The sequence below is a fragment of the Ramlibacter sp. MAHUQ-53 genome, assembly GCF_052600055.1.
Genome location: NZ_JBQWTS010000003.1, coordinates 1 through 56628, shown reverse-complemented (window position 1 = coordinate 56628; position 56628 = coordinate 1). Strand labels below are relative to the sequence as shown.

Annotated in this window: 48 protein-coding genes (1 of these 48 only partly in view); 12 read left to right on the top strand and 36 right to left on the bottom strand. The window is 70.3% G+C overall.

Annotated elements, in window-relative coordinates:
• The 8 genes from ispG to ACT80S_RS06220 all read right to left on the bottom strand — a co-directional run.
• Positions 1–683, bottom strand: the 5' portion of a protein-coding gene (gene ispG, locus ACT80S_RS06255; RefSeq protein ID WP_377414021.1) for a flavodoxin-dependent (E)-4-hydroxy-3-methylbut-2-enyl-diphosphate synthase. It extends 586 nt beyond the left edge of the window; 683 of the gene's 1269 nt are visible here — the first part of the coding sequence; it begins with the start codon at positions 681–683; the stop codon falls past the left edge of the window.
• Positions 684–685: 2 nt separating this feature from the next.
• A complete protein-coding gene (locus ACT80S_RS06250) occupies positions 686–1306 on the bottom strand; it encodes a helix-turn-helix domain-containing protein (RefSeq protein WP_377414019.1) in 621 nt (206 codons plus the stop codon).
• Positions 1299–2105 carry a type IV pilus biogenesis/stability protein PilW gene (gene pilW / locus ACT80S_RS06245; protein WP_377414016.1) on the bottom strand — a complete coding sequence of 269 codons (807 nt, stop codon included), beginning with the start codon at positions 2103–2105 and terminating at the stop codon, positions 1299–1301. Before pilW ends, ACT80S_RS06250 begins: the two co-directional genes overlap by 8 nt.
• Entirely contained in the window at positions 2102–3238 is a 1137-nt protein-coding gene (gene rlmN, locus ACT80S_RS06240; RefSeq protein WP_377414014.1) for a 23S rRNA (adenine(2503)-C(2))-methyltransferase RlmN, read from the bottom strand. The genes pilW and rlmN overlap by 4 nt, the downstream gene beginning before the upstream one ends.
• Positions 3239–3259: 21 nt before the next feature.
• Positions 3260–3685, bottom strand: coding sequence for a nucleoside-diphosphate kinase (gene ndk / locus ACT80S_RS06235; RefSeq protein ID WP_377414012.1), 426 nt, complete (start codon positions 3683–3685; stop codon positions 3260–3262).
• An 88-nt stretch (positions 3686–3773) separates the two neighbouring features.
• On the bottom strand, positions 3774–5057 hold the full coding sequence (gene rluB / locus ACT80S_RS06230; protein ID WP_377414010.1) for a 23S rRNA pseudouridine(2605) synthase RluB: 1284 nt from the start codon (positions 5055–5057) through the stop codon (positions 3774–3776).
• The gene (gene scpB, locus ACT80S_RS06225; RefSeq protein ID WP_377414008.1) at positions 5054–5878 is read right to left on the bottom strand and encodes an SMC-Scp complex subunit ScpB; all 825 of its coding nucleotides are present in this window, start codon (positions 5876–5878) and stop codon (positions 5054–5056) included. The genes rluB and scpB overlap by 4 nt, the downstream gene beginning before the upstream one ends.
• 133 nt (positions 5879–6011) lie before the next feature.
• Positions 6012–7031, bottom strand: coding sequence for an RluA family pseudouridine synthase (locus ACT80S_RS06220; RefSeq protein WP_377414006.1), 1020 nt, complete (start codon positions 7029–7031; stop codon positions 6012–6014).
• 28 nt (positions 7032–7059) lie between these two features.
• On the opposite strand from ACT80S_RS06220, the gene ACT80S_RS06215 reads away from it, so the two are divergent.
• Entirely contained in the window at positions 7060–7872 is an 813-nt protein-coding gene (locus ACT80S_RS06215; RefSeq protein WP_377414004.1) for an outer membrane protein assembly factor BamD, read from the top strand.
• Here ACT80S_RS06215 and ACT80S_RS06210 read toward each other — a convergent pair.
• Together ACT80S_RS06210 and ACT80S_RS06205 are read right to left on the bottom strand one after the other, a co-directional pair.
• On the bottom strand, positions 7835–9856 hold the full coding sequence (locus ACT80S_RS06210) for an ATP-dependent DNA helicase (protein WP_377414002.1): 2022 nt from the start codon (positions 9854–9856) through the stop codon (positions 7835–7837). The two genes, ACT80S_RS06215 and ACT80S_RS06210, sit on opposite strands and share 38 nt — an antisense overlap.
• Positions 9857–9881: 25 nt before the next feature.
• Positions 9882–10085 (bottom strand): YdcH family protein, encoded by a 204-nt coding sequence (locus ACT80S_RS06205; RefSeq protein WP_377414000.1) that lies wholly within the window; start codon positions 10083–10085, stop codon positions 9882–9884.
• Between the two features lie 45 nt (positions 10086–10130).
• Here ACT80S_RS06205 and ACT80S_RS06200 point away from each other — a divergent pair, with 45 nt between their 5' ends.
• Complete coding sequence (locus tag ACT80S_RS06200; RefSeq protein ID WP_377413997.1) at positions 10131–10892, top strand: PP2C family protein-serine/threonine phosphatase; 762 nt, start codon at positions 10131–10133, stop codon at positions 10890–10892.
• A gap of 18 nt (positions 10893–10910) precedes the next feature.
• Here ACT80S_RS06200 and ACT80S_RS06195 read toward each other — a convergent pair whose 3' ends face one another.
• From ACT80S_RS06195 to ACT80S_RS06165, 7 genes are all read right to left on the bottom strand, one after another.
• Positions 10911–11489, bottom strand: coding sequence for a hypothetical protein (locus ACT80S_RS06195; protein ID WP_377413994.1), 579 nt, complete (start codon positions 11487–11489; stop codon positions 10911–10913).
• Positions 11486–12604: a cell division protein ZapE gene (zapE, locus tag ACT80S_RS06190; RefSeq protein ID WP_377413991.1), complete on the bottom strand. Its 1119-nt coding sequence runs from the start codon at positions 12602–12604 to the stop codon at positions 11486–11488. Before zapE ends, ACT80S_RS06195 begins: the two co-directional genes overlap by 4 nt.
• A 7-nt stretch (positions 12605–12611) precedes the next feature.
• Positions 12612–14039, bottom strand: coding sequence for a dihydrolipoyl dehydrogenase (gene lpdA / locus ACT80S_RS06185; protein WP_377413988.1), 1428 nt, complete (start codon positions 14037–14039; stop codon positions 12612–12614).
• A 65-nt stretch (positions 14040–14104) separates the two neighbouring features.
• The gene (gene odhB, locus ACT80S_RS06180; protein WP_377413985.1) at positions 14105–15364 is read right to left on the bottom strand and encodes a 2-oxoglutarate dehydrogenase complex dihydrolipoyllysine-residue succinyltransferase; all 1260 of its coding nucleotides are present in this window, start codon (positions 15362–15364) and stop codon (positions 14105–14107) included.
• Positions 15365–15401: 37 nt separating this feature from the next.
• Entirely contained in the window at positions 15402–18272 is a 2871-nt protein-coding gene (locus ACT80S_RS06175; RefSeq protein WP_377413982.1) for a 2-oxoglutarate dehydrogenase E1 component, read from the bottom strand.
• Positions 18273–18489: 217 nt separating this feature from the next.
• Positions 18490–20523 (bottom strand): propionate--CoA ligase, encoded by a 2034-nt coding sequence (locus ACT80S_RS06170; protein ID WP_377414543.1) that lies wholly within the window; start codon positions 20521–20523, stop codon positions 18490–18492.
• A complete protein-coding gene (locus tag ACT80S_RS06165; RefSeq protein WP_377413979.1) occupies positions 20423–21025 on the bottom strand; it encodes an isochorismatase family protein in 603 nt (200 codons plus the stop codon). Before ACT80S_RS06165 ends, ACT80S_RS06170 begins: the two co-directional genes overlap by 101 nt.
• Before the next feature lie 152 nt (positions 21026–21177).
• On the opposite strand from ACT80S_RS06165, the gene ACT80S_RS06160 reads away from it, so the two are divergent.
• On the top strand, positions 21178–22236 hold the full coding sequence (locus ACT80S_RS06160) for a hybrid sensor histidine kinase/response regulator (protein WP_377413976.1): 1059 nt from the start codon (positions 21178–21180) through the stop codon (positions 22234–22236).
• A 31-nt stretch (positions 22237–22267) separates the two neighbouring features.
• On the top strand, positions 22268–22915 hold the full coding sequence (locus ACT80S_RS06155; protein ID WP_377413973.1) for a response regulator: 648 nt from the start codon (positions 22268–22270) through the stop codon (positions 22913–22915).
• 12 nt (positions 22916–22927) lie between these two features.
• Here the strand turns inward: ACT80S_RS06155 and ACT80S_RS06150 are convergent, their stop codons facing one another.
• Positions 22928–24073, bottom strand: coding sequence for a PQQ-dependent sugar dehydrogenase (locus tag ACT80S_RS06150; RefSeq protein WP_377413971.1), 1146 nt, complete (start codon positions 24071–24073; stop codon positions 22928–22930).
• A gap of 142 nt (positions 24074–24215) precedes the next feature.
• Between ACT80S_RS06150 and ACT80S_RS06145 the strand changes: the two genes are divergently transcribed.
• Positions 24216–24791 (top strand): C40 family peptidase, encoded by a 576-nt coding sequence (locus tag ACT80S_RS06145; RefSeq protein ID WP_377413968.1) that lies wholly within the window; start codon positions 24216–24218, stop codon positions 24789–24791.
• An 84-nt stretch (positions 24792–24875) separates the two neighbouring features.
• Here ACT80S_RS06145 and lpdA (ACT80S_RS06140) read toward each other — a convergent pair whose 3' ends face one another.
• Genes lpdA (ACT80S_RS06140) through aceE form a run of 4 tightly spaced genes read right to left on the bottom strand, consistent with a single transcriptional unit; the run spans position 24876 to position 31677 of the window.
• Positions 24876–26666 carry a dihydrolipoyl dehydrogenase gene (lpdA, locus tag ACT80S_RS06140; protein ID WP_377413966.1) on the bottom strand — a complete coding sequence of 597 codons (1791 nt, stop codon included), beginning with the start codon at positions 26664–26666 and terminating at the stop codon, positions 24876–24878.
• Positions 26663–27256, bottom strand: coding sequence for an MFS transporter (locus ACT80S_RS06135; RefSeq protein ID WP_377413964.1), 594 nt, complete (start codon positions 27254–27256; stop codon positions 26663–26665). The genes lpdA (ACT80S_RS06140) and ACT80S_RS06135 overlap by 4 nt, the downstream gene beginning before the upstream one ends.
• 23 nt (positions 27257–27279) lie before the next feature.
• Positions 27280–28929, bottom strand: coding sequence for a dihydrolipoyllysine-residue acetyltransferase (aceF, locus tag ACT80S_RS06130; RefSeq protein WP_377413961.1), 1650 nt, complete (start codon positions 28927–28929; stop codon positions 27280–27282).
• A 36-nt stretch (positions 28930–28965) separates the two neighbouring features.
• Positions 28966–31677, bottom strand: coding sequence for a pyruvate dehydrogenase (acetyl-transferring), homodimeric type (gene aceE / locus ACT80S_RS06125; RefSeq protein WP_377413959.1), 2712 nt, complete (start codon positions 31675–31677; stop codon positions 28966–28968).
• A gap of 183 nt (positions 31678–31860) precedes the next feature.
• Between aceE and ACT80S_RS06120 the strand changes: the two genes are divergently transcribed.
• From ACT80S_RS06120 to ACT80S_RS06095, 6 genes are all read left to right on the top strand, one after another.
• Positions 31861–34395, top strand: a complete 2535-nt coding sequence (locus tag ACT80S_RS06120) for a PAS domain S-box protein (protein WP_377413957.1) — start codon at positions 31861–31863, stop codon at positions 34393–34395.
• Complete coding sequence (locus ACT80S_RS06115) at positions 34392–35018, top strand: response regulator transcription factor (RefSeq protein WP_377413954.1); 627 nt, start codon at positions 34392–34394, stop codon at positions 35016–35018. The genes ACT80S_RS06120 and ACT80S_RS06115 overlap by 4 nt, the downstream gene beginning before the upstream one ends.
• Positions 35019–35082: 64 nt before the next feature.
• The gene (gene folD, locus ACT80S_RS06110) at positions 35083–35934 is read left to right on the top strand and encodes a bifunctional methylenetetrahydrofolate dehydrogenase/methenyltetrahydrofolate cyclohydrolase FolD (protein ID WP_377413951.1); all 852 of its coding nucleotides are present in this window, start codon (positions 35083–35085) and stop codon (positions 35932–35934) included.
• An 89-nt stretch (positions 35935–36023) separates the two neighbouring features.
• Positions 36024–38054, top strand: coding sequence for a M3 family metallopeptidase (locus ACT80S_RS06105; RefSeq protein ID WP_377413948.1), 2031 nt, complete (start codon positions 36024–36026; stop codon positions 38052–38054).
• Positions 38055–38114: 60 nt separating this feature from the next.
• Positions 38115–39407 carry a hypothetical protein gene (locus ACT80S_RS06100; RefSeq protein ID WP_377413946.1) on the top strand — a complete coding sequence of 431 codons (1293 nt, stop codon included), beginning with the start codon at positions 38115–38117 and terminating at the stop codon, positions 39405–39407.
• Between the two features lie 318 nt (positions 39408–39725).
• Positions 39726–40220 carry a type III secretion system chaperone gene (locus ACT80S_RS06095; protein ID WP_377413944.1) on the top strand — a complete coding sequence of 165 codons (495 nt, stop codon included), beginning with the start codon at positions 39726–39728 and terminating at the stop codon, positions 40218–40220.
• Positions 40221–40275: 55 nt separating this feature from the next.
• Here ACT80S_RS06095 and rpiA read toward each other — a convergent pair whose 3' ends face one another.
• Positions 40276–40947 carry a ribose-5-phosphate isomerase RpiA gene (rpiA, locus tag ACT80S_RS06090; protein ID WP_377413942.1) on the bottom strand — a complete coding sequence of 224 codons (672 nt, stop codon included), beginning with the start codon at positions 40945–40947 and terminating at the stop codon, positions 40276–40278.
• 42 nt (positions 40948–40989) lie between these two features.
• Between rpiA and ACT80S_RS06085 the strand changes: the two genes are divergently transcribed.
• A complete protein-coding gene (locus ACT80S_RS06085) occupies positions 40990–42045 on the top strand; it encodes a quinone-dependent dihydroorotate dehydrogenase (RefSeq protein WP_377413939.1) in 1056 nt (351 codons plus the stop codon).
• A gap of 58 nt (positions 42046–42103) precedes the next feature.
• Here ACT80S_RS06085 and ACT80S_RS06080 read toward each other — a convergent pair whose 3' ends face one another.
• The 13 genes from ACT80S_RS06080 to ACT80S_RS06020 all read right to left on the bottom strand — a co-directional run.
• On the bottom strand, positions 42104–43219 hold the full coding sequence (locus tag ACT80S_RS06080; RefSeq protein WP_377413936.1) for an NAD(P)/FAD-dependent oxidoreductase: 1116 nt from the start codon (positions 43217–43219) through the stop codon (positions 42104–42106).
• Between the two features lies 1 nt (position 43220).
• Positions 43221–43769 (bottom strand): dTDP-4-dehydrorhamnose 3,5-epimerase, encoded by a 549-nt coding sequence (gene rfbC, locus ACT80S_RS06075; RefSeq protein ID WP_377414541.1) that lies wholly within the window; start codon positions 43767–43769, stop codon positions 43221–43223.
• Positions 43766–44665: a glucose-1-phosphate thymidylyltransferase RfbA gene (gene rfbA, locus ACT80S_RS06070; protein ID WP_377413933.1), complete on the bottom strand. Its 900-nt coding sequence runs from the start codon at positions 44663–44665 to the stop codon at positions 43766–43768. The genes rfbC and rfbA overlap by 4 nt, the downstream gene beginning before the upstream one ends.
• Before the next feature lie 39 nt (positions 44666–44704).
• Complete coding sequence (locus ACT80S_RS06065; RefSeq protein ID WP_377413930.1) at positions 44705–45361, bottom strand: polar amino acid ABC transporter permease; 657 nt, start codon at positions 45359–45361, stop codon at positions 44705–44707.
• Complete coding sequence (locus ACT80S_RS06060) at positions 45358–46938, bottom strand: transporter substrate-binding domain-containing protein (RefSeq protein WP_377413927.1); 1581 nt, start codon at positions 46936–46938, stop codon at positions 45358–45360. The genes ACT80S_RS06065 and ACT80S_RS06060 overlap by 4 nt, the downstream gene beginning before the upstream one ends.
• A gap of 27 nt (positions 46939–46965) precedes the next feature.
• A complete protein-coding gene (locus ACT80S_RS06055; protein ID WP_377413925.1) occupies positions 46966–47778 on the bottom strand; it encodes a class I SAM-dependent methyltransferase in 813 nt (270 codons plus the stop codon).
• Positions 47775–48665 carry a transporter substrate-binding domain-containing protein gene (locus tag ACT80S_RS06050; protein ID WP_377413923.1) on the bottom strand — a complete coding sequence of 297 codons (891 nt, stop codon included), beginning with the start codon at positions 48663–48665 and terminating at the stop codon, positions 47775–47777. The genes ACT80S_RS06055 and ACT80S_RS06050 overlap by 4 nt, the downstream gene beginning before the upstream one ends.
• Entirely contained in the window at positions 48662–50707 is a 2046-nt protein-coding gene (locus ACT80S_RS06045) for a SpoIIE family protein phosphatase (RefSeq protein ID WP_377413921.1), read from the bottom strand. Before ACT80S_RS06045 ends, ACT80S_RS06050 begins: the two co-directional genes overlap by 4 nt.
• Before the next feature lie 74 nt (positions 50708–50781).
• Positions 50782–51762: a Bug family tripartite tricarboxylate transporter substrate binding protein gene (locus ACT80S_RS06040; RefSeq protein ID WP_377413919.1), complete on the bottom strand. Its 981-nt coding sequence runs from the start codon at positions 51760–51762 to the stop codon at positions 50782–50784.
• A gap of 69 nt (positions 51763–51831) precedes the next feature.
• Positions 51832–52284, bottom strand: a complete 453-nt coding sequence (locus tag ACT80S_RS06035) for a hypothetical protein (RefSeq protein WP_377413916.1) — start codon at positions 52282–52284, stop codon at positions 51832–51834.
• Positions 52281–54209, bottom strand: coding sequence for a caspase family protein (locus ACT80S_RS06030; RefSeq protein WP_377413914.1), 1929 nt, complete (start codon positions 54207–54209; stop codon positions 52281–52283). The genes ACT80S_RS06035 and ACT80S_RS06030 overlap by 4 nt, the downstream gene beginning before the upstream one ends.
• Entirely contained in the window at positions 54206–55834 is a 1629-nt protein-coding gene (locus ACT80S_RS06025; RefSeq protein WP_377413912.1) for a CHASE2 domain-containing protein, read from the bottom strand. Before ACT80S_RS06025 ends, ACT80S_RS06030 begins: the two co-directional genes overlap by 4 nt.
• A 3-nt stretch (positions 55835–55837) precedes the next feature.
• The coding region (locus tag ACT80S_RS06020; RefSeq protein ID WP_377413910.1) for a hypothetical protein at positions 55838–56628 on the bottom strand (791 nt) is incomplete at its 5' end.

Genomic DNA, 56628 nt, shown 5'->3' with positions numbered 1-56628 from the left:
ACGGAGATCAGGTCCTGCACGCCGCTGACCTTGCAGGACAGCAGGATCTGGTTCGGGTCCATGCCCAGGGACTCGGCCAGCTTGGCCGAGTCGATGGCGGAAGTGACCAGCGCCTCGTACATCACGGCCTTGGCATCCCAGGGCTGCGCGCGGCGGCTGTTGTCGTCCATCATCTGCGCGAGCAGGTCGGGGTCCAGGCTGCCCCAGTTCACGCCGATGCGCACCGGCTTGTCCCAGCGCATGGCGGCCTCGACCATCTGCGCGAACTGCTTGTCCTTCTTGTCGCCGCGGCCCACGTTGCCGGGGTTGATGCGGTACTTGGACAGCGTCTCGGCGCAGGCCGGGAACTCGGTGAGCAGGCGATGGCCGTTGTAATGGAAGTCGCCCACCAGCGGCACGTCGATGCCCATGCGATCGAGCTGCTCGCGGATGTAGGGCACCTGCTGGGCGGCTTCGGGCGTGTTGACCGTGATGCGCACGACCTCGGAGCCGGCCTGGGCCAGCTCCTTGACCTGGATCGCGGTGGCGATGGCGTCCTGCGTGTCGGTGTTGGTCATCGACTGCACGCGCACCGGCGCATCGCCGCCCACCGTGACCACGCGGGAGCCCCAGGCGATGCGCGCCTGGCGCGAGCGGCGCGGCGCGGGCGCGGCGGCGGTGATGGGCAGGCAGGGCTGGTCCATGCTCACCTCGAGGCGGCGGGCAGCGCCGGCGTGACGGTCTCGACCGCGAGGCCGGGCGTGCTGGCGGCCGGCAGGGCCGGCGTGACGGATTCGGAGACCTGGCCCGCCGTGGCGGCCGGCTCGGAGGCGGCGGGCTGCGGCGCGGAGGCGGCCGGGGACGTCACCGGCGCCTCGCGGCGCAGCGGCACCGCCAGCAGCACCACCGCGGCCACGAGCAGGGCCAGCGCCACCAGCACCGGCGGGCGGCCCAGCCACTCGCGCCAGCCGCCGGAGGCGACCTCGCCCGGTTCCTCGAAGCGCTCGTTGAGCGAGTCGCGGTCGGTGCGCAGGTGCGGCGCGCCCTGCGGCAGGGCCGCGAGCAGCGGCGCCGGGTCGACCTTGAGCTGGCGGCAGATGCTGGCCGTCAGCGCGCGGGCGAAGGTCAGGTCGGGCAGCTGGTCGAGCCGGTCGGACTCGAGGGCCTCGAGCTGGCGGCTGGGGACCTTGAGGGCCGCGGCCAGCGCCGTCACGTGCACGCCCTGGGCCTCGCGGGCCGCGCGCAGCATGGCGCCTGCGCCGCCCGCACCGAAGGTGCTGCTGGCGGCGGAGGGGGTCAGGTTGTCGGCCTGGGCCGAATCATTCATCAAAGGCTCCACGGTCGTACGCCACCAGTTCTCGGGACTGGGGGTAGCGTTTTCTGAGTTGGTCGCCGAGCTGCTGCATGGCGACGCGGTCGCCGATGCGCTGCTCGACCCGGATGCCGAGCCACAGCGATTCAGCATTCGCGAATTCGCTGTTGTTCAGGCGCCGGATGTAGAACTGGGCCCGCTCGAGCTCGCCGCGCAGGAGCAGCAGGCGCGAGAGGTTGTAGCCGGTCACCGGGTTGGCCGCGTCCAGCTCGTAGGAGCGGGCGAGGCTGCGCTCGGCGTCGCCATTGCGCCCGGCGCGGGCCAGGCACAGGCCCTGGGCCATGAAGGTCTTGGCGCGGCCGGTGTAGGTGGGGTTGGCCAGCGCCTGCTCGAACGCCTGCAGGGCCTCGGCATGGCGCGCCTGCTGGCACATGAGCCAGCCGTAGTTGTGCAGGGTGTCGCCGTCGCGCGAGTCCAGGGCCAGGGCGCGGCGGAAGCTGTCCTCGGCCTGGCGCAGGTCGGCCAGGCGCATGTAGATCAGGCCGCGCAGGTTGTAGGCCGGGGCGAAGCTCGGGTCGCTGGCCAGCACCTGCTTGATCTCGTCGAGCGCGATCGGCGTGCGGCCCTCCTCGAAGTAGCCGACGGCCAGCTCCAGGCGGATGCGGGCGCGGCGGCGCTCGGGAGATTCGTCGGACTCGGTGACCGGGTCGTTGCGGGCGCCCGCGCCCTGGGGGACGTTGCCGCAGCCGGTCAGGCTGCCCAGGATCGCGGCCAGGCCCAGGACCAGGGCCACGGTACGCGTGCGACGGATCATGCAGAACCCTCCTTCACCGGCTTGAGCATCACGGTGCGCTGCTGCGCGATGCGCTCGCCCACGCGGGTGCGGTCCTTGACGTCGCCGGCCAGCTGGCCACAGGCGGCGTCGATGTCGTCCCCTCGTGTCTTGCGCACGGTGGTGACGATACCAGCATCGCTGAGCATCTTGGCGAAGGCGAGCACCTGTTTCTGCGGCGAGCGCGACAGGCCGGAAGCCGGGAAGGGATTGAACGGGATCAGGTTCAGCTTGCACGACACGCCGCGGCCGCCGTGGTGGCGCACCAGGTCGATCAGGGCGCGGGCGTGCTCGGGCTGGTCGTTGACGCCCTCGAGCATGCAGTACTCGAAGGTGATGAAGTCGCGCGGGGCGTGCTCGAGGTAGCGGTTGCAGGCGTCGAGCAGTTCGGCCAGCGGGTACTTGCGATTGAGCGGCACCAGGTTGTCGCGCAGCGGGTCGGTGGGCGCGTGCAGGGAGACCGCCAGGGCGACCGGGCAGTCCTGCGCCAGCCGGTCCATCATCGGCACGACGCCCGAGGTGGAGACGGTGACGCGCCGGCGCGACAGGCCGTAGCCGTGGTCGTCCAGCATGGTGCGCAGCGCGGGCACCAGGGCGGCGTAGTTCTGCAGCGGCTCGCCCATGCCCATCATCACGACGTTGGAGATGACGCGCTCGCTCGTGCCCAGGTGCTTGCGCAGGAAGTGCTCGGCGAACCAGAGCTGGGCAATGATCTCGCCGGTGCTCAGGTTGCGGGCAAAGCCCTGGTGGCCGGTGGAGCAGAAACGGCAGCCCACGGCGCAGCCGGCCTGGGAGGAGATGCACAGCGTGCCGCGGTCGTCCTCGGGGATGAACACGGACTCGACGGCATTGCCACCGCCGACGTCGAACAGCCACTTGATGGTGCCGTCCGAAGACTCTTGTTGGGTGATGACCGGCAGGCCCTCGATGCGGGCGGCGGTCTGGAGCTTGCCCCGCAGGGACTTCGCCAGATCGGTCATCTGGTCGAAGCTGGAGGCGCCCCGCTGGTGGATCCAGCGATACAGCTGGGTGGCGCGGAAGCGCTTCTCACCCAGCGTTTCGCAAAACGCGGCCAAGCCCTCCAGGTCGAAGTCGAGAAGGTTGGCCGTCGTCATTGCATTGCGGTCGCCCGCGGATTAACGCGAGTAGACGTTCATGCCGGGGAAGAAGAAGGCAACTTCCACAGCGGCGGTTTCGGGGGCGTCGGAGCCGTGCACGGCGTTGGCGTCGATGCTGTCGGCGAAGTCGGCGCGGATGGTGCCCTTCTCGGCCTTCTTCGGGTCGGTCGCGCCCATCAGGTCACGGTTCTTGGCGATGGCGTTCTCGCCTTCCAGGGCCTGGATCATGACGGGGCCGGAGACCATGAAGTCCACCAGGTCCTTGAAGAACGGGCGGGCCTTGTGCACGGCGTAGAACTGCTCGGCTTCGCCGCGCGACAGGTGCACCATCTTGGCGGCGATGATCTTCAGGCCGGCGCCTTCGAAGCGGGAGTAGATCTGGCCGATGACGTTCTTGGCGACGGCGTCGGGCTTGATGATGGACAGGGTGCGTTCGATAGCCATTGGATTTCTTTCCTGAGCGTGGATGAATGGAATTGCCGCGGACCCGAAAGTTCGGCAAAGCCCGCAATTTTAACCTTGGGGAAAAACCTTAGCGGCCGCGGCCGCGACGATTGCCGCCACCACCGCCCTGGCCGCCGCCGCGCGGGCCGCCGGGGCCCTGCTGGCGCTGGCGGGTGAAGCTGTCGGCGCCGATGTAGCCGAAGGAGGTCTTCATCGGGTCGGGCTGGCCGCCGCCGGACTTGCCGCCACCGGCGCCGGCACCGCCGCCCCCCGCCTTGCCGCGGCGCTGCTGCCCGCCGCCGTCGCGCGGCATGCCGCCGGGCTGGCCGCCCCGGTTGCGGCCCTGGGGACCGCCGCGGCGGTCCGGCGGCGGGCGCTTGCCGCGGCGCGCGGCGTCGCCGCCCTCGCCCCGGGCCGGCGCCTCGGCGCCCGCGGCCTTCATCAGCTCGCGGATGTCACGCTCGTCCAGCTCCATCCAGGCGCCGCGCTTGAGGCCGCGCGGCAGCACCATGGCGCCGTAGCGGATGCGGATCAGGCGGCTGACCGCATGGCCCACGGTCTCGAACAGGCGGCGCACCTCGCGGTTGCGGCCCTCGGAGATGGTGACGCGGTACCAGGCGTTGGCGCCCTCCCCGCCCCCGTCCTCGATGGAGCCGAAGGCGGCCGGGCCGTCGTCCAGCTGGACGCCGTCGAGCAGCTTCTGCTTCTCCTCGTTGCTCAGGGCGCCCAGCACGCGCACGGCGTACTCGCGCTCGAGGCCGAAGCGCGGGTGCATCAGCTTGTTGGCCAGCTCGCCCGAGCTGGTGAACAGCAGCAGGCCCTCGGTGTTCAGGTCGAGGCGGCCGACCGACTGCCACTTGCCCTGCTGCAGACGCGGCAGCTTGCGGAACACGGTCGGGCGATTCTGCGGGTCGTCATGGGTGACGACCTCGCCCACCGGCTTGTGGTAGGCGATCACTCGGGCCGGCGGCGGCGCGATGCGCACGCGGATCGGCTTGCCGTTGACCTTGATCTGGTCGCCCCACTGGATGCGCTGGCCGATGTGGGCGGGCTCGTTGTTCACCGAGATCCGGCCCTCCATGATCAGCTGCTCCATCTCCAGGCGCGAGCCCAGGCCGGCCTGGGCCAGCACCTTGTGCAGCTTGGGGGAGTCGGCCTGGGGGGCGAGCACGCGCTTGGCGGGGCCGGCGTCGTCGGCCGCCGCGTCCTGGGCGTCGAACTCACCGGACACCACGTCCTCGAAACGCACGGCCTCGGCCGGCTGGCCGGGCGCGGCGCCCGCAGGCTGGGCCGGCGCGGCTTCGGCGGCGGGCGTGGAGTCGGCCTCGGGCAGGTCGGGCGTGGAGCCCTCGTCGGGCAGGGTATCGGTCATGGTGTTCCAGGTTCGGTCGCGGGCGCGGAAGGCTCCGCGTCGGGCACGGGCCCGGCGGCCCGCGCAGTCTCAGGGTTATCGGGGGTGTCGGGCGCGGCCTCGTCGCCGTCGGCATCGACCAGCGCGAGCTGCGCGCCGGCCTGCGCCGGGTCGGCACCGGAGCCGGCGGCCTGGGGCTCGGGCGCCTGGGCGGCTTCGACGGTCCCGGCGGGCGCGACGGCCTCGGGCCCGCCCTCCGCGGACAGCCCCAGGTCGCCCTGCGCGGGCGGCTCGTCGCCGGCCAGCTGCGCCATCAGCTGGGCCTGGTGGGAGGGGCTCTCCAGCTCGGGCAGCTGGTCCAGCGAGGACAGGCCCAAATCGTCCAGGAACTGGCGGGTGGTGGCATACAGCGAGGGGCGGCCCGGGGCCTCCCGGTGGCCGATGACCTCCACCCAGCCGCGGTCCTCCAGCTGCTTGAGGATCAGGGAGTTGATGGTCACGCCCCGGATGTCCTCCATGTCCCCGCGCGTCACCGGCTGGCGGTAGGCGATGATGGCCAGCGTCTCCAGCGCGGCGCGGGTGTACTTGGGCGGCTTCTCGGGGTGCAGGCGGTCGAGGTACTCGCGCATCTCGGGACGGCTCTGGAAGCGCCAGCCGCTGGCCACGCTGACCAGCTCCACGCCGCGCGGCGTCCATTCGTCCTGCAGGTCCTGCAACAGGGCCTTGACCGTGTCGGCGCCGAGCTCGTCGTCGAACAGGGTACGCATCTCGCGCAGCGTCAGCGGCTGGTGCGAGCAGATCAGGGCCGTTTCCAGGACGCGCTTGGCATCCGAGGTGTTCATGTTCGCGTCACGAAGGAAGGTGCCGCGGGGCGCGGCGGGCCGAGGAGCGAGGGCCTCGGGCATCCGGGTGGCGGGAGGGCTGCCCGCGGGGCGTCGGCCGCCTGGGATCGGGGCCGCTCAGGCGCCTTGCGGGTCAGGGCGAAAGCGCCGGGGCATTGTAACGCAGCCCCCAGGCGGCGAGGCCCGCCGCGAGGTCCGCCGGCAACGGGGCGTGGAAGGCCAGCGGCTGGCCCGTCGCCGGGTGGGTGAAGGCCAGCCGGAAGGCGTGGAGAGCCTGCCGCGCCAGGCCCGCGGCGGGCGCACCGCCGTACAGCGTGTCGGCCACCAGCGGGTGCCCGATGTGGGCCATGTGGACGCGGATCTGGTGGGTGCGGCCGGTGCGCAGGCTGGCACGCACCAGGCAGCCCGTATCCGCATTGCCCAGGAGCTCGAACAGGGTCTGGGCCGGCTTGCCGGCGTCGCGCGCCAGGTCGACCACCGCCATGCGCAGCCGGTTGGCCGGGTCGCGGCCGATCGGCGCGTCGACCTCGCGCGCCTGCGGCCCCGACCAGGGCCGGTGGGCCAGCGCCAGGTACTGGCGCGACACCTCGCGCGCGGCGATCAGCCGCACCAGCGCCTCCATCGTCGCCCGGTCGCGGGCCACCACCATCAGGCCGCTGGTGTCCTTGTCGAGCCGGTGCACGATGCCGGCGCGCGGCAGCTGCGCGGCGCGCGGGTCGCGCGCCAGCAGGCCGTTGAGGAGGGTGCCGCGCCAGTTGCCGGGCGCAGGGTGCACCACCAGGCCGGCGGGCTTGTTCACCACGAGCAGGTGGGCGTCCTCGTGCACCACGTCCAGGTCCATGGCCTCGGGCACGAAGGCCTGGCTTTGCGGCGTGGGGCGCAGTTCCACCTCGCCCAGGTCGCCGGCCCGCACCTTCTGCGCGCTGCGTGTGACCGGCCGGCCGGCGATGCGCACCGCGCCGTCCTCCACGAGCTGCTGCAGGTAGCTGCGCGAGAACTCCGGCACCAGCGCGGCGAGCGCGCGGTCCAGGCGCTGGCCGTGCCATTCGGGGGCGATGCGAAAGGGCCGGATCTCGCTGTCCGCGCCCGCGTCCGGGGCCTCGCCGGAGGCCGTTTCCTCCCCGGTGTCGAGGGGGTCGGTCGATATAATCAAAGTGCCCTTTTTCTTGAAAGCCTGCGCGATGCTGCGTGCGAAATTATCGGCGGTCCCCGCCCTGTTGCTGGCCGCCGGCCTCACGTTGCTGGCCGGGTGCGCGTCCACCTCGGACGACAAGACCGCCAACTGGAGCCCGAACCGCATCTACGCCGAGGCCAAGGACGAGATGGCGGCCAACGCCTACGAGAAGGCGATCCAGCTGTACGAAAAGCTCGAGGGCCGCGCCGCCGGCACGCCGCTGGCGCAGCAGGCCCAGGTGGAAAAGGCCTACGCGCAGTGGCGCGCCGGCGACGCGGCCGAGGCCATCGCCACGCTGGACCGGTTCATGCGCCTGCACCCCGCCAGCCCCGGCGTGGATTACGCGCTGTACCTCAAGGGCCTGGTGAACTTCAACGACAACCTCGGCCTGTTCTCCTGGATCGCGCGCCAGGACCTGTCCGAGCGTGACCAGAAGGCCGCCAAGGAATCCTTCGAGGCCTTCAAGGACCTGGTGACGCGCTTTCCCCAGTCCAAGTACGCACCCGACGCCCAGGCCCGCCTCGTCTACATCGTGAACTCGCTGGCGCAGTACGAGGTGCATGTCGCCCGCTACTACTACAGCCGCGGCGCCTACGTGGCCGCCATCAGCCGGGCCCAGGCCGCCGTCTCCGAGTACCAGAACGTGCCCGCCGTCGAGGAGGCCCTGGCCCTGCTGGTCAAGTCCTACGAGGCCCTGAAGCTGACCCAGCTGGCCGACGACACCCGCCGCGTGCTCGCCGCCAGCTTCCCGGCCAGCGTCCACCTCGGCGGCCCGGGCGCCGTCACGGCGCCCAAGGATCCGTGGTGGAAGCTCTGGTGAGCGCCAGCGCGTCGAGCGCCGCCGCGTAATCCTCCGGCGTCGACAGGCGCCGCATCGGCGGCAGCGCCGCCAGCAGCCGCCGGCCATACCCCATCGAGACCAGGCGGCTGTCGCACAGCACCAGCAGGCCGCGGTCGGACTCGCGGCGGATCAGCCGCCCCGCCCCCTGCTTGAGCGCCACCGCCGCCTCGGGCACGTAGTAGGCGTTGAAGGCGTTGCGGCCTGTGGCCTCGAGCCGCTGGGAGCGCGCCTCCACCAGCGGGTCGCCGGGCGGCGGGAACGGCAGCTTGTCGATCAGCACCAGCTCCAGCGCGTCACCGGGGATGTCCACCCCCTCCCAGAACGAGGCCGACGCCACCAGCACGCACCCGGGACGGCCCTGCGTCGCCCCCTCGCGGAACCGCTCGATCAGCCGCCGCTTGGGCCACTGGCCCTGCACCAGCACCTCCAGCTCGCCATCCAGCCGCACCTGCAGCGCGTCGCCGATGGCGCGCAGCGCCCGCAGCGTGGTGGTGAGGACCATGGTGCGCCCGCCCAGGCGGCGTGCGCCCTCCATCGCCAGCGCCGCCACCCGCCCCGGGTGCGCCGGGTCGGCGGGCTTGGGAAAGGGCGAGGGCACGTACAGCGCGGCCTGCCGGGCGTAGTCGAACGGGCTGTCCACCCGCAGCACCTGGGCGTCATGCAGGCCGCAGGGTTCGGTGAACCAGGACAGGCGCGCGTCGTCGCCCAGCGTGGCGGAGGTGAAGACCCAGGCGCGGGAAGTCGCCATCGCACCGCCCTCCTCGTCCACCTTCAGCAGGCGGGTGCGCACCGCCTGCGCGATGTCGAGCGGCGACTCCACCAGCCGCAGCTGCAGGCCGGCGTCGGCCCAGCGCACGGCCTCGTGCGCACAGGGCGCGGCGAAGCGCTCGGCGCGCTGCGCCAGCGAGGCCGAGCGCTCGTGCAGCCGGACGAAGTCGGGGGCGAGCTCGGTGACGGTGTCGAGGGCATCCATGGCCTGGTGGCAGGCCTCGGCCAGGGTCTCGAGGGCCCGCGGCCAGGCGAGCGGGTCGGCGGTGTCGGGGTGCTCGCCGTTCCATGCCAGGCGCAGGGCCGGCCCCGAGGGGGCCACCGCCTGGCGCAGGTCGCGCGCGGCGCGGTCCAGGCGGGCCGCCACCTGCTGCCAGTCGACCAGGCCGCGCGCGAGCTGCAGGCCGGTGGCCAGGAGGTCGCGGCACAGGTCCAGCACCTGCCCGGTCGACAGCTGCGTGCCGAGGAACTGGACGCCAGTCTCATTGAGCTGGTGCGCCTCGTCGAACACCGCCACCCGCACCGTGGGCAGGAGTTCGGCCATGCCCGACTCGCGCACCGACAGGTCGGCGAAGAACAGGTGGTGGTTGATCACGACCACGTCCGCGGCCAGGGCCTCGCGCCGCGCGGCGTTGACGTGGCAGGCGTTGAACTTCGGGCACTGCGCGCCCAGGCAGTTCTCGCGGGTGGAGGTGACCAGGGGAATGACCGCGGAGCGTTCGTCCAGCCCGGGCAGCTCGGCGAGGTCGCCGGTGCGGGTGACCTGCGACCACTCCTCGATCTTGGCCAGGGTCCGCACCGCGGTGCGGTCGGGGAGCATGGCGTCCTCGCGCGCAGCCTGCATGCGGTGCAGGCACAGGTAGCTGGCCCGCCCCTTGAGAAGCGCGGTGCGCACCGGCAGGCCCAGCGCCTCGACCAGGCGCGGCAGGTCGCGCCCATACAGCTGGTCCTGCAGGGTCTTGGTGGCGGTGGACAGCAGCACCCGCTCGCCCGAGAGCAGCGCGGGCACGAGGTAGGAGAAGGTCTTGCCGACGCCGGTGCCGGCCTCGACCACCAGCACCCCGCCGTGCTCGATGGTGCGGGCGACGGCCAGGGCCATCTCGGTCTGGCCCGGCCGGGGCAGGAAATGGTCCGCCGCGCGCGAGAGCGCGCCGCCGGCGGTGAAGGCCTCCAGGACGGCCTGCTCGAGACTCATCGGGGTGCGGCGCCCCTGCGGGCGGTCATGCCGGCTCTTTGGGATCGAGCTGGAGTTCGAGGACCGCGATCTGGTCCCGCAGGGCCAGCCGGCGCTTCTTCAGGCGCCGGAGCATCAGTTCGTCGGTCGGGACCTGCAGGCAGGCGCGGTCGATCAGGGCATCCAGGTCGGCGTGCTCCATCCGCAGCTCGATCAGGTGTCGCTCAGGGGAATGCAGGTTGGTATCCAAGGCGCTTGATAATACCGTGAGGGCAGGAATAATCCCTGCCATTCCATGCCCCAAGGACTCAGACTCACCGCGGCCACCGGCCTGCACAAGGGCGACCGGGACTACCAGCAGGACCAGCTCGCCCTCCTGACCCACCCGCGCACGCCGGGATGCCTGCTGGCGGTCGTGGCCGACGGCATGGGCGGCCGCAGCGGCGGGCGCAAGGCTTCCGACCAGGTCATGCTCACGGCGCGGCAGCTGTTCGAGCGCTTCACCCCCACGCACGACGAGCCGGCCGACCTGATGCGCCAGCTGGTGCGCGAATCGCACATGGTGATCCGGCTGACCGCGATCTCCGCCGAGCAGGAGCCGCACAGCACCATCGCCGCCTTCCTGGTCATGCCGGATCGCAGCTGCCACTGGGTCCACGCCGGCGACTCGCGCGTCTACCACTTCCGCGGCCGCAGCCTCCAGGCGCGCACGCGGGACCACTCCTGGGTGCAGGCGCTGGTGGACCGCGGCGAGCTCTCCGAGGAGGAGGCGCTGAACCATCCGCAGTCGAACATCCTGGTGAGCTGCCTCGGCTCGCCGGAGGACCCGCCGGCCGACCTGCACCGCATCGAGGAGCTCGTTCCCGGCGACACGCTGCTGGCCTGCAGCGACGGCCTGTGGCACTACTTCAGCACCCAGGAGCTGGCCGCGGCACTGGACTCCCTGCCGCCGCGCGAGGCGGCGCATTTCCTGGTGGACAAGGCCCGCGCCCGGGCGGGCGGCACCGGCGACAACCTGTCGCTGGTGATCGTGAAGGTCGGGCGGATCGAGGACTGAGCCGCCCGCGGCACCGCCTCAGGGCGGCACGGGCAGCGGCCGCGCCGCCTCCCGCTTGCGCTCGGCCTGCCGCCGCTGCACCGCCTCCTTGTGCTCGCGGGCGCTGTCCACGCGGGCCGCCCGGGCACGGGCGTTTTCCGCCTCCTGCTGCGGGGTGAAGCGGGGACCGGAGGCCGGCGCGGCGGGCGGCCGCGGCGCGCCGCCCGGGGTGGGGCCTGCCGCCTTGGCCGCGGCGCGCTCCTCGCGCTCGCGCTGCTCGGAGGCGACGCGCGCGCGGCGCTGCGCCTGCTCCTGCTGCGCCTCGGCCTGGCGCTGCTCGACGTCAGCGCGCTGCTGCGCGCCGCGCCGCTGGCGCTCGGCGTCGTCGAGGGCAACTTCCTGGCGGCGCAGGTCGGCCAGCGGGCCGCGCCAGCGCCGGCGGACGTCCTCGAGGCAGTCGGTGACGGCGAAGCGCGTGCGGCAGGCGGCCTCCTCCGAGGCCCGCTGGGCCTCGATGCGCCGGCGCTCGGCCTGGATGCGGGACTTCTCCGAAGCGGGGTCCTGCGCGAGCGCGCCGGCACCCAGCGCCAGCAGCACGATCGCGAGGACGGACTTCATGTGAGCCGCGTGTCGACCACCCGGCGCTCCTCCGCGAGGAACTCGGCGGACTGCATCTCGTTGAGGCGCGAGACCGTGCGCGGGAATTCATGCGACAGGGGCCCTTCGGTGTACAGCTGCTCGGGCGGCACGGCGGCCGACATCACCAGCTTGACCCGGCGGTCGTACAGCACGTCCACCAGCCAGGTGAAGCGGCGGGCCTCGGAGGCCATGTTCACCGGCATGTGCGGCACGTCCGACAGCATCACGGTGTGGAACTGGCTGGCGATCTCCAGGTAGTCGTTCATGGACCGCGGTCCGCCGCACAGCGCCCTGAAGTTGAACCACACCACCCCGCCGGCCTTGCGGCGGGCCTGGATCTCGCGCTTCTCGATGTGCAGCACCGGGTCCTCGTCGTGGCTCTCGGCCAGCTCGGTGAACGCGGCATCCATCTCGGCGTCGGCCTGCGGGCCCAGCGGCGTGTGGTACAGCTTCACATGCTCGAGGGTGCGGCGGCGGTAGTCCGTGCCGTTGTCGACGTTGATGACCTCCAGCTTTTCGTTCAGGAGCTTGATGGCCGGCAGGATGCGGTCACGGTGCAGCCCGTTCGGGTACAGCTCGTCGGGCTTGAAGTTGGAGGTGGTGACCAGGCCCACGCCGTTGTCGAACAGCGAGTCCAGCAGCCGGTGCAGGATCATCGCGTCGGTGATGTCGGCGACGTGGAACTCGTCGAAGCAGATCAGGCGGTAGCGCTTCGAAATGCGCTCACCCAGCACCTGCAGCGGGTTGACGGTCCCCTGCATGTCGGCGAGCTCGCGATGGACCTCGCGCATGAACTCGTGGAAATGCAGGCGCGTCTTGCGGCGCAGCGGCACGGCATTGAAGAAGCAGTCCATCAGGAAGCTCTTGCCGCGGCCGACGCCGCCGTACATGTAGACGCCCCGCGGGATGGCGGGGCGGTTGATCAGCTTCTTCAGCGCGTTGGAGCGCTTCTCCTTGAAATGCGCCCATTCCAGGGCGCACCGCTCCAGGGCGTCCACCGCCCTCAGCTGCGCGGGGTCAGCGGTGTAACCCCGCGCCGCGAGTTCGGCCTCGTAGGCCGCGCGGACGCCGGACGCCTTGGGGACTGCGGACACCGGCTTCTTAGAAGTTCAGCGTGCGCTTGTCGACGGCCAAGGCGGCTTCCTTGGTCGCCTCGGACAGCGAGGGGTGCGCGTGGCAGATGCGGGCGATGTCCTCGCTGGAGGCGCGGAACTCCATCGCCACCACGGCCTCGGAGATCAGCTCGCTGGCCATGGGGCCGACGATGTGCACGCCCAGGATTTCATCGGTGGCGGCGTCGGCCAGGAACTTGACCATGCCGGTGGTGTCGCCCAGGGCGCGCGCACGGCCGTTCGCCAGGAACGGGAAGGTGCCGGCCTTGTACTTCACGCCATCGGCCTTGAGCTGCTGCTCGGTGCGGCCCACCCACGCGATCTCGGGGCTGGTGTAGATCACCCAGGGGATGGTGTTGAAGTTCACGTGGCCATGCTGGCCGGCGATGCGCTCGGCCACCGCCACGCCCTCTTCCTCCGCCTTGTGCGCCAGCATCGGGCCGCGCACCACGTCGCCCACCGCCCACACGCCGGGCAGGTTGGTCTTGCAGTCGGCATCGACCACGACGGCGCCGCGCTCGTCCAGCTGCAGGCCCACGCCCTCGGCGTTCAGGCCGATGGTGTTGGGCACGCGGCCGATGGAGACGATCAGCTTGTCGGCGTCGATCTTCTGGGCTTCGCCCTTGGCGTTGGTGTAGGCCACGGACACGCCCTTGGCGCCGTTCTTGATCTCGCCGACCTTCACGCCCAGCTCGATCTTCAGGCCCTGCTTGTCGAAGGCCTTCTTGGCTTCCTTGGCGATCTGCTCGTCGACCGCGCCCAGGAACGTGGGCAGGCCTTCCAGGATGGTGACGTCCGCACCCAGGCGGCGCCACACCGAGCCCATCTCCAGGCCGATCACGCCAGAGCCGATCAGGACCAGCTTCTTGGGCACGGCGCCCACGCGCAGCGCGCCGTCGTTGGACAGCACGTTCTTCTCGTCGAAGGGCACGCCGGGCAGCGCACGGGCGTTGGAGCCGGTGGCGATGATGACGTGCTTGGCGACCAGGGTCTCCTCGGTGGCGCCGGTGACCTTGATCTCGTTGGCGCCTTCGGCGGCTTTCACGAAGGAGCCGCGGCCGTGGAAGAAGGTGACCTTGTTCTTCTTGAACAGGTACAGGATGCCGTCGTTGTTCTGCTTCACGACCGCGTCCTTGCGGGCGATCATCTTCGCGACGTCCATCTTCACGTCCTTGACGGAGATGCCGTGGTCGGCGAAGTGCAGGTTGGCGTGCTCGAAGTGCTCGGACGATTGCAGCAGGGCCTTGGAGGGGATGCAGCCGACGTTGGTGCAGGTGCCGCCGGGGGCCGGGCCGCCCTTGTCGTTCTTCCACTCGTCGATACAGGCGACGTTGAAACCGAGTTGCGCGGCGCGGATCGCCGCGATGTAGCCGCCGGGGCCGCCGCCGATGACGACGACGTCGAATTGTTTGCTCATGGTGATTCTTCCTGGATGCCTCAAAAGGGACGCGGCCCTGAAGGCCGCGTCCACTGGCGTATGCCTTAGATGTCGAACAGGAGGCGGGCCGGGTCTTCCAGCGCCTCCTTCATGGCCACCAGGCCCAGCACGGCTTCGCGGCCGTCGATGATGCGGTGGTCATAGGACATGGCGAAGTAGTTCATCGGGCGAACCACGACCTGGCCGTTCTCGACCACGGCGCGGTCCTTGGTGGCGTGCACGCCCAGGATGGCCGACTGGGGCGGGTTGATGATGGGGGTGGACATCATCGAGCCGAAGGTGCCGCCGTTGGAAATGGAGAACGTGCCCCCGGTCATCTCCTCGATGCCCAGCTTGCCGTCCTTGGCCTTCTGGCCGAACTCGGCGATCTTCTTCTCGATGTCGGCGAAGGACATCTGGTCGGCGTTGCGCAGGATCGGCACCACCAGGCCGCGGGGCGAACCCACGGCGATGCCGATGTCGAAGTAGCCGTGGTAGACGATGTCGTTGCCGTCGACCGAGGCGTTCAGCACCGGGAACTTCTTCAGCGCGTGGACGGCGGCCTTCACGAAGAAGGACATGAAGCCCAGCTTGACGCCGTGTTCCTTCTCGAAACGCTCCTGCATGCGCTTGCGCATCTCCATGACCGGGGCCATGTTGATTTCGTTGAAGGTGGTCAGGATGGCGTTGGTGGCCTGGGACTGCAGCAGGCGCTCGGCGACGCGGGCGCGCAGGCGGGTCATGGGCACGCGCTGCTCGGGGCGGTTGCCCAGGTCCAGGACGGCCGGGGCAGCCACTTGGGGCAGCGAGGCCTTGGGAGCCACGGAGACCGGCACCGAGGCGGCGACCTTGGCGCCACCGGCCACGGCGGCCAGCACGTCGCCCTTGGTGACACGGCCGTCCTTGCCGGAACCTGCCACGGAGCCGGCGGCGAGGTTGTTGTCGGCCATCAGCTTGGCGGCGGCGGGCATGGCCACGCCGGCCATGGCGCCACCGGTCGCGGCAGGGGCCGCAGCGACAGGTGCGGCAGCGGCCGCGGCGGGGGCCGGGGCAGCGGCGGCGGGCGCAGCGGCGCCGGCCTTGCCTTCGGTGTCGATCTTGGCGATCAGCTGATCGGAGACCACGGTGCCGCCATCGGCGACGACGATCTCGCCGAGCACGCCGGCGGCGGGCGCCGGCACCTCGAGCACGACCTTGTCGGTCTCGATTTCGATCAGGATCTCGTCCTGGGCGACGGCCTCACCGGCCTTCTTCTTCCACTGCAGCAGGGTGGCTTCCGCGACCGATTCGGACAGTTGCGGGACTTTGACTTCAACGATAGCCATTTGAGTTCTATTCCTTGGATGTTCGTTCGGAGGCGGGTTACTTGGTCAGCACGAAGCCCTTGAGCTTGGCGAAGGCGGCGTCGACCAGCGCCTTCTGCTGCTCCTGGTGCAGGTGCGAGTAACCCACGGCGGGCGACGCGGAGGCGGCGCGGCCGGCATACCCCAGCTTCTGGCCGTCCAGCATGTTCTCGTGGATGTTGTGCTGGATGAAGAACCAGGCGCCCTGGTTCTGCGGCTCGTCCTGGCACCACACGATGTCGGTGGCGTTCGGGTACTTCTTCAGCTCCGCGGCGAAGGCCTTGTGCGGGAACGGATAGAGCTGCTCGATGCGGATGATGGCGACGTCGTCGGCGCCCTTCTCCTCACGCTTCTTGACCAGGTCGTAGTAGACCTTGCCCGAGCAGGCGATGACGCGCTTGACCTTGTCGGCCTTGAGCTCCTTGTTCTCGGGGATGACGGTCTGGAACGAGCCCTTGGTGAACTCGGACAGCGGCGAGGTCGCGTCCTTGTTACGCAGCAGGGACTTGGGCGTCATGATGATCAGCGGCTTGCGCAGGTCACGCAGCATCTGGCGACGCAGGACGTGGAAGATCTGGCTGGCCGTGGTCGGCTGGACGATGCCCATGTTGGTGTCGGCGGCCAGCTGCATGAAGCGCTCCAGGCGGGCCGAGCTGTGCTCGGGGCCCTGGCCTTCGTAGCCGTGCGGCAGCATCAGGGTCAGACCGTTGACGCGGCCCCACTTCACTTCGCCGGAGGCGATGAACTGGTCGATCACCACCTGGGCGCCGTTGGCGAAGTCGCCGAACTGGGCTTCCCAGATCACCAGGGTGTTGGGGTCGTTGGAGGCGTAGCCGTACTCGAAGCCCAGCACCGCCTCTTCGGACAGGATGGAGTCGATGACCACGAACGGGGCCTGGTTCTCGGCCACGTTCTCCAGCGCCACGTAGGTGCCCACGTCCCACTTCTCGCGGTTCTGGTCGTGGATCACGGCATGGCGGTGCGTGAAGGTGCCGCGGCCGCAGTCCTCGCCGGACAGGCGCACGCCGTAGCCGGAGGCGACCAGCGAAGCGAAGGCCATGTGCTCGCCCATGCCCCAGTCCACGTTGACCTCGCCGCGGCCCATGGCGGCGCGGTCGTCATAGACCTTCTTCACCAGGGTGTGCGGGGTGACGGTGGACGGGATGGTCGTGATCTTCTCGGCCAGGCGCTTCCACTCGGTCAGCGGGATCGAGGTGTCGCAGGCGTCGGTCCACTTCTTGTTCAGGTACGGCGACCAGTCGACGGCGTACTTGCTCTTGAAGTTGGTCAGCACCGGGTCGACCGTGTGCTTGCCGGCGTCCATGGCGGCGCGGTAGGTCTTGACCATGGCGTCCGGGCCGTCGGCGGGCAGCACGCCCTGGGTGACCAGGCGGTCGCCGTACAGCTTGCGGGTGCCGGGGTGGGCCGAGATCTTCTTGTACATCAGCGGCTGGGTCAGGCTCGGGGTGTCCTGCTCGTTGTGGCCCAGCTTGCGGAAGCAGATGATGTCGACCACCACGTCCTTGGCGAACTCCATGCGGTACTCGAGGGCCAGCTGGGTGGCCAGCACCACGGCTTCGGGATCGTCGCCGTTGACGTGCAGCACCGGGGACTCGACGCCCTTGACGATGTCGGTGCAGTACAGGGTGGAGCGCAGGTCGCGCGGATCGGAGGTGGTGAAGCCGATCTGGTTGTTGATGATGATGTGGACCGTGCCGCCGGTGGTGTAGCCGCGGGTCTGGGCCAGCGCCAGGGTTTCCTGGTTCACGCCCTGGCCGGCGAAGGCCGCGTCACCGTGCACCAGCACAGGCAGCACCTGCTTGCCCTGGGCATCGCCGCGGCGGTCCATGCGGGCGCGCACGCTGCCCTCGACCACCGGGTTCACGATCTCCAGGTGCGAGGGGTTGAAGGCCAGGCTCAGGTGGACCGGGCCGCCACGGGTGGAGACGTCGGAGCTGAAGCCCTGGTGGTACTTCACGTCACCGGCGGGCAGGTCCTCGGGGGCGGTGTGGTCGAACTCGGCGAACAGGTCGCCGGGCATCTTGCCCAGGGTGTTCACCAGCACGTTCAGGCGGCCGCGGTGGGCCATGCCGATGACGATTTCCTGCACGCCCTTCTCGCCGGCGGACTGGATCAGTTCGTCCATCGCGGCGATGAAGCTCTCGCCGCCCTCGAGCGAGAAGCGCTTCTGGCCGACGTACTTGGTGTGGAGGTAGCGCTCCAGGCCCTCGGCGGCCGTCAGGCGCTCCAGGATGGCCTTCTTGCGCTCGGCGCTGAAGGACGGCTTGCTGCGGATCGCCTCCAGCTTCTGCTGCCACCAGCGCTTCTGCGTCTGGTCGGTGATGAACATGTACTCGGCGCCGACGGTTCCGCAGTAGGTCTCGCGCAGCGCGTTCAGCAGCTCGCGCAGGGACATCTTGTCCTTGCCGAAGAAGGTGTTGCTGGTGTCGAACACCACTTCCTGGTCGGCATCCTTGAGGCCGTAGAACGACGGCTCGAGCTCGGGAATGGCGGGGCGCTCGGTGCGCTTGAGGGGGTCCAGGTCGGCCCAGCGCTGGCCCACGTTGCGGTAGGCGGCGATCAGCTGCTGCACCGCGGTGCGCTTGCGGCCCATCTCGGCGTCTTCGCTGGCCATCACCGTCTTGGTGCCACCGGCCTTGGCGCGCTCGGCGAAGGCGTTGATCACCGGCAGGTGGGGGACGTCCTTGGCATCGGAGCCGTCGACCGCGGGCACGTTCTGCAGCGCGTCGAAGTACTCGCGCCAGGTGTCGGGCACGCTGCCGGGATTGGCCAGGTAGTTTTCATACATCTCTTCGACATAGGGCGCGTTGCCCCCGAAGAGATAGGAGTTGCCGTTGTACGCGGCGTAGACGTTGTTCGTCTCACTCATGGTGCGCTACTTTCCGCTCCCCTTCAGGGAGCATTGAGCTGGTTAAGAAAACCTTCCGCGACACGGCTGAACCGGTTGGCGGATGCGACTGTGGCTGGAAGGAACCGAAGTTGCCGCGCGATTGTGCCATCGAACGCGGCCTTTGCGCGCAACTTCGGTTTGCCTTCGTGCGACACCAGTGCGGCATCCACCGCACGCGATTAGCACGAATGGCGTATCAGCCTGCCTGGACGAGGTCCTTGATCTGCTGCAGGGTGGACGGGTCCTCGATGGTGGTGAGGTCGCCCGGGTCGCGCCCCTCGCACACGGCCTGGATGGCGCGGCGCAGGAGCTTGCCGCTGCGGGTCTTGGGCAGCAGCGTCACGAAACGCACCCGCGCGGGGCGGGCCACCGCGCCGAGCTGGCCGTCGACGACCTTCATGATGTCGCCTTCCAGCTTCAGCTTCGCCGCGTCGTCCGGGAAGGCCGCGGGGTCACGCAGCACGGCGAAGGCCATGGCCACCTGGCCCTTGACCTGGTCGGCCACGCCCACCACCGCCACCTCGGCGACGGCCGAGTGGCTGGAGATGCTCTCCTCGATCTCGCGGGTGCCCAGGCGGTGTCCGGCGACGTTGATCACGTCGTCGGTGCGGCCCAGGATGAAGAAGTAGCCGTCCTCGTCGCGGATGCCCCAGTCGAAGGTGCTGTAAAGCATCTTGCCGGGGATGGATTCCCAGTAGGTCTTGACGAAGCGGGCGTCATCGCGCCAGATCGTCTGCATGAAGCCCGGGGGCGTGGGGGACTCGATCACCACCACACCCTTCTGGTTCGGCGCCTTCAGCTCCTCGCCGGTGGACTCGTCGACCACCTTGGCGCGCCAGCCGAACATGGGCACGCCGGGACTGCCGAACTTGGAGCGCTTCTTCTCCACGCCGTTGGCGATGGTGAGGATCGGCCAGCCGGTCTCGGTCTGCCAGTAGTTGTCGATGATGGGCACGCCCAGCGCGTCGTTGATCCAGCGGGCGGTGGGCTCGTCCAGCGGCTCGCCGGCAAGGAACAGCGCCTTGAGGCTGGACAGGTCGTATTTCTTCATGAAGCTCAGGTCGTGCTTCTTCAGCACCCGCACCGCGGTGGGCGCGCTGAACATCACGCTGACCTTGTACTTCTCGACCAGGCTCCACCAGATGCCGGCATCCGGGCGGATCGGCAGGCCCTCGTATAGGATGGTGGCCATGCCCGCGATCAGCGGGCCGTACACGATGTAGCTGTGGCCCACCACCCAGCCGATGTCGCTGGTGCAGAAGTAGGTGCCGCCGGCCTCGCCCATCATGATGTGCTTCATGCTGGAGGCCAGGGCCACGGCGTAGCCGCCGACGTCACGCTGCACGCCCTTGGGCTTGCCGGTCGTGCCGCTGGTGTACATGGTGTAGCTGATCTCGGTGGCATCGACCCAGGCGCAGGGCACAGCGGTACCGGCGCACTCGGCGGACAGCGCGGCCCAGGCCACGTCGCGGCCGGTGGTGGATTCGAACGGCGACAGGCCGCGGTCGACCATCAGCACCGACTCGGGCTTGTGGCTGGACAGGCGGATCGCCTCGTCGAGCAGCGGCTTGTAAGGCACGACCTTGCCGCCGCGCGAGCCGGCGTCGGCGCTGACGATGACCTTGGGCGAGGCGTCCTCGATGCGGGTGGCCAGCGAGACCGAGGCGAAGCCGCCGAACACCACCGAGTGGATGGCGCCGATGCGCGCGCACGCCAGCATGGCGAACACGGCCTCGGGGATCATGGGCATGTAGATCAGGACGCGGTCGCCCTGCCCCACCCCGAGCTTCTTCAGCATGGCCGCGGCCAGCTGCACCTTCTCGTGCAGCTGCGCGAAGCTGTAGGTTTCCTCGATGCCGGTCTCGGTGGAGACGTGGATCAGCGCGGGCTGGTCCGCGCGATCCGGGAGGTGACGGTCGACGGCGTTGTGGCACAGGTTGGTCTTGCCCCCCACGAACCAGCGCGTGAACGGCGCCTTGTCGTTGTCCAGGATCCGCTGCGGCGGGGTCTGCCAGTCGATCAGCTTGGCCTGCTCGGCCCAGAAGGCCTCAGGCTGCTCGACCGACTGCCGGTAGAACTCCTCGTACGTCATCTTCTCCGTCTCCTCACTCTGGAAGTTGAAATTCAGGTCATTTGATCCACCCGAGCACCTCCTTGAACAGCGGATGCTCGGCGGACCGCAGCCACTCGAAGGCCACCATCTCGGTGGTGACCAGCTCCGCGCCGGCACCAGCCAGGCGGTCGAAGGCGGCATCGCGATTGCGCTCGGTGCGCGAGGTGCAGGCGTCGGTGACGACCCAGACCTCGAGTTCTTCCTCGATCAGCTCGAGGGCCGTCTGCAGCAGGCAGACATGGGCCTCGCAGCCGGCCAGCACGATGGCCTCGCGCGTGGCGGCCGGCTCGGCCGGCTTGCGCAGGTGCTTGGGCAGGCTGCGCACGTTGCCGCCCTGCTGCGGCCGGGCCGGCGGGCGAAGGCGCGGCAGCGCGACGCCGGCGGCGCTGAAATCCATCTTGGTCAGGACCTGGCCGGCCAGCGGCCGCAGCTCGGGCACGGTGGGCCCCAGGCCCTGCGGGTTGTGTTCGGTGGCGAAGCACGGCACTTCGAGCGCCTGGGCGATCAGGGCGAGCCGGCGCGCATTGGCCAGCGCGCCCGCGGCGTCGTGCATCGCGGGCATGAGCTTCTGCTGGTAGTCGACCAGCAGCAATTGGGAGTCGTCGGGGTCTAGCAACATGCGGGCGATTATTTCAGCCGCCGCCGCTTTCCTCGAACTGACACGCTCGCGGCCCAGTGCGGCCGGGTTAAGGAAATTCCTTAAATTGACTCGGAAATATCCGGCTACGTTCGGGGCGTGCTCAGTGGTTCATCGCCCCAACAATAATCACAATGACCTACGCAAGCGCAAGGACGACCCGCCTGCTCTGTGTCGACGACAACGCCGACGACATCGAACTGCTCCAGCTCGCGCTGGAGCGGGCCGCGCCCGCGCGGGCCTGGCTGGTCCAGCGTGTCGAGGAAGCCGAGGCGTTCGCGGCCGCCCTCGAGCAGCCGGTCGACTTGGTCCTGTGCGACTACCACCTGCCCCGCTTTTCGCCGGTGGCCGCACTGAAGATGCTGCAGGCGCGCGACGATCCGCCCCCCCTGGTCGTGGTGACGCGGGCCATCGGCGAGCAGGCCGCCGTCGACCTGCTGCGCCAGGGCGCCCAGGACTACGTCACCAAGGACCGGCTGGCCACCCTGCCCCAGGTCATCGACCGGGTGCTGGAGGCCCGCGCCCGCGCCCGCGAGCAGGCCCGCCTCGCCGCCGAGCTCGCCACCGCCCATGCGCGCCTGCGCGAGATGTCGGCGCGCCTGGTGGCCGCCCAGGAGGACGAACGCGCCCGGCTGGCCCGCGAACTCCACGACAGCCTGGGCCAGGCCATGGCCGGGATGATGCTCCACCTGCACGCCGCGCGGCAGCTCAAGGATGCAGACAAGGCCAACGCCCACACCGACATCGCCCTCTCGATGGCCCAGGGCGTGGTCGACCAGCTCAAGACCCTGTCCTTCGCCCTGCGGCCGGCCCAGCTCAACCTGCTGGGCCTGGCCACCACCGTCGAGACGGCGGTGCAGGAACTGGCCGGACCGGCCGGCATCCCCTGGTCGGTCAGCACCCGGGGCGCGCAGGACGGCGACCTGGGCGACCGGGCCCCGCTGGCAGTACGCGTGGTGCGCGAGGCGGTGCGCCAGGCCGTGAGCGGGTCCGGCGCCCGCCAGCTGCGCGTGCGCCTGCGCTTCCTGCCGGGCCACCGGCTGGCGGTCGCCGTCAGCACCTGTGGCGGCCACGCGCCCGCCGCGGCGAGCGGAGAGCTACAGGCCCTGCAAGAGCGCTGCGAACTGGCGGGCGGCTCGCTGAGGATGCGCGGTTGCGACGGCAACGGTGCCACGGTGCGTGCAATGCTGTAGGCTAGAGCACCGGCACCGCTAAACCTTTTGCATGAAACACAAGGACCCACCTTCCACGATCCGGGTCGTGCTCGCTGACGACCACGACCTCGTGCGTTCGGGCATCAAGGCCCTGCTGGCCCTGATCGACGGCGTTGAAGTGATCGCCGAGGCCCATGACGGCCGCGAACTCGTCACCCTGGTCGAGGACCTCAAGCCCGACGTCGTCATGACGGACATTTCCATGCCCGGCATGGACGGCATCGCCGCCATCTCCGAGATCCACGGCAAGCACCCCGAGGTGCGCCTGCTGGTGCTGTCGATGTACGACACCGTCGACTTCGTCAAGCGCGCCGTCGCCAACGGCGCCTGCGGCTACCTCATGAAGGACGCGCCGCCCTTCGAGCTGGAACAGGCCCTGCGCAGCGTGATGGCCACCGGCAGCTACTTCAGCCCGGTCATCGCGCAGCGCCTGCTGCAGCCGTCCGAGCCCACGGTGGACGACGAACTCACCCACCGCCAGGTGGAGATCCTGCGCATGATCGCGCAGGGCAAGGCCTCCAAGGAGATCGCCTACGACCTGGGCCTGTCGCCCAAGACGGTCGATGTGCACCGCGCCCGCATCATGGAGCGGCTGCAGATCAACGACATCGCCAGCCTCACCCTCTACGCCGTGCGCAAGGGGCTGATCAAGCCCTGATCGCCGGCGCCCTCATCGCCCCGGAGCCACCCGCAGCAGGCGGCCCTGCGGGCTGTCCGTCAGCAGGTAGAGGAGGCCGTCCGGCCCCTGGCGCACGTCCCGGATGCGGTCGCCCGCGTCCATCCGCTCCTCCCGCAGCACCCGCGGCGGCTCGCCCGGGCCCGACACCTCCAGCCGCACCAGCAGCCGCGCCCTCAGGGCGCCGACGAACAGGCTGCCGCGCCAGGCCGGCCCGTAGCGGTCACTCGTGAGGAAGGCCATGCCGGACGGCGCCACCGACGGCGTCCAGTGGTGCAGGGGCGGCTCCATGCCCGGGGCCTGCGTCAGGCCGGCGCCGATCCTGCCGCCACCGTACTGCTCCCCGAAGGTGGCCACCGGCCAGCCGTAATTGCGCCCGGGCTGCGGCAGGTTGACCTCGTCGCCCCCCTGCGGGCCGTGCTCGTGGAGCCACAGCGCGCCGTCGGGCGCCAGCGTGGCGCCCTGCGGGTTGCGGTGTCCCAGGCTCCAGATTTCCGGCAGCGCCCCGGGCCGCTGCGCGAAGGGGTTGCCCGGCGCCGCGGCGCCATCGCGGGTGAGGCGCAGCACCTTGCCGAGGTGGTTGTCCAGGCGCTGGGCGTCCTGCATGCGGTGGAAACGCTCGCCCAGGGCGAGGAACAGGGTGCCGTCGCGGGCCGGCACGATGCGGCAGCCGAAATGCAGCTGGCTGGACACCTGCGGCTGCTGCCGGAAGATGACGCGGACCTCCTCGAGGCGCGTCAGGTCGGCCGCCAGCCGCGCCCGCGCCAGGGCCGTGGCGTTGCCACCGGCGCCGCCTTCCGCGAAGCAGAAGAACAGCTGGCGGGATCGGGCGAAGTCCGGGTCCAGGGCCAGGTCGAGCAACCCGCCCTGGCCGCGCGCGTCCACGGCCGGCACCCCGGCCAGGGGCGGGCCGAGGCGCCCGTCGGCCTCGATGACCCGAAGCCGCCCCGGCCGCTCGGTGACGAGGAACTGCCCGCCGGGCAGGAAGGCCACCGCCCAGGGGTGCTCCAGGCCCCGGGCCACGGTTTCCAGGGTCAGGGCGTGGACGGCGAGCGGCAGCCCCGACAGGCAGGCCAGCAGGCCGGCCACGAGCCGCGGCAGCAGGCGGCCGCGCGCATGCGGAATCAGGGAATGGGTCATGGGTGCATTGTGGCGACGGCACGGGCCGCACCGCCGGATCTCTGCGGGATTCCCCGTACGCTGTCAAAGATTGAATTGAATCAACAGGTTACGTGCGCTTTTTCCGGTTGACGCGGCGTGCCAGCCTGTTAAGCTCGACCGGATGTCCCGATGGCTCCCCACCCTCCTCCTGGCGATCAGCCTGCCCGCCTTTGCGGCGCCGGGTCCCGGTGAGGACGACATGGGCCGGCTGCTGTCCGAACGCGGCCTGCTGGGGCGCATCGAGCAGGTCGGCGTCAACGTCAAGGACCGCGCCTCCGACCTGGTGGTCAACGCCATGGGCTTCCTGGGCGTGCCCTACCGCCGCGGCGGCGTCTCCGAGGACACCGGCTTCGACTGCAGCGGCTTCGTCCGCGCCCTCTACGAGCAGACCATGGGCATGGTGCTGCCCCGCCGCGCCAACGAGCAGGCCGCCGCGACCGAGGTCATCGACAAGAAGGAGCTCAAGCCCGGCGACCTGGTCTTCTTCAACACCATGCGCCGCGCCTTCAGCCACGTCGGCATCTACGTGGGCAACGGCAAGTTCATCCATGCGCCCAAGCCCGGCGCCGAGGTCCGTGTCGAGGACATGTCCGGCAGCTACTGGGTGCGCCGCTTCGACGGCGCCCGCCGTGTCCTCACCGGCGGCTCCGCCGAGGCCCCGCCGGCCAAGCCCGCCAAGCCCCTGGCGTCGCCCTGAGACCCGGCTTCGGTAGCGGCCGCCCTCGGCGGCCATGAAAAAAGGCGGCCTGCGGGCCGCCTTTTTCGTTGCGGCCTCGCCGCCTTACTTGCGCGCCGGGGGCACGTCCGTGCAGGTGCCGTGCGCCACCTCCGCCGCCATGCCGATGCTCTCACCCAGCGTGGGGTGCGGGTGGATGGTCTTGCCGATGTCCACCTCGTCGGCGCCCATCTCGATGGCCAGGGCCACCTCGCCGATCATGTCGCCGGCGTGCGTACCCACGATGCCGCCGCCCAGGATGCGGCCGGACTCCTTGTCGAACAGCAGCTTGGTGAAGCCCTCGTCGCGGCCGTTGGCGATGGCGCGGCCGGAGGCCGCCCAGGGGAACAGGCCCTTCTTGACCGCGATGCCCTGCGCCTTGGCCTGGTCCTCGGTGAGGCCCACCCAGGCCACCTCGGGGTCCGTGTAGGCCACGGAGGGAATCACGCGGGCGTCGAAGAAAGCCTTCTCGCCGGCCGCCACTTCCGCCGCCACGTGCGCCTCATGCACCGCCTTGTGCGCCAGCATCGGCTGACCCACGATGTCGCCGATGGCGAAGATGTGCGGCACGTTGGTGCGCATCTGCACGTCCACGGGAATGAAGCCGCGCTCGTTCACCGCGATGCCCGCCTTCTCGGCGCCGATCTTGCGGCCGTTGGGCGTGCGGCCCACGGCCTGCAGCACCAGGTCGTACAGTTGCGGCTCCTTGGGCGCGTTCTCGCCCTCGAAGCGCACCAGGATGCCGTCCTGCGTCGCTTCCGCGCCGACGGTCTTGGTCTTGAGCATGACGTTGTCGAAGCGCGGCGCGTTCATCTTCTGCCACACCTTGACCAGGTCGCGATCCGCGCCCTGCATCAGGCCGTCCATCATCTCCACCACGTCCAGGCGCGTGCCCAGCGTCGAGGAGTACACCGTGCCCATCTCCAGGCCGATGATGCCGCCGCCCAGCACCAGCATGCGCTTGGGCGAGGAGGCCAGCGCCAGTGCGCCGGTGGAGTCCACCACGCGCGGGTCGTCCGGCATGAAGGGCAGGCGCACGGCCTGCGAGCCGGCGGCGATGATGGCCTGCTTGAACTTGATGGTCTGGGTCTTGCCCGTCTTCTCCTGGCCGTCACCGGTGGTCTCCTCGACCTGCAGGTGGAACGGATCGATGAACGAGCCGTAGCCGCGCACCACGGTGACCTTGCGCATCTTGGCCATCGCGGCCAGGCCGCCGGTCAGCTTGGAGACCACCTTGCCCTTGTGCGCGCGCAGCTTGTCGATGTCCACCGTCGGCTTGCCGAAGCTCACGCCCAGCGACTCGAAATGCGAGACCTCGTCCATCACCGCGGCCACGTGCAGCAGCGCCTTGGAGGGAATGCAGCCCACGTTCAGGCACACGCCGCCCAGGGTGGCGTAGCGCTCGACGAGGACCACCTTCATGCCCAGATCGGCAGCACGGAAGGCGGCGGAATAACCGCCGGGGCCGCCGCCGAGGACCAGCATCTCGCACTCGAGGTCGGCGCCACCGGCGTAGCTGGCAGCGGGGGCGGCAGCCACGGCGGGAACCGGCGCGGCCGCAGCGGGAGCAGCCGCAGGCGCTGCCGGCGCGGCCGCAGGCGCGGAAGCTCCGGCGCCCTCCTCGGCCTCCACCACCAGCACCACCGAGCCCTCGGCCACCTTGTCGCCGAGCTTGACCTTCAGCTCCTTCACCACGCCCGCATGGCTGGACGGGATCTCCATCGAGGCCTTGTCGCTCTCCACGGTGATGAGGGACTGCTCCTTCTTGATCACGTCGCCGGGCTGGACCAGCAACTCGATGACCGCGACTTCGGAGAAATCGCCGATGTCCGGCACCTTGACTTCAACCCGACTCATTTATTGGTTTCCTTGGTTTTCACGGTGAATACGTCCCACGGGCCGGCCGAATTGCGGTCGAACTCGCAGCCGGCGGCGATGCCGGCCTCGGCCACTTCCTTGGCCGACCTGGCTTTGCCGTAGATGGCATGCATGGCGCCCAGCGCGAAGCTGCGGCCGGAGCCGATGCCCCAGAACTCCTTGAACTCGAAGACCTCGCGATAGCTGTAGAGCCCGTAGATGCCCGAGGCGTTGGCGATGACCACGCTGAACTGGCTGGACTCGTAGGGATCGCTGTCTTCCTCCTTGGTCTGGAGGAAGAAGTTGTCCTTGAGGTAGGGGTGCAGCTTGGTGAAGGTGTCGAAGACCTCGTCCTTGCTGCTCAGTTGCAGGATCTCCCGCGGCATGCCGGCCAGTGCCTTGCGCAGCACCGGGAAGTGGGCCACCGTGCCGGCCATGCCGATGTAGCTCGGCCCGGCCTCGGTGTCGACGCGGAAGATCTTGGTGTTCTCCTCGTACCGGTGGGCCAGCCGCGTGTCGCCGAAGGTCACCAGCGTGTCCGCCGCAATGGCGACCTGGCCGGCTTTCCTGGCGACGACGACGGTGGTCATGGCACGAGGTCAGGGGCGGCGCGTCAGAGCAGCACGCGGCGGAAGTCCGCCAGGATCTGCCCCAGGTAGGCGTTGAAGCGGGCCGCGGCCGCGCCGTCGATGACGCGGTGGTCCCACGACAGCGACAGCGGCAGCATGAGGCGCGGCTGGAACGCCTTGCCGTCCCACACCGGTTCCATCTGGCTTTTGCACACACCGAGGATAGCGACTTCGGGCGCGTTGATGATCGGCGTGAAGTAACGGCCGCCGATGCCGCCGAGCGACGAAATCGTGAAGCTCGCGCCCTGCATGTCGGCCGGGGCGATCTTGCCCTCGCGCGCCTTCTTGGCGAGCTCGCCCATCTCCTGGCTGATCTGCAGCACGCCCTTCTTGTCGGCGTCCTTGATGACGGGCACCACCAGGCCGTTGGGCGTGTCGGCGGCGAAGCCGATGTGGTAGTACTGCTTGTAGACGAGGCTGTCGCCGTCCAGCGAGCTGTTGAACTCGGGGAACTTCTTCAGCGCGGCGACGCAGGCCTTGATCAGGAAGGCCAGCATGGTCACCTTGACGCCGCTCTTCTCGTTCTCCTTGTTGGTGGAGACGCGGAAGGCCTCGAGCTCGGTGATGTCGGCATCGTCGTGGTTGGTGACGTGCGGGATCATCACCCAGTTGCGGTGCAGGTTGGCGCCCGAGATCTTCTTGATCCGGCCCATTTCCTTGCGCTCCACCGGGCCGAACTTGGTGAAGTCGACCTTCGGCCAGGGCAGCAGGCCCAGGGCCTCGCCGCTGCCGCCGCCGGCGGGGGCCTTGGCGGCCGCGGCCTTGGTGAAGGTCTCGCCCTTCATGACGGACTTGGTGAAGGACTGGACGTCCTCCTGGGTGATGCGGCCCTTCTGGCCGGTGCCCTTGACCTCTTCCAGCGGCACGCCCAGCTCGCGGGCGAACTTGCGCACGGAGGGCGAGGCGTGGGGCAGCGCGCCGGTGGGCGTGCCCGGCTGGTGCGGGGGCAGCGAGGCGGTGGGCGCGACACGCTCGGCGGGCGCGGAGGCCACGGCCGCGGCGGGCGCAACCGCGGCGGCCGCCGGTGCGGGCGCGGCAGGCGCCGGGGCGGCGCCTGCGCCACCGGACACGCCCTCCAGCACGGCGATCAGGTCACCGATGTTGATCTTGTCGCCCAGCTTGACCTTGAGCTCCTCGAGGGTGCCGGCGGCCGGCGACGGGATCTCCATCGAGGCCTTGTCGGACTCGACGGTGATGAGGGACTGCTCCTTCTTCACCGCCTCGCCCGGCTGGACCAGCAGCTCGATCACGGCCACGTCCTTGAAGTCGCCGATGTCGGGCACGCGCACGTCCACCGGGCCGGCGGCGGCCGGGGCCGCGGCGGGCGCAGGCGCAGGCTCGGGAGCGGCGGGCGCGGGGGCCGGGGCCGCCGCAGCGGGTGCCGGCGCGGCAGCGGCGCCGCTTTCCAGCACCAGCACCACCGAACCCTGCTTGACCTTGTCGCCGAGCTTGACCTTCAGCTCCCGGACCACGCCACCGGCGGACGAGGGGATCTCCATCGAGGCCTTGTCGGACTCGACGGTGATGAGGGACTGCTCGGGCTTGACGGTGTCACCCGGCTTCACCAGAAGCTCGATGACAGCGACTTCGTCGAAGTCCCCGATGTCGGGGACCTGCACTTCGATCAACGCCATGTGTCGTTCTCCGTTTTCTTCTTTCTGCGTGGGCGATCAGGCGTAGAGCGGATTCACGCGATCGGTCTTGATGCCGTACTTGGCGATGGCCTCGGCCACCTTCGCGACGGGCACGGCGCCCTCCTCGCTCAGTGCCTTCAGGGCGGCCACGACGATGTAATGGCGGTTCACCTCGAAGTGCTCGCGCAGCTTGCTGCGGAAGTCGCTGCGGCCGTAGCCGTCGGTGCCCAGCACCTTGTAGTTGCGGCCCTTGGGCATGAACGGGCGGATCTGGTCGGTGTAGGCCTTGATGTAGTCGGTCGAGGCGATCACCGGGCCGGCATGCTTCTCGAGCTGCTGCGCCACATAGGGCACCCGCGGCGTCTCGGTGGGATGCAGCAGGTTCCAGCGGTCGCAGTCCTGGCCGTCACGGGCCAGTTCGTTGAAGCTGGGGCAGCTCCAGACGCTGGCGGACACGCCCCACTCCTTCTCGAGCAGATCCTGGGCGGCCAGGGACTCACGCAGGATGGTGCCGGAACCGAGCAGCTGCACCGTCGGGGCCTTGGCCAGGGCCGCACCCGGCTTGAACAGGTACATGCCCTTGATGATCCCTTCCTCGGTGCCGGGCTGCAGGCCGGGCATGGGGTAGTTCTCGTTCAGCAGGGTGATGTAGTAGTAGACGTTCTCCTGCTTCTCCACCATGCGCTTGAGGCCGTGCTGCATGATCACCGCCACTTCGTGGGCGAAGGTCGGGTCGTAGGAGACGCAGTTGGGGATGGTGCCGGCCAGGATGTGGCTGTGGCCGTCCTCGTGCTGCAGGCCCTCGCCGTTCAGCGTGGTCCGGCCGGAGGTGCCGCCCAGCAGGAAGCCGCGCGCCTGCATGTCGCCAGCCGCCCAGCACAGGTCGCCCACGCGCTGCAGGCCGAACATCGAGTAGTAGATGTAGAACGGCACCATGATGCGGTTGTTCGTCGAGTACGACGTCGCAGCCGCGATCCAGCTGGCCATGCCGCCGGCTTCGTTGATGCCTTCCTGCAGGATCTGGCCGGACTGGTCTTCCTTGTAGTAGGAAACCTGGTCGCGGTCCTGCGGGGTGTACTGCTGGCCGGCAGGGTTGTAGATGCCGATCTGGCGGAACAGGCCTTCCATGCCGAAGGTGCGGGCCTCGTCGACCAGGATGGGCACGGCGCGGGGGCCGAGCTCCTTGTCACGCAGCAGCGCGTTCAGGAAGCGCACGTAGGCCTGGGTCGTGGAAATCTCGCGGCCCTCGGGCGTGGGCTCGAGCACGGCCTTGAAGGCTTCCAGCGGGGGCACGTTGAGCTGTTCGTCGGCCTTGGCGCGGCGCGCGGGCAGGTAGCCGCCGAGGGCCTTGCGGCGCTCGTGCAGGTACTGCATCTCCGGGGTGTTCTCTTCCGGCTTGTAGAACGGGATCTCGGCCAGCTTGTCGTCCGGGATCGGGATGTTGAAGCGGTCGCGGAAGGCCTTGATGTCCTCGTCGGACAGCTTCTTGGCCTGGTGGGCGATGTTGCGCGCCTCGCCGGCCTTGCCCATGCCGAAGCCCTTGACGGTCTTGATCAGCAGGACGGTGGGCTGGCCCTGGTGGTTCACGGCCTTGTCGTAGGCGGCGTACACCTTCTGCGGGTCATGGCCGCCGCGGTTGAGGCGCCAGATGTCCTCGTCGGACATGTGGGAGACCATCTCCAGCAGCTTGGGATGCTTGCCGAAGAAGTTCTTGCGAACGAACGCGCCGTCGTTGGCCTTCATGGCCTGGTAGTCGCCGTCCAGCGTGTCCATCATGACCTTGCGCAGGATGCCGTCCTTGTCGCGGGCCAGCAGCGGGTCCCAGTAGGAGCCCCAGATCAGCTTGATCACGTTCCAGCCGGCACCGCGGAACTCGCCTTCGAGTTCCTGGATGATCTTGCCGTTGCCGCGCACCGGACCGTCAAGGCGCTGCAGGTTGCAGTTCACGACGAAGATCAGGTTGTCCAGCTTCTCGCGGGCGGCCACGCCGATGGCGCCCAGGCTTTCCACCTCGTCCATCTCGCCGTCACCCAGGAAGGCCCAGACCTTGCGGCCGGAGGTGTCGGCGATGCCGCGGGCGTGCAGGTACTTCAGGAAGCGCGCCTGGTAGATCGCCATCAGCGGGCCCAGGCCCATGGACACCGTGGGGAACTGCCAGAACTCCGGCATCAGCTTGGGGTGCGGGTAGGAGGACAGGCCCTTGCCGTCCACTTCCTGGCGGAAGTTGAGCAGCTGCTCCTCGGAGATGCGGCCTTCCAGGAAGGCGCGGGCATACACGCCGGGGGCGCTGTGGCCCTGGATGTACAGGCAGTCGCCGCCCTTGTCGCCCTGCTCGGCTTTCCAGAAATGGTTGAAGCCGGCGCCGAACATGGTGGCCAGCGAGGCGAAGGAGCTGATGTGGCCGCCCAGGTCGCCGCCGTCCTCGGGGTTCAGGCGGTTGGCCTTGACCACCATGGCCATGGCGTTCCAGCGCATGTAGGCGCGCAGGCGCTCCTCGATCTCGAGGTTGCCGGGGCAGCGGGCCTCGTCCTGCGGCTCGATGGTGTTGACATAGGCGGTGGTCGCGGAGAACGGCATGTCGATGCCGGACTGGCGGGCCTGTTCGAGCAGCTGCTCGAGGAGGAAGTGGCCGCGCTCACGGCCTTCGGTCGCGATGACGGCCTGCAGCGCGTCAATCCATTCGCGGGTTTCCTGAGAGTCCGCGTCGTTCGCGGCCGATCCGAACAGATTGTCGGGCTGTGCAGACATGAGAGCTGTCTCCTCGAAGGGAAGTGAATTTAGTACGGTGGGCTTGTGGCCGGACGCGAGTGTGTCACATTTTGCGCGCATTTCAAAATACGGCGACCCATTTCATATTGCAATATTTCTGTTGCGCCGCATCAATTCATGAGGCTGCCAGTCCCCACCCCTGCGCCGCCTACACTCCAAGCCATGCAGGACTCGGTGCTCCCTTCGGAATCGCAGGATACGGTGCCGCCCGCGCCTTGGATGCGGCGCTGGTGGCGGCGCCAGTCCGCCAGTCGCCAGGACCGCCTGGCCATGCTCGCCCCGCTGATCGCGGTGGTGCTGTTCCTCGCGGCCATCGCCGCCTCCTTCAGCTACCTGCGGATGGAGGAGGAGGAACGCGAACTGGAGGCCGTCAAGCGCGACGTGGAGTACGCGCAGCAGCGCGTGCGCCTGCGCCTGCTCGAGCGACAGGAACAGCTGATGCGCATCGCCCGCGACATCGGCAACCGCGAGGTCGACGCCGAGGAGTTCGTCGGCCGCGCCGAGTCGCTGGTGGTGCAGTACCCGGAACTGCAGTCCCTGACCTGGATCGACGAGCGCCGGCGCATCCGAGCGGCCTACATCGGCCCCACGGTCAGCAGCCAGCAGATGCGGGTCGCCGGCGACTACCTGCGCTCCGGCGAAACCGAGTCCAACTTCAGCCTGGCGCGCGACCTCAAGCAGCCGGTGTACTCCCAGCCCGTGGCCGGTGGAGACGGCAGCGCCCTGCTCCAGCTGCACGTGCCGCTGGCGGACCAGGGCCGCTTCGCCGGCGTGATCCTGGGCGAGTACTCGATCGACAGCCTCCTGCGCTACGCCGTCCCCACCGAAGTCTCGGCCCGCTACGCGGTGGCCCTCCTGGATGGCAACGACCAGGTGCTGGCCGGCACCTCGGTGCCGCGCCGCAACCGGGCCACGCAGCTGCTGCCCTGGAACCGCCCGACCAACGAGTACGAGGTGCCCGTCTCGCCCGTGGGCAACGGCCTCATGATCCGCGCCCAGACCTGGCGGACCTCGCAGGGGGTCATCGGCTCCGGCCTGTTCTGGCTGGTCGGCACGCTGTCGGTGATGACGGCCTGGATGCTGATCGCCAACTGGCGCCACACCCGCCGGCGCCTGCAGGCGCAGCGCGCGCTGCAGCTCGAGACCAACTTCCGCCGCGCGATGGAGAACTCCATGCTCACGGGCATGCGGGCGCTGGACATGAGCGGGCGCATCACCTACGTGAACCACGCGTTCTGCACCATGACCGGGTGGAGCGAGGCCGAACTCGTGGGCCGCATGCCGCCCTTCCCCTACTGGCCCGACGACGACCGCGACCTGCTCACCGCACGCCTGGACGACGAGATCAACGGGCGCAGCACCCCCGGCGGCTTCCAGGTGCGGGTCAAGCGCAAGGACGGCATCCTGTTCGACGCGCGCATGTATGTCTCGCCCCTGATCGACGGCCAGGGCCGCCAGACCGGGTGGATGACATCCATGACCGACATCACCGAGCCCAATCGCATCCGCGAGCAGCTGCAGGCCTCGCACGAGCGCTTCACCACCGTGCTGGAGGCGCTGGATGCGTCGGTATCGGTCGCGCCCCTGGGCAGCGAGGAGCTGCTGTTCGCGAACAAGATGTACCGGCAGTGGTTCGGCACCCGCACCGTGGGGCACCTGGGCATGGTCGCCCAGGCCGGCATGCCCACGCAGCCCTCCAGCGACGAGTCGCAGGACGAGGCCGATCCCTTCGTGGGCCTGCCCACCGACCAGCTCGAGTCGGCCCAGGCCGGCAACGCGGAGATCTTCGTGCCCGAGCTGGGGAAATGGCTCGAGGTGCGCTCCCGCTACCTGAACTGGGTCGACGGCCGCCTCGCGCAGATGGTCATCGCCACCGACATCACCGCACGCCGCGACGCCGAGGAGCAGGCCGCCATGCAGGCCGAGCGCGCCCAGTCGGCCAGCCGCCTGATCACCATGGGCGAGATGGCCTCCAGCGTGGCCCACGAACTGAACCAGCCGCTCACCGCGATCAGCAACTACTGCAACGGCATGGTCTCGCGCATCAAGGGTCGCCAGATCAGCGAGGAAGACCTGCTCGCAGCCCTGGAAAAGACCTCGCGCCAGGCCCAGCGCGCCGGCCAGATCATCCAGCGCATTCGCAGCTTCGTGAAGCGAAGCGAGCCCAATCGGACGCTGTCCGACGTGGCTCCCATGGTCACCGAGGCGGTGGAACTGGTGGAAATCGACCTGCGCCGGCGCAACGTGCGGCTGTCGCACTATGTCGCAGCGCGCCTGCCGCGCCTGCTGGTGGACCCGATCCTGATCGAGCAGGTGCTGGTCAACCTGCTGAAGAACGCCGCTGAATCCATCGACCTCGCGCAGCGGCCCGGGGGCCAGCGCCAGGTCGAACTGCGCGTGGTGCCCAAGGCTTCGGAGGGCCTGGACGGCGTCGAATTCACCGTGCGCGACTCGGGCCGCGGCCTCGCGCCGGAGGTGATGGACCGCCTGTTCGAGGCGTTCTTCTCCACCAAGGCCGAAGGCATGGGTATCGGCCTCAACCTGTGCCGCACCATCGTCGAGTCGCACCAGGGAAGGATGCAGGCGCAGAACATCTACAATGGGCCGGATGTTGCCGGCTGCGTGTTTTCCTTCTGGATTCCCGTTTCCGGCGTGATCCAGAACACGAGAGACGACAACGCGGGGGTGACAGCATGAGCCTGATTCCCAAAAGGGGCACGGTGTATGTGGTGGACGACGACGAAGCCGTTCGCGACTCCGTTCAATGGCTGCTCGAGGGCAAGGACTACCGGGTCCGCTGCTTCGACTCGGCGGAATCCTTCCTTTCCCGCTACGACCCGCGCGAGGTCGCCTGCCTGATCGTCGACATCCGCATGGGCGGCATGACCGGCCTGGAACTGCAGGACAAGCTACTCGAGCGCAAGTCCCCCCTGCCGATCGTCTTCATCACCGGCCACGGCGACGTGCCCATGGCCGTCAACACCATGAAGAAGGGCGCGCTGGACTTCATCCAGAAGCCGTTCAAGGAAGAAGAACTCCTGAACCTGGTCGAGCGCATGCTCGAACATGCCAAGGCTTCCTTCGCCGAATACCAGAGCGCCGCCAGCCGCGACGCCCTCCTGGCCAAGCTCACCTCGCGCGAGGCGCAGGTCCTCGAGCGCATCGTCGCCGGTCGCCTGAACAAGCAGATCGCCGACGACCTGGGCATCAGCATCAAGACGGTGGAAGCGCACCGCGCCAACATCATGGAAAAGCTCAACGCCAACACCGTGGCCGACCTGCTCAAGATCGCCCTCGGACAGACCCCGCCCAAGGCCTGACCGCCCGCCCCCTGCCACCCCCGCACGCCCGCATCCGCGGGCGGCTTCATTTCCAGACTGCCCCATGACCGCCCAACTGATCGACGGCAACGCCCTGTCCAAGCAAATCCGCGCCGAAGTGGCGCACCGCACCGCGGCCCTCAAGGCGCGTGGCGTGCAGCCGCAGTTGAACATCATCCTGGTCGGCGACGACCCGGCCAGCCAGGTCTACACGAAGCACAAGGTCAACGACAGCACCGAGACCGGCCTGGGCGCCACCCTGGAGCGCTACCCCGCCGACATGGCCGAGGAAGCCCTGCTGGCCCGCATCCGCGAGCTCAACGCCGACCCCAAGGTGCATGGCATCCTGGTGCAGCTGCCGCTGCCCCGGCACATGGACTCGCACAAGGTGATCGAGACCATCTCCCCGGCCAAGGATGTCGACGGCTTCCACGTGGCCAGCGCCGGCGCACTGATGGTGGGCCAGCCGGGCTTCTGGCCCTGCACCCCCTACGGCTGCATGAAGATGCTGGAGTCCATCGGCTATGACCTGAAAGGCAAGCATGCGGTGGTGATCGGCCGCAGCAACATCGTGGGCAAGCCGATGGCCCTGATGCTCCTGCAGAAGAATGCCACGGTGACCATCACCCACAGCGCCACGAAGGACCTCGCCGCCATGACCCGCCAGGCGGATGTGATCGTTGCCGCCGTCGGCAAGCGCAATGTGCTGACGGCCGACATGGTCAAGCCCGGCGCCGTGGTGATCGACGTGGGCATGAACCGCAACGACGAAGGCAAGCTGTGCGGCGACGTCGACTTCGACGGCGTGCGCCAGGTGGCCTCCTGGATCACCCCGGTGCCGGGCGGTGTCGGCCCCATGACCCGCGCCATGCTGCTGGTCAACACGCTCGAGGCCGCCGAGCGCGCCAGCGCCTGAGGCTTGCAGCGCGCGCCCGATCGCAACGATCGGGCGAATCAATCGCTCCCCGGCCTTGAGGTCGCGCCGACTGGCGCAAAATGGCCGGCATGAGCAACCCCCTTCTCGACTTCACCGACCTCCCGCTGTTCGACCGCATCCGCCCCGAGCACGTGGCGCCCGCGGTGGACCAGCTCCTGGCGGAGTGCGACCAGGCCCTGGAGGCCGTCGTCGCCCCCGCCTTCCCCGCCGAGTGGAAGGCCCTGGCCAGCACCCTGGACGTGGCGACCGAGCGCATGGGCCGCGCCTGGGGCGCGGTCAGCCACCTCAACGCCGTCGCCGACACGCCCGAGCTGCGCGCCGCCTACAACGCCGCCCTGCCCCGCGTCACCGATTTCTGGACCCGCCTGGGCAGCGACGAGCGCCTGTACGCCAAGTACAAGGCCATCGACCCCGCCACGCTGGACCCCGAGCAGCGCCAGGCCCACAGGAACGCGATCCGCAACTTCGTCCTCGGCGGCGCCGAGCTGGCCGGCGCGGCCAAGGAGCGTTTCGCGAAGATCCAGGAACGCCAGGCCGAACTGGCCCAGAAATTCAGCGAGAACGCGCTGGACGCCACCGACGGCTTCACCCACTACGCCAGCCAGGACGAACTCGACGGCGTGCCGCAGGACGTGGTGAACGCCGCGCGCGCCGCGGCCGAGGCCGAGGGCAAGGACGGCTTCAAGCTCACGCTCAAGATGCCGTGCTACCTGCCGGTGATGCAGTTCGCCCGCCACCGCGGCCTGCGCGAGACGATGTACCGCGCCTATGTCACCCGCGCCAGCGACCAGGCGCCCGAGGCGCTGCGCAAGTTCGACAACACCGCCCTGATCCGCGAGATCCTGGCGCTGCGCCAGGAGGAGGCCCAACTCCTGGGCTACCGCAACTTCGCCGCGGTCTCGCTGGTGCCGAAGATGGCGCAGTCGCCGCAACAGGTCATCGACTTCCTGCGCGAGCTCGCGGCCAAGGCGCGGCCCTACGCCGAGAAGGACCTGGCCGACATGCGCGAGTTCGCCGCCCGTGAGCTGGGCCTGCAGGACCCGCAGCCCTGGGACTGGCCCTTCATCGCCGAGAAGCTCAAGGAGGCGCGCTACGCCTTCAGCGAGCAGGAGGTGAAGCAGTACTTCACCGCGCCCAAGGTGCTGGCCGGCCTGTTCAAGATCGTCGAGACGCTGTTCGAGGTGGCGCTTCACCGGGACAGCGCGCCGGTGTGGCAGGAGGGCGTGGAGTTCTACCGCATCGAGCGGGCCGGCCAGCTCGTCGGCCAGTTCTACCTGGACCCGGCGGCGCGCGCGGGCAAGCGCGGTGGCGCCTGGATGGACGACGTGCGCGCCCGCTGGCTGCGCCCGGACGACGGCCGCCTGCAGACCCCCGTCGCCCACATGGTCTGCAACTTCGCCGACGGCGTCGGCGGCAAGCCGCCGCTGCTGACGCACGACGACGTGATCACCCTGTTCCACGAATCGGGCCACGCGCTGCACCACCTGCTCACGCGGGTCAACGAGCGTGATGTCTCGGGCATCAGCGGCGTCGAATGGGATGCGGTGGAACTTCCCAGCCAGTTCATGGAGAACTTCTGCTGGGAGTGGAGCGTGCTGCGGCACATGACGGCCCATGTGGACACCGGCGAGCCGCTGCCGCGCGCCCTCTTCGACAAGATGCTGGCCGCGCGCAACTTCCAGAGCGGCCTGCAGACGCTGCGCCAGATCGAGTTCGCGCTGTTCGACATGCTGCTGCACGCCGAGCACGACCCGAAGGACGACTTCATGCCGCTGCTGAAGGCCGTACGGGACGAGGTCGCCGTGATCCAGCCGCCGGCCTTCAGCCGCACGGCCCACACCTTCAGCCACATCTTCGCGGGCGGCTACGCGGCGGGCTACTACAGCTACAAGTGGGCCGAGGTGCTCTCCGCCGACGCCTACGCCGCGTTCGAGGAAACCATGGACACCGAGGGCCACCCGAGTCTGGAGACCGGCCGGCGCTATCGCCAGGAGATCCTCGAGGCGGGCGGCAGCCGGCCGGCGATGGAGTCGTTCAAGGCGTTCCGGGGGCGCGAGCCGACGCTGGATGCACTTCTGAGGCACCAGGGCATGGCCTGAGGGCCGGAACCGGCTTGCCGACCCGGGTTACGCAGGAGGCTCATCCCAGAGCCCCTGCGCATGACACTGCCCCTCACCCGTTTCACCCAGCTCGCGCTTGGCGCATCCCCGGCATTCGAGGGGTGCGCGATACGGCTCGACGGCGACCAACCCACCTTGCGACCGGCCCAGCCCCCTGCGGGACGCTGGGCCCGATTCATCGCGTGGTTCACGGCCTCCCCGGAGAGAAAGGCTCTCGTCGGCTTCCGCCGGAGCCTTGCGTCAGCCTTCGGTGATCAGATCGCTCGGGATGCCACCCGGCCGCTTCGCCATGCCAGCGCCCTGCGGGTCCAGGACCTTCGAACCGCGATCGAAGCGGCACGGGCACTGAAAGAGCGTGACCTGGTCGACCGAGTGGCGCCCGCACTCCTGGCACAGCGTTCCCCCGGACTGCCCGCCGCTTGTAGTGCCCTGGTCCTGGCCCTGGTGGCCTCCAGCCAGCACCTGGTCGGCCCGACGGGAGAACATGACGTGGACGCACGCGTGAAAGATTCGCTGGCGATCCTGAAGCGCCTGAGCCTCGACAGCGGGATCTCGATGCACTCGCTCGAACCGATCGCCAGCTTCGCCCTGAGGGGGCGAACGGGCCCGGAGGCTCTGGCGCTCGCTCAGCAGCTTATCGCGCCTACCGCTGACCGGCATCTCCTCGACGCCCAGGGAATCGTCCAGGGGACCCTGGCGCACGAGGGACTGAGGCCAGGCTACGCTCCCGACCGGCTACTCGCCACGCCGGCCCCTTTCAGCAACGTCCCCCTGGGCGACTGGATGCTGGACGGCATCCAGAACTCGAAGGTCATCGACATCGCTGTCGATGAGGACCCGCCCAGGGTGGTCCGCATCGCGCAACGCACGAACCGGGATGCCGGCGCGTCGGAACTGGTAGTGGGCGGCCAGCGCTGGGGGATCGTCAGGAATGAAGACAAGCCCGCCGCTGAACGCGCGTTCGCCATCGGGCTGCGCGACGCATTCCCCCCGGGTGAACAGGGCGATGCCATGGCCCTGGCCGTCAGCCGGTGCATGAACCAGGACGCATTGAACACCTTCGTCCCCGGCAGCCTGGCCCAGGCCTTCGGCACGGAGTTCCCCCCCCTCCTGAGCACTTACTCCGTACGCGCCTTCGAAGCGCGCCCCGGGCTCAACGCCAGCTGGCTCGTCGACGCCGCCTATGCCGTCGAATTCAGCTCCGGCGACGATCCCGATGGCCGCCGCCCAGCCATGTACGGGCTCTTCCGCGTCCAGTACCGCATCGAGCCTGCGGCCGCAGGGGCGCCACGGATCTCGATCGCCTTCGCCGACGTGGCGCTCTCGAACTGAGACGCGGGGGGAACGCTCAGGTGCCTCGCGTTACCGACGGGGCAGCCCGGCGCTCGAAACGGGCCTCGTTCCAAGGAGTACCCTGATGCAGTCCGCCTGTGCCGACACCCCGCATTCCCCCGCCAGCGGCCCCCGAACGGTCTGGCAAACCCCAGGGGGCTGCCCCCTGTGCCCGCCGCCTTCGGCGACGCGCATTCTCGTCAGCAAGGCTCGCCGGGCCGGCCTGCGTTGGCGCAGGGTACTGACCCGCCTGGCCGAAAGCTGCAGCCTCCAGCTGCTGCGAGCGCCCCGCTGACACGAGCCACCCAAGGAGCCCCCATGGACAACCGCCAACTCGCCGACAAGCTGATCGCCAACTTCGGCACCCTCCTCACCCTCCCCGACCTGAAGCTGGACGAGAAGACCAGCAGCTGCGTCCTGCTGTTCGACGGGGACATCGTCCTGAACATCGAGTTCGACGGGGCCTCCGGCCAGATGATCCTGTCCGTCTACCTCGACGAACTGCCCGCCGACCAGGCCGAACCCGCGCTGCGCGAGCTGATGGTGGCCAACCTGTACTGGCACCGCACCGATGGCGCCACCCTGGGCCTGGAGGAAGCCACCAACGGCGTCATCATGGCGCAGGCCCGCAGCGTCTCCGACCTGGACGACGCCTCGTTCGAGAAGTTCGTGGAAACCTTCGTCAACCAGTCCGAGCGCTGGAAGAAGCGGCTGGCGGCGCTGCGCAGCGGCCAGCCCATGCCGGGCAACGGCAGCGGCCACCCCGCCGGCGTGTTCTCGCCGCCGCACGACGGACCCCACATCTTCGGCTGACGCCCGGCCCCTGCCGATCGAAGCCCGCCTCCGGCGGGCTTCGTCATTCAGGCGCTCAGTAGGTGAGCGTCTTCACGCCGGCCGACGTACCCAGCAGGCACACCGCGGCCTTCTGGTGGGCGAAAACGCCCACGGTCACCACGCCGGGCCACTGGTTCACCTCGGACTCGAAGGCCAGCGGGTCGCGGATCGACAGGCCGGTCACGTCGAGGATGTGCTGGCCGTTGTCGGTCACCAGCGGCGCGCCGTCCTTCATGCGGACCTTGGCCGTGCCACCCATCGCAGCGAACTGGCGGGTGATGCGTGCGGCGGCCATCGGGATCACTTCGACCGGCAGCGGGAAGCGGCCCAGGGCCTCGACCAGCTTGGACTCGTCGGCGATGCACACGAAGCGGCGCGACTGGGCCGCGACGATCTTCTCGCGCGTGAGCGCAGCGCCGCCGCCCTTGACCATGTGGCCATTCGGGTCGATCTCGTCGGCGCCGTCGATGTAGACGGACAGCTCGCCCACCTCGTTCGCGTCGAACACCGGGATGCCCAGGGCGCGCAGGCGCTCGGTGGAGGCCACCGAGCTGGAGACCGCGCCGGGAATGCGGTCCTTCATCGTCGCCAGGGCGTCGATGAACTTGTTGACGGTGGAGCCGGTGCCCACGCCGACGATTTCGCCGGGCACCACGTACTGCAAAGCGGCCTGGCCGACCAGCGCCTTCAATTCATCCTGAGTCACGCGACAATCCTGGGTTCTGCAAGAAAACGCTGCCGATTATCCATGGCCCTCCTGCCCTACTCGCTCGCCCGCCCCTTCCTGTTCCGCCTCGACCCGGAGGCCGCCCACGACGCCACCCTGGCGGCGCTGGCCCGGATGCAGGGCACGGCCCTGGAATGCGCCTGGCGCAACACCCGGGTCGACGACCCGATCGAGCTGGCCGGACTGCGCTTCCCGAACCGCGTGGGCCTGGCCGCCGGCCTGGACAAGAACGCCCGCTGCATCGACGCCTTCGCCGCCATGGGCTTCGGTTTCGTGGAGGTGGGCACCGTGACCCCGCTGGCGCAGCCGGGCAACCCCAAGCCGCGCATGTTCCGCCTGCCGCAGGCCAACGCCCTGATCAACCGCTTCGGCTTCAACAACGACGGGCTGGAGGCCTTCCTGACCAATGTTCGCCGCAGCGCCGTGCGCCAGCCGGGCCGGCCCTCGCCGATCGTGCTGGGCCTGAACATCGGCAAGAACGCCGCGACCCCGATCGAGCGCGCCACCGACGACTACCTGATCGGCCTGGCCGGCGTGTACCCGCACGCCGACTACGTCACGGTGAACATCTCCAGCCCGAACACCAAGAACCTGCGCGCCCTGCAAAGCGACGAGGCCCTGGACGGCCTGCTCGGCGCGCTGACCGAACGCCGCGAGGCGCTGGCCCGCGAGCATGGCCGTCGCGTGCCGATGTTCCTGAAGATCGCGCCAGACCTCGACGAGGCCCAGATCGCGGTCATCGCCGCGACCCTGCGGCGCCACGGCATGGACGGCGTGATCGCCACCAACACCACCCTGGCGCGCGACGCGGTCCAGGGCCTGCCGCACGGCCAGGAGGCGGGGGGCCTGTCGGGCGCTCCGGTGTTCGAGGCCAGCAACAGCGTGATCCGCGCGCTGCGCCAGGCCTTGGGCAAGGACTACCCCATCATCGGCGTGGGCGGCATCCTCAGCGGCGCGGACGCGGCCGCCAAGATCGAGGCGGGGGCCGACGTGGTCCAGGTCTACACCGGCCTGGTCTACCGCGGGCCGGCGCTGGTGGAGGAAGCCGCGCGCGCCATCAAGGCACGCCGCGCCTGAAGCCTCTCCGCGGCCGCGCCTGGGCCTCAGCGCCTGGGCCTGCCCCGGCCGGCAGGCCTCAGGCCGCCAGCATCGCCGCGACGTCCTCGGCGATGGCCAGCGCGCTGGTCAGGCCGGGCGACTCGATCCCGAACAGGTTGACGAGGCCGGGAATGCCATGGCGGGCCGGGCCGTCGATGCGGAAATCGGGCGCGGGCTCGTCGGGGCGGTGGATCTTGGGGCGAACGCCGCTGTAGCTCGGCGCCAGGGCGCCATCGGGCAGCCCGGGCCAGTAGCGGCGCACCTCGGCGTAGAACCCATCGGCCCGGCGCGGGTCGACGGCGTAGTCGATGTCTTCCGGCGTGGCGGCATCCAGCCACTGCAGGTCGGGGCCGAAACGGGCCTGTCCGCCCAGGTCCAGCGTGAGGTGCACGCCCAGCCAGGCATCGGAGGGCGCCGGGTACACCAGGCGGGAGAACGGCGCCTTGCCGGTGAGGCTGTAGTAATTGCCCTTGGCATACGAGGCCACGGGCACGTGGACCGGGTCCAGCCCCTCGAACCGGCGCGCCAGATGGCACGCGTGCAGCGAGGCGGCGTTCACCAGCAGGCCCGTGGCCAGCTCAGAGCCATCCGCCAGCCGCACCACATGCGGCTCGCCACCCCGGCCCATGACCGCGCCCTGCGCCTCGGACATCAGGGCCACCATGCCGCCGTGCCGCTCCATGTCGCCTTGCAGTGCGAGCATCAGGCCGTGCGTGTCGACGATGCCGGTGGTGGGCGAATGCAGGGCCGCGGTGCAGGTCAGCTCCGGCTCCAGCGCGCGGGCCTGCGCCGCGTCCAGCCAGGCGACCGGCACGCCATTGGCCTCGGCGCGGGCCTGCAGCTTGCGCAGCGCGGCGGCCTCGTCCTCGCTGCAGGCGACGACCAGCTTGCCGCAGCGCCGGTGCTCCACGCCGTGCGACTCGCACAGCGCGTACAGCAACGCCTTGCCGCGCACGCTCAGGCGGGCCTTCAGCGAGCCGGGCGTGTAGTACAGGCCGGCGTGGATCACCTCGCTGTTGCGCGAGCTCACGCCCTGGCCGATGGCGGCCTGGGACTCCAGCACGATGACCTCGCGCCCGGCCTGCGCCAGCGCGCGGCCGACCGCGAGGCCGACCACGCCGGCGCCGATAACGATGGCGTCGACGCGGTCCATGTCAGTAGAACGCCGCGTCGGCGAAGCGTGCGGCCGCCTGGTCCTTGGCCGACAGCGCGGGCTGCTGGCCCGGCGCCAGCGGCCATTCGATGCCCACCGTGGGATCGTTCCAGGCCAGGGCCTTCTCGTCGCCGGGGTTGTAGTAGTCGGTGGCCTTGTAGAGGAAATCGGCGCTCTCCGAGAGCACCAGGAAGCCGTGGGCGAAGCCCGGGGGCACCCACAGCTGGCGCTTGTTCTCGGCGGTCAGCTCCACGCCGACCCACTGGCCGCAGCGCGGCGAATCGCGGCGCATGTCGACGGCCACGTCGAACACGCTGCCGGCCACCACGCGCACCAGCTTGCCCTGGGGCTGCGTCAGCTGGTAGTGCATGCCGCGCAGCACGCCGCGCACCGACCGGGAGTGGTTGTCCTGCACGAAGCGCACGGGGTAGCCGGCGGCCTCGCTGAACACCCGCTCGTTCCAGCTCTCCATGAAGAAGCCGCGCTCGTCGCCGAACACCTTGGGCTCGATGATCAGCACCTCGGGCAGGCGGGTCTGGACGACGTTCACCATGCGCGCGGCCCCTGCAGGACGGCCAGGAGGTACTCGCCGTAGCCGCTCTTGCCGAGGGCGGCGGCCAGCGTCTCGAGCCGGGCGTCGTCGATCCAGCCATTGCGCCAGGCGATCTCCTCGGGCGCGGCGACCTTCAGGCCCTGGCGCTGCTCCAGGGTGTGGATGAACTGGCTCGCCTCGAGCAGGCTCTCATGGGTGCCGGTGTCCAGCCAGGCGAAGCCGCGGCCCATGGTCTTGACCTTGAGGCGGCCGGCGGCCAGGTAGTGCTGGTTCACCGACGTGATCTCGAGCTCGCCACGGGCCGAGGGCTTCACGGCGGCGGCGACATCGACCACGTCCGGCCCGTAGAAGTACAGGCCGGTCACCGCGAAATTGCTTTTCGGGTTGGCGGGCTTTTCCTCGATGGAGGTGGCGCGCCCCTCGGCGTCGAAGGCGGCGACGCCATAGCGCTGCGGGTCCTTCACGCGGTAGGCGAAGACGGTGGCGTGGTCCTGGTCGTCGCTGGCTTCGCGCAGCAGCTTGACCAGGTCATGGCCGTAGAAGATGTTGTCGCCCAGCACCATGGCGCAGGGCGAGCCGGCGAGGAACTCGCGGCCGATGATGAAGGCCTGGGCCAGTCCCTCCGGGCGCGGCTGCACCGCGTAGACGATCTTCATGCCCCACTGCGAACCGTCGCCGAGCAGCTGCTCGAAGCGCGGCGTGTCCTGGGGGGTGGAAATCAGCAGCACTTCGCGGATGCCGGCGAGCATCAGCGTGGCCAGGGGGTAATAGACCATCGGCTTGTCGAACACCGGCAGCAGCTGCTTCGAGATCGCGAGCGTGGCCGGGTGCAGCCGGGTGCCGGCGCCGCCGGCGAGGATGATGCCCTTGCGGGCGGAATGGGTTGTTGCCATGCGTGGGGAGACTCCACGCCGGATCTTATCGGAGTGGCCCTACCCGCCCGCGCGGGCGTAGCGGGCAGCCAACGCCTTGCGCGCCCGCCGCAGCCCGGCCACCAGGGGCCAGCAGAAGGCGAAGAAGATCGCCATGGCGTACAGGTAGACCGGCACCATCAGGCCGGTCTGGCCGGTGGCATTGATGACCGCGTTGCTGCGAGACACCAGTTCGCCCACGCCGATGATGGAGGCGGTGCTGGAGGCGATGACGATGATCACCAGGTAGGTGCCCCAGGCCGGCACGAACAGCAGCGCCGCAGACCGGTGGCCCTGGCGCCAGTCGCCCAGCGCGGTGGCGAGGTTGTCCGAGGTGAAGCCGACCACCGCCACGGCCAGGGCCAGGGCGGCCTTGACCCAGGCCGGCACGCCGATGATCCAGTCCGTACCGGGCACCAGCCATTCGCCCGGGAGCATCAGCGCCAGGTAGAACTGGAACACGATGGTGGGCACATTGCGGCTCAGGCCGGTGAGTGCCAGGCTGGCACGGGCCAGGCGCGGGTGGCGGGACATCCGCAGCCACGCCAGGCCGGCGCCGGCCACGGTCCCCAGGACCATGGCCAGGGCGGCGATGGCGATGTTCCAGAGGAAGCCCTCGAGCAGGAACGGCGTCCACGTCGCCAGCGCCTGCAGCTCCAGGCCCAGGTCCGCGCTCATACACGCCACCCCTTCCGCTGGAGCCACAGCTGGAGCCGCTGAAGGGACCACAGCGTCCCGGCCACCAGCAGCACGAAAGTGAGGAGCAGCGCGTTCATCACCTCGCCCACATTGCCGTTGTCGACCACGATGGCCGTCGCCGCCGACATCAGCTCGGGCACCGCGATGGCCGAGGACATCATGGTGGCCTTGGTCACGTTGACCAGCGACGAGGTGACCGACCCGGCGGCCAGCCCGTAGGCCCGGCCGAGCGAGCGCAGCCTGAGGCGGAAGCCCGGCTGGTCGCCGCGCTCATGCTCGCAGGCGTCGAGCAGGGCGGCCATGACCGCTGCGCCGGTGTAGTAGGACAGGCAGGCCGTGGCCACGCCGAAGGCCGACAGGCTCACGCCCCAGACCTGCCAGGCCACGGCGCCGGCGCCGAAGAAGGCCAGGTACATCTGCAGCAGCGGCGGCGTCATCCGCCCCCAGGCAGCCAGTGCCCGCGCCAGCGGCCCGAGCAGCAGGAACCGAGATTCGGCGAGCAGCGCGCCCGCGACGCCAAGCGCCAGGCTGCCGGCGAGGCAGGCGAGCATCAGCGCCACCGAGGTCGCCAGGCCGCGCAGGAAGCGCCCGCGGTCGAAATCGTCGTAGACGAAGCTCAGGTCGATGCCGGTGGCGTCGCGCAGGGACAGCCCGAACTGGTGCAGGCCGCCGACGTCCTGCGGGGTGAGGAACAGGCGGTTTCGGCATTCCGCCGGCCACGCGCCCTGCGGGTCGCGTCGGCACACCAGGTGGCCGCCGGCCCCCCGGCGGCTCCACAGCGCCTGCGCCTCGGCCAGGAACTGGGACGGCGGCAGCCCCCACGCCCGGGTCCGTTCGGCGAGGAAGCCGCTGCGGTGCCAGTCGGCGACGGCGTTGCCGACGATGCGTTCGAGCTCGCTGCCGGCCTCCTTGCGCGAGAGCGCGATCGTCCAGGCCACGTTCATCACGGGCGGCAGCGGCGCCTTGTAGCCGGCCCAGTCGGGGTGCTGCAGGTCGGCCCAGATCGCGGTGTTGTCGAACAGCATGCCGGCGCAGCGGCCGTCGCGCACCGCGAGACGGGCGTCGCGGGCCGAGTTGAACATCAGCAGCTCGAACAGGTGGCGCTGCGCCATCGGCCGGTTGAAGTAGCTGCCCTGGACCGCGCAGACGACCTGCCCGCGCAGCTCGCTCCAGTCCCTCACCCGGGACTCCGGACGCATGAACAGCGTGGCCCCCGAGGCGTAGTAGTTCGGCTCCACGGCGGTGGCCAGGCGGCGCCGGTCCGCGGTGTCGCCCATGGTGGCGATGACGACATCGACGCTGCCGTCCTCCAGCTTCTGCAGGCGGTTGGCGCCGGTCACGGGCACCAGGCGCAGCGAGACGTTCAGGCGCCGGGCGAGGTCGCGGGCCAGGTCGACTTCCAGGCCCTGCGGCCGGCCCTGGGCGTCGAGGAAGCCGAAAGGGGGGTAGTCGGCCTTGACGCCCACGGCCAGTGCGCCGCGCGCCTGCGCAAGCTGCAGGGTCTCGCTGGGCTTGACGGCGCCGCGCGCCTGCGCCACGAGGCACATGGTCAGCATGAGCGCCTGCATCCACCGTGTCACGGCTCAAGCCACCATGGCCCTCGGACGGGCCGCCACGAGGATGCCGTAACCCAGGCTGGCGGGCAGCCAGCGCTGGAGACAACCGTCGAGCCATGCGAACCCCTGCGAGCGGCACACCAGCCGCTCGGGAAACACACTTTCGGCCCGGGCCGCCACCACTTCCCAGCCGCCCTCTGCAAGTTCAGCCTCGAGGGAGGCGAGGCCATAGAGGTGGTAATGGAAGTCCACCCGTCGCCCGCCGATCACTCGGTGGTAGCGGATATCGCTCCAGGCATCGTCTTCGCGAGGAACCTTGCCTCGATGCAGCGCTGAACGCACCAGCGCAATCGGCATGCGCCGCCACACGCTGGGAACCGACAGCAGCAGCAGGGCCTGTTCGGTAGCTCGCGCACGCATGGCCCTCAACGCCCTGATCCGCTCCGTACGCGGACCGATGTGACCCAGGACGCCGAACAGCATCAGCAGGCAGTCGAACCCGGTCCCTGCCGGGACATCCTCCGGACCGCCAAGCACCAGTTGGACCCGCTCCCTGCCAGGATGGGCCTGCAGGCGCGCACTGAATTCCGCCAGCGCGGCCCTCGAGATGTCACAGCCCACCAGTTCGCCGCCGCCCCCCGCCAGCAGGGCCAACGCATAGCGTCCATTGCCGCACCCCACGTCGAGAACCCGCGTGGCCCGGTGGGCGCCCTGCGACCACAGGAACTCGAGCGTGCCAGGATTAGGCGCAGGGTAGCGCTGGTCGTAGTGGCGCGAAGAGAAATACTGGTCATAGGCCTCTGCCATGGGGACGCGCCAGGGGCCTGCGGGCGTCGTCACAGACACTCCTCGGGCGTGGCCGGTCCGACGGCGACGCCACAGACGAATCCGCCCGGCGATCGCCGACGCCAACTGGCCATCTTGCGTTGCGCGTAATCCGAAGCCGGGATGCCCCACTTGCGCTCCAGTTCGACGATGCGCCCGGTGCGGTGCCAATCGATCACGGCCTGCGACACGGCCTGCGCGAGGCGACTGCCCGTGTCTTCGAGGTGCACGCCGATGGCCCATGGAACGACGAGTTCGGTCTTGAGCGGCATCTCGAACTCGTTCGACCAGTGCGACTCCTGGAGCATCGCGATGATGTTGGTGTCGTCGTACAGGACCGCATCGCAGCGTCCGTCCCGCAAGGCTGCAAGCGCGCGCGCGTTGTCATAGAGCGGGACGAGGTCCATGCCGGCGTTCACGGTCATCGCGCGGTTGTAGTAGGCCCCTCGGCGACCGCAGACGCGGCGATTGCGCAGGTCGCCCCACTCACGGAAAGACCATTGCCGGCGAGCCAGGATGTTCACGCCTGAGGCGTAATAGTGGGGCAAGACCATGGCCATCCGCTTGCGCCGCTCCGGCGTGTCCGACAAGGTGGCCAGCAGCAGGTCGACCCGTCGCTGCTCGAGCGCCTCCTGACGCTCGGCGCTCAGAAGCCCGACCAGCCGCAGCCGCACGCCCAGTCGCGCCGCGAGGTCACCCGCGAGGTCGGGCTCCAGGCCGACGATTCGCCCGCTCGCCACGTCGAGCTGCCCCCACAGCGGCACATCGCGCTTGACCCCCACCACCAGTTCCCCGCGTCGCTGGATGTTGTCCAGCGTATCGGCCAGGACGGTGGCACAGAGGCTGCCAGCCGCCCAGACCATGAGGCGAAGAAGGCGCCCCACGAACGGCCTGTGCATCATTCGCCCTCCCCCTGCCCCACGCAGTGCAGGACCACGCAGGTGATGTCGTCGAACTGCTCGACCTCCCCGGCGAAGGCCGCCACCGCCTGCACCACGCGGTCGATCGCCTCGTCCGGCCGCAGGGCCGCCTGCCCCTCGAACAAGGCGCCGAGCCGGTCACGGCCGAACTCCTCGCCGCGCCCGTCGACCGCCTCGGTGACGCCGTCGGTGAACACCAGCAGCGTGTCGCCAGGCGCCAGGTGCTCGACACGCTCCTCGTAATCGAGGTCCTCCATCACGCCGAAGGCGGTCCCCCCGGTGCCCGGTAGCCACTCGACGCGGCCGTCGGCGCGCAGCAGGAGCGGCGGCGGGTGCCCGGCGTTCACGTACACCAGCTCGCCGCTGCCCGGCGTGTAGCGCGCGTAGAAGGCGGTGACGAACATGCTCGACTCGTTGTCGGCGCACAGCGCATCGTTCACCTCGCGGGCGACGCTTCCCGGCGGCAGCTGGCGCTGCGTGGCGGTCAGGCGCAGCAGGGTCTTGGACACCATCCCGAACAGGCCGGCCGAGATCCCCTTGCCGCTCACGTCGGCGACGACGAAGCCGCAGGCGCCGCCGGCGAGCCAGAAGTGGTCGTAGAAGTCGCCGCCGATGTCCTTGGCCGGCCGCATGGTGCCCACCAGGGTGAAGCGCGGGTCCTGCGGCCAGTGCCGCGGCAGGATCGACTGCTGCATGCGCGCGGCGATGTCCACCTCCTTGCGCAGGCTGCCCAGTTGCACCGACTCGCGGAAAGCCCGCGAGATGGCGTCGAACCAGGGCCGCCAGCTGGCAGGCACCCGCGGCACCGGCCGGGCCGCCAGCGTGGACTCGGCCTCCACATGCGCCACCAGCTTGGCGGCGGGACCGACGAACTCGCGCAGCGTGACCGCGTAGGTCACGGCCATGAGCAGCATCAGGGCTGCCAGCACGCCGGCCATGGCGGGGCCGCGTTCGAGCAGGAGCTTGCGCCACAGCGCCTCGCGCTGCACCGCGTACACCAGCTGCCAGGGCGCCGAGACGAAGGGGCGGCGGATGAAGACCCAGTCGTCCAGCGTCACCGGCACATGCGCCTGCAGGGCCACCAGGCTGGCCGGCCTGGCCAGGACCGCCCGGTCGAAGGCGCGCTCGAACGCCGGCGCCTCCCGCACCGCCAGCGGGTCCCGGTACAGGCCGGGGTGGGCCAGCACCCGGCCCCGCGCATCGACCACCGAGACCCGGCCCAGGGGGTAGCCGAAGGCGCTGTTGATCCGGTTCAGGTAGTCCAGGCTCAGGTCGAGCGCGATGACGCCGACGAAGCGGTCCCGGTCGTAGGCCGGCACGGCCACCGGTGCGAGCAGGCCCGCATCCTCGCCGCCGAAGTACGGCGGCGCCCAGTACTTCGTGCGGTCGGGGTTGGCGGCTGGCAGGCCCTGGCGCCAGACCGGCTCATGCAGCAGCCGGGCCGGCGGGGCCAGGCCGCGCGAAGGCTGCCATGGCGCCTGCAGGTAGAAGCCCTGATCGGTGATGAAGCGGGCGCGGGCGGCGTTGGGCAGCTGGAAGGCCATCGCGCCGAGCTGGTTGTCCAGCCCGAGGGCCGCGCCGAGGTCGCAGTAGAACTCGGGGGCACGGCCGGCCAGCGGGCCGTCCCCGACCAGGTTGCCGCCGGCATCGCGCTCGGCAAGCGCGTCGCGGTGGAAGCCGCCGCCAGACGCCTGCAGGCCCGCGCCGCCGGGGGCGGCCCGGCCCGCGGCGCAACCGCGCCCCGAGGCGAGGTCCGCCGCCGCGGACATGCGCATCGCCTCGATCTGGTCGGTCGAGGAGCGCAGGACGAACTCGAGGAACTGGCCGTGGCGCTCGACCTGGCCCCGGATCAGGGCCAGCTCGTCGTCGACCCCCTGGTGGAGGAGGAAGGCAAAGAAGGCGGACAACCCCAGGAGGAGCCCGCCGTAGGCCATGCCGATGGCCCGGTTGTAGTTGTGGAAGAAGCGCTGGCGGCCGCTGCGCGCTTCGCGGATGCCAGGGCCCGGCCCGGATGGATCGCTCATTCCCGCCTCCTGCGGGATTGAGCATATCTACCTACTCAACAATTTCAAATTAATTCGTTTGGCAACTCGCGGGATCAGTCGATCTTCGCCCCGGAGGCCTCGACGATCCCCTTCCACTTGGCGTACTCGGTGCGAAGCTGGGCCTGGAGCCTGGCCGGCGTCATGGCCTCGGGCTCGGCGCCCTGGGCCTGGATGGCGGCCTGCACCTCGGGCTGCGCCAGCAGCTTGTTCACCTCGGCGTTGACCTGGTTGACGATGGCTGCCGGCGTGCCGGCGGGCGCGAAGAGGCCGTACCAGGTGCTCACGTCGAAGTCCTTGAAGCCGGACTCGGCGACGGTGGGCACCTCGGGCAGCGAGGAGCTGCGCTTGATCGAGGTCACCGCCAGCGGGCGCAGCTTGCCGGCCTTGATCTGCGCCATCGCCGACGGCACGGAGGACACCAGCAGGTCGACGTTGCCCGAGAGGGTGTCCATCAGCGCGGGGTTGGAGCCCTTGTACGGGACGTGAATCAGGTCGATGCCCGCGGCCTTCTCGAACAGGTGGCCGGCCAGATGGATCGAGGTGCCGCTGCCGGGGGAGCCGTAGGTGACCTTGCCGGGGGCGGCCTTGGCGGCAGCGACCACGTCGGCCAGGGTCTTGAAGCGGGAGTTCGCGCTGGTGGCGATGATCACCGGCGAGTAGGCCACGTGCGCCACCGCCACGAGGTCGCGCGTCGGGTCCCAGGGCAGGTTCTTGTACAGCCAGGGGCCGATGACCAGGTTGTCCTTCTGGCCCATGACCAGGTCGTACCCGGTGGGCGCGGCCTTGGTGGCTTCGGTGATGCCGATGGTGCCGCCGGCGCCGCCCTTGTTGTCCGGGACGATGGTCCACTTCGCGCTCTCGGTGAGCTTCTGCCCGATCAGGCGCGAGAGGATGTCGGTGCCGCCGCCGGGCGGGAACGGCACGATCAGGCGGATCGGCTTGTTCGGGTAGGCGGCTTGCTGCGCGAACGCGGGGACGGACAGGCCGCCGGCGACGGCGGCCGCGGCGATCGAGAGGATGTGGCGACGGAGCATGGAGTGTCTCGGCAGGAGGAAAGAGCGGGGACTATAAGCCAGCCACCGGGGCGGGCGCGCGGGTGCGCCCTATTCGACTTCGAAGCGCAGGTCGGCCTCCGCCACCCGCTGCTTGTCGTCGCGGACCTGCACCAGCAGCCGGTGCCGGCCGGGCGGGATCTGGGCATTCTCCAGGCTGAAGCCGGTGGGCGTGAGGCTCACGAACCGTTCCAGCCGGGAGGTGATGTCGAACTTCATCGCCCCATAGAACACGCGGAAGCTGGCGGGGTCGATCGGCGCGTCCGGCAACGGCACGAAGCGCACGGCGATGCTCACCGGGGGCCGGATGCGGGGCTGCGCGCCGAGGTCCGGCCGCACGAGCTCGACCCGCGGCGTCGCCGAACGACCGCGCAGCGGCATCGGGGCCTCGTAGCCCTGCGCGCCCCCCATTTCGACGGCCTCGGCGGGGGTGACCAGCCATTCGGCCGCCCCCGCCCTGGCGCATGCCAGCGCCAGGGCCATGGCCAGGATCGGGCGCCTCACCGGACTTCCTCCACGGCCACCAGCGCCGCGCCAAAGGCATCCGAGCACTCGGGCCGCGCGGACTGGCCGGCGGCGGACAGGCAGGCCATCCCGCCGGCCGCGCGGGACTGCGTCACCAGCGCCCCCAGGCGGGCCCGGCCCTGGGCGTCGTTGAGGGAGCTGACGAAGGGGCTGCCGTCCGCGCGCGCCAGCCCGGACAGGTCGCGCGGCGCGTCGGCCACCATCACCAGCAGGTGGTTGGTCCCCGCCGGGCCGGCGGCCACCACCGGCCAGGACGGCCGCGGCAGCAGCAGCTGCTGGCCCGCCTCGATGCGGTTGTCCGCGTCGAGCGCATTGGGAAAGAGCAGGTGCAGCGAGCGGTTGTCCGAGCCGGCGAGTGCCACATAGACATGGCCCGGCCGGTCCGACTGCACCGACAGGGCCAGCCGGTCCTGCCCGATCCGCAGCCGTCCCGAGGCCAGCGTGACCTGCACGCGGCGCTTGGCATCGCGCTGGTCGTGCAGCTGCTGGAGGGCCTGCACGCCGGTCAGGGGCGTGGGCGCCGCGACGGTGGCCGGTGCCGGGGCCGGCGCGATGGCCGCAGGAGCCGCAGGAGCCGCGGGCGGGAGCGCAGCCGGCTTCGCCGGCGCCGGCGGGGTGGCCGCCACCGCAGCCAGCACGCCGGTGGACGGGGCACCGGCCTGCTGCTGCGACGGCGGCGCCAGGCTGAACCAGGCCGGCACGAAGCCGCGGTTGCCGGACAGCGTCAGGTGGTGGGCGAGGAACTGCGAGTCCCCGCGCAGGCGCTGCTCGATCTTGGCCTGGGCGCACTGGCGGACCTCGTCGATGGTGACCGCGCCGGAGCCGTCCAGGTCCTTCGCCTCACGCAGCAGGCAGTCCCGCATGAACTGGGTGGCCAGGCCGCCCTTGTTCTCGTCCTCGAAGCTGATCTCGTCCGCGCGGGCCGCGGACAGGTGCACGATGTCCTGCGGCAAGGCCCCGCGGCCGGTGACCTCGTCGGACAGGCTGCGGGTGCGCACGTTGGAGGGCGCGGCGCACTGCTGCGTGGTGACGGCGAAGCGCGCCCGCAGCCGGCCCTCGTCGTTGGCGTTGGCCCAGGCGCGGTCGGCAGCGCCCGCGCGCCGGTTGGCGACAAGGCCGCCGGAGTGGCACGCGTCGTACATCACGAACAGCTTGTCGGTCTTGCGCGTGATCGGCGCCAGCAGGTCGGCCATCTCGCGGTGCGACAGCGTCCCGGGCCAGCCGCCGTCATACCCCAGCAAGGCCTCGGTGCACTCGGAGGCCCCGTTCTCGGCGTAGCGGGTGCCGTGGCCGGAGAAGTGGATGAAGACGCGGTCGCCGTCCTGCACGCGGGCGTCGAGGTCGCGGACCGCCTGCCGGATCGCCGCGCCGGAGGCCTGCTCGTCGAGCAGGTAGCGGATGTTCGAGGCCGGCACCTGCATGGCCAGCGCCATCTGGGTGGCCGACTCCCGGTCGATCCTCGCGCCGGGCAGCGGCGCGTAGGCCGCGTCGGCGTACCGCGAGACCGAGATGATCAGCGCGTGCCGGTTGGACCGGGGCAGCAGCTCGCGCACCGTGAGGGCCACCGCGGCATTGCCGCCGGCCAGCCGCCCGCTGGCCAGTTGCGACGCCGGCGCGGCGGAGGCCGGGAAGCGCAGCGTGCCCGCCCGCACCCAGCCCCGCTGGCCGCGGGCCTCGACCCAGGCCCAGCCGCCCTCGAGGCTCAGGAGGCGGACCTCGGCACCGGCCTCGAGCGGGGCGCTCACCGGCGCGGTGGGCAACTTGTCGGCACGCAATTCGGTGGGCCGCAGCGTGGTGACCGGCTCGGCCGACGCGGCCGCGAGGCTGGCGGCGCACAGCACGCCGGCCACCACGCCGCGCCACCCTCGGCCAGGGCGAGCCCGGGAGATCAGGGGACAGTTCATGCAAGGGACTCCTTGTGGGGGGCCAGGCCCTGGGCGGCCCAGGCCTGCGCGGCGGCTTCCAGCATCCGCCCGGTGCCGGCGCCCTCGGGCACGGGGTGCAAGGCGCCGGCGGCGACTTCGCCATCGAGGCCGCGGGCCAGCCGGTCAAGCGCCTGCGCGAGTTCGGCCGCCGGACCGACCACTGCCGCCAGCCGCGACAGCGCCGGCCAGGCGTGGGGACCGGACGCCGGCAGCAGCAGCCGGCAGGCCGGCGCCTGGCGCTCGAGCGCCAGGATCAGGCGGCTGACGCCCGCCTCGCTCCAGCCGGCGGCGCCGGCGCGCAGCGGCCACACCGCCAGCGGCGCGGCGGCCGCGGGCGGCGCGCACCAGTGGGCCCGCCGCCAGCCGGCCCACAGGCGCACCAGGGCCAGGAAGCCCAGGGTCCAGCCCGCCGCCATCTGCAGGTCGAGGAAGAGGCGGTCGGTGTGCAGGCTGGCGAAGCTGACCGCCATCAGCGCGCCGGGCACCGCGACCAGCGCCGCGTCGAGCGCCGCGAGGCTGCGGAACCGCATCCGCCAGGCGATGCTCGCGCACAGCGCCATGGCCAGCGCGGCCTGCACCGCCGCCGGAAGTTCGGCGACATGGCGCGCGTTGAGCTCGTTGTCGATCAGGGTGGCGAGCGTCTCGACGCCGGGCTGCCGCGCCGACAAGGCCGTGGCGTGGAGGTCGTGCAACGCGGGCGCGGTGGCCCCGATGACCACCACCTTGCCCGCCAGCGGCGGCAGCGGCGCGGCGCCGGGCTGTCCCTCGGCCGCGGCGAACAGGTCGGCGAAGGAGATGCGCGGGTAGGCGCCTTCCTTGTGCCGCCACGCCACCAGCGGCATGGCGCCCGGCGGCGCCGCGCGCAGGGCCTCGGTGCGGGCGCGGGCCGCGGCGGGGTCCAGAGAGCCCAGCACCGCCAGCGGCAGCGACTGGAGCACGCCGCCGTCGGCCAGGCGCTCGCCGGCGGCGTGGCGACGGATCACGCCATCCTCGTCCGGGGTGGCGTTCGTCAGGCCCAGGGGCGCGGCCGCCACCGCGGGCAGCGCCGGCGGGATCAGGGCCACGGTGGCCGGAGCCGCACCCTGCGCCGGCGAAGCCCACAGCCCGGGCAGTTGCGCCTGCGTGAGCTGGCTGGCGCCGTCGTTGGATGCGGGCAGCCGCACCACGGAGAAGTGGCTGCGGCGGCCCGCGGCGACCTGGGCGTCGAAGGCCGCGTCGCCGCCGGGGCTGAGGCGGTCCGGGTCGGCGAACAGGATGTCCCAGGCGATGGCGGCGGGCTGCTGGCCCTCCAGGTACGCCAGCGCCGTCGCCAGCGTGTCACGCGGCCAGGGCCAGCGACCGAATTCGCCGGACATGCGCGCGAGGCTGGCCTCGTCGATGTCGACGATGACGATGCGCGGATCGGGCGGCGCGGCCCACAGGCGCGAGCGCACCATCACGTCATAGGTGGAGCGTGACAGGCCGTTGCCGACGTGGAAGACCCGCAGGTCCATCACGATCCACGCGCAGAACAGGACCAGCAGGCCGCCGAGCACGCGCGACGTCGGCCAGCCGCCGACGCGCGCAGGCCAGGCCGCCAGGCGGGAGCGCCAGGTCTGCGGCATGCGTCAGCGGGCCAGGGCGACCGGGCCGGGCGCGACTTCGTAGCTCGTGAGCTCGACGCGGAAGCGGTCCGCCGCCCCGAGGCGGGGCCGGAAGGTGAAGTCGTTGGCGACGTAGCTGCGTACCTGCGGGACGTACCACAGCACCTGCTCGAGGGTTCCCGACCAGGTGCGGACGCTGCCCGGCTCGCGCCCATCGACCGAGGCCTTGCGCTCGATGCGCAAGGCCTCGAACTCTCCCGCCGGCACGCGCACGCGCTCGGTGCGGACCACCTCGAGGGTGCCGCTCCAGGACTGCTCGATCTCGGTGCCGTCAAGGCGCGTGGAGCGCTCGGTGAACTTGAAGTTCTCCCGGTGACCGACGCTGAGGTTGCGGGGGATCATGATGTTGGCGCTGTCGAAGGTCCGGGACTGGAACACCCGGTTCGACGTCTTCCGCTCGTTGCCCTCGGGCGACAGGAGCGTGCCTGTGGTGGTGAGCAGGCTGCCGTCCGGCGCGATGCTTCCGATCCGGCGCGACCAGTTCTCGATGACCTCGGCCTTGTACTTATCCACGGTCTGGTAATTCCAGCGGTCGCCGACACGGAATCCAAAGGCGTTGCTCGCCGGTCCCGGCTTGGCGGCCGCGGCCGGGAGGCTGGCGAGCGCCGGGGCCGCGGGAGGCACGGCAGTGGGTGCGGCGACTGGCGCCGCGGCGGGCGCGGCGACCTGCACGGGCGGACGCACCGCGCTGGCCGCCGCGGGAGCGGGCGGGGCCGCAGCCGCAGCCGGGGCCGGGGCCGGGGCCGGGGCCGGGT

What these genes read in the sequence shown, in the direction of transcription:
- ACT80S_RS06250 (WP_377414019.1), bottom strand. Translation starts at nt 1,306, where the DNA reads ATGAATGATTCGGCCCAGGCCGACAACCTGACCCCCTCCGCCGCCAGC.
- pilW (WP_377414016.1), bottom strand. Translation starts at nt 2,105, where the DNA reads ATGATCCGTCGCACGCGTACCGTGGCCCTGGTCCTGGGCCTGGCCGCG.
- rlmN (WP_377414014.1), bottom strand. Translation starts at nt 3,238, where the DNA reads ATGACGACGGCCAACCTTCTCGACTTCGACCTGGAGGGCTTGGCCGCG.
- ndk (WP_377414012.1), bottom strand. Translation starts at nt 3,685, where the DNA reads ATGGCTATCGAACGCACCCTGTCCATCATCAAGCCCGACGCCGTCGCC.
- rluB (WP_377414010.1), bottom strand. Translation starts at nt 5,057, where the DNA reads ATGACCGATACCCTGCCCGACGAGGGCTCCACGCCCGACCTGCCCGAG.
- scpB (WP_377414008.1), bottom strand. Translation starts at nt 5,878, where the DNA reads ATGAACACCTCGGATGCCAAGCGCGTCCTGGAAACGGCCCTGATCTGC.
- ACT80S_RS06215 (WP_377414004.1), top strand. Translation starts at nt 7,060, where the DNA reads ATGCTGCGTGCGAAATTATCGGCGGTCCCCGCCCTGTTGCTGGCCGCC.
- ACT80S_RS06210 (WP_377414002.1), bottom strand. Translation starts at nt 9,856, where the DNA reads ATGAGTCTCGAGCAGGCCGTCCTGGAGGCCTTCACCGCCGGCGGCGCG.
- ACT80S_RS06200 (WP_377413997.1), top strand. Translation starts at nt 10,131, where the DNA reads ATGCCCCAAGGACTCAGACTCACCGCGGCCACCGGCCTGCACAAGGGC.
- ACT80S_RS06195 (WP_377413994.1), bottom strand. Translation starts at nt 11,489, where the DNA reads ATGAAGTCCGTCCTCGCGATCGTGCTGCTGGCGCTGGGTGCCGGCGCG.
- lpdA (WP_377413988.1), bottom strand. Translation starts at nt 14,039, where the DNA reads ATGAGCAAACAATTCGACGTCGTCGTCATCGGCGGCGGCCCCGGCGGC.
- odhB (WP_377413985.1), bottom strand. Translation starts at nt 15,364, where the DNA reads ATGGCTATCGTTGAAGTCAAAGTCCCGCAACTGTCCGAATCGGTCGCG.
- ACT80S_RS06175 (WP_377413982.1), bottom strand. Translation starts at nt 18,272, where the DNA reads ATGAGTGAGACGAACAACGTCTACGCCGCGTACAACGGCAACTCCTAT.
- ACT80S_RS06165 (WP_377413979.1), bottom strand. Translation starts at nt 21,025, where the DNA reads ATGTTGCTAGACCCCGACGACTCCCAATTGCTGCTGGTCGACTACCAG.
- ACT80S_RS06160 (WP_377413976.1), top strand. Translation starts at nt 21,178, where the DNA reads ATGACCTACGCAAGCGCAAGGACGACCCGCCTGCTCTGTGTCGACGAC.
- ACT80S_RS06155 (WP_377413973.1), top strand. Translation starts at nt 22,268, where the DNA reads ATGAAACACAAGGACCCACCTTCCACGATCCGGGTCGTGCTCGCTGAC.
- ACT80S_RS06150 (WP_377413971.1), bottom strand. Translation starts at nt 24,073, where the DNA reads ATGACCCATTCCCTGATTCCGCATGCGCGCGGCCGCCTGCTGCCGCGG.
- ACT80S_RS06145 (WP_377413968.1), top strand. Translation starts at nt 24,216, where the DNA reads ATGTCCCGATGGCTCCCCACCCTCCTCCTGGCGATCAGCCTGCCCGCC.
- lpdA (WP_377413966.1), bottom strand. Translation starts at nt 26,666, where the DNA reads ATGAGTCGGGTTGAAGTCAAGGTGCCGGACATCGGCGATTTCTCCGAA.
- ACT80S_RS06135 (WP_377413964.1), bottom strand. Translation starts at nt 27,256, where the DNA reads ATGACCACCGTCGTCGTCGCCAGGAAAGCCGGCCAGGTCGCCATTGCG.
- aceF (WP_377413961.1), bottom strand. Translation starts at nt 28,929, where the DNA reads ATGGCGTTGATCGAAGTGCAGGTCCCCGACATCGGGGACTTCGACGAA.
- aceE (WP_377413959.1), bottom strand. Translation starts at nt 31,677, where the DNA reads ATGTCTGCACAGCCCGACAATCTGTTCGGATCGGCCGCGAACGACGCG.
- ACT80S_RS06120 (WP_377413957.1), top strand. Translation starts at nt 31,861, where the DNA reads ATGCAGGACTCGGTGCTCCCTTCGGAATCGCAGGATACGGTGCCGCCC.
- ACT80S_RS06115 (WP_377413954.1), top strand. Translation starts at nt 34,392, where the DNA reads ATGAGCCTGATTCCCAAAAGGGGCACGGTGTATGTGGTGGACGACGAC.
- folD (WP_377413951.1), top strand. Translation starts at nt 35,083, where the DNA reads ATGACCGCCCAACTGATCGACGGCAACGCCCTGTCCAAGCAAATCCGC.
- ACT80S_RS06105 (WP_377413948.1), top strand. Translation starts at nt 36,024, where the DNA reads ATGAGCAACCCCCTTCTCGACTTCACCGACCTCCCGCTGTTCGACCGC.
- ACT80S_RS06100 (WP_377413946.1), top strand. Translation starts at nt 38,115, where the DNA reads ATGACACTGCCCCTCACCCGTTTCACCCAGCTCGCGCTTGGCGCATCC.
- ACT80S_RS06095 (WP_377413944.1), top strand. Translation starts at nt 39,726, where the DNA reads ATGGACAACCGCCAACTCGCCGACAAGCTGATCGCCAACTTCGGCACC.
- ACT80S_RS06085 (WP_377413939.1), top strand. Translation starts at nt 40,990, where the DNA reads ATGGCCCTCCTGCCCTACTCGCTCGCCCGCCCCTTCCTGTTCCGCCTC.
- ACT80S_RS06080 (WP_377413936.1), bottom strand. Translation starts at nt 43,219, where the DNA reads ATGGACCGCGTCGACGCCATCGTTATCGGCGCCGGCGTGGTCGGCCTC.
- rfbA (WP_377413933.1), bottom strand. Translation starts at nt 44,665, where the DNA reads ATGGCAACAACCCATTCCGCCCGCAAGGGCATCATCCTCGCCGGCGGC.
- ACT80S_RS06065 (WP_377413930.1), bottom strand. Translation starts at nt 45,361, where the DNA reads ATGAGCGCGGACCTGGGCCTGGAGCTGCAGGCGCTGGCGACGTGGACG.
- ACT80S_RS06060 (WP_377413927.1), bottom strand. Translation starts at nt 46,938, where the DNA reads ATGCTGACCATGTGCCTCGTGGCGCAGGCGCGCGGCGCCGTCAAGCCC.
- ACT80S_RS06050 (WP_377413923.1), bottom strand. Translation starts at nt 48,665, where the DNA reads ATGATGCACAGGCCGTTCGTGGGGCGCCTTCTTCGCCTCATGGTCTGG.
- ACT80S_RS06045 (WP_377413921.1), bottom strand. Translation starts at nt 50,707, where the DNA reads ATGAGCGATCCATCCGGGCCGGGCCCTGGCATCCGCGAAGCGCGCAGC.
- ACT80S_RS06040 (WP_377413919.1), bottom strand. Translation starts at nt 51,762, where the DNA reads ATGCTCCGTCGCCACATCCTCTCGATCGCCGCGGCCGCCGTCGCCGGC.
- ACT80S_RS06030 (WP_377413914.1), bottom strand. Translation starts at nt 54,209, where the DNA reads ATGAACTGTCCCCTGATCTCCCGGGCTCGCCCTGGCCGAGGGTGGCGC.
- ACT80S_RS06025 (WP_377413912.1), bottom strand. Translation starts at nt 55,834, where the DNA reads ATGCCGCAGACCTGGCGCTCCCGCCTGGCGGCCTGGCCTGCGCGCGTC.